The sequence below is a fragment of the Pseudomonas vancouverensis genome (assembly GCF_004348895.1).
Classification (GTDB): Bacteria; Pseudomonadota; Gammaproteobacteria; order Pseudomonadales; family Pseudomonadaceae; genus Aquipseudomonas; species Aquipseudomonas vancouverensis.
This window is the reverse complement of record NZ_RRZK01000007.1, coordinates 342,151-397,943: the sequence shown is the minus strand read 5'-3', so window position 1 is coordinate 397,943 and position 55,793 is coordinate 342,151. Positions and strand designations below refer to the sequence as shown.

Here is a 55,793-nt window from a genome sequence, read left to right as displayed (position 1 = left end):
GAAGAGTGCGAGGATTTCCAGTTCGGCAACCAGCTCAGGGGTAAGCGACATAAGGACTCCAGACTTTCTAGGAATTGGACGACAGCGCCCCTAAGGTGAGCCCACTTGCGCGGCATGTCCAGTGTTCGCGGCAGGGTTTTTTCGCCTTGGGTGGCATTCCCCGGCGAGCGATGTGGCGGCGGGGTGTAACCAGTGTAGTCAGGGTCTGGGGAAGGGCAGAGGTGAATGGAAACAAAGTGTGTGGGAGCGGGTTCACCCCCACAGACAGGATGTTCTGGCGTAAACCGGGTTATTGCTTTTCCGGTGGCAGCTCTGGCAAGGCACGCAGTGCGGCCTCGTACCATTCGGTGTTGAACGCGCGGTCTTCTTCGAGGATCGCGTCGATTTCTACCGCTAAAACGTGAGCCATCATGTTGAGGATGTCTTCACGCTCGTAGCCGACCAGGGTCAGCTTGTTGAACGTCGCCTTGGCCGCCGGCGGATTGTCGCTTTCGATCTGGTTTTCGATGGCCTGGATCAACGTGCTTTCGGCGAACTCTTCTTCGTCGTTATCGATATCGGTTGGCTCGCTCATGGCAGGCTCCTCTGGAAAAGACCGCCAGTTTACCCATATTCAGCCCCATGATGCTGCTGGCAAGAAAGCGGTAGGCGTTCTATAAACAGGCACTGCCCACCCCGCACGGCCTGGAGGTTTTGTGATGATCAAGCTTTATGGTTTTTCCGTCAGCAACTACTACAACATGGTCAAGCTGGCACTGCTGGAGAAAGGCCTGCCTTTCGAAGAGGTAGCGTTTTACGGCGGCACCTCCCCCGAAGCATTGGCGATCAGCCCGCGTGGCAAGGTCCCTGTGTTGCAGGTCGAGCAGGGCTTCATCAATGAAACCGCAGTGATTCTGGAGTACATCGAAGAGAGTCAGAAAGGCACGCCACTGTTGCCGAGCGATCCGTTCGAGCGCGCTCAGGTGCTGGCGGTGGCCAAGGAAATCGAGCTGTACATCGAGCTGCCAGGCCGTGCCTGCTACGGCGAAGCGTTCTTCGGCGCTGTCCTGCCTGATGCCATCAAGGAAAAAACCAAGGCCGAGCTGTTGCTGGGGTTTGCGGCTTTGGCGCGTCACGGCAAGTTCAGCCCCTATGTGGCTGGCGACACCTTGAGCGTGGCGGATTTGTACTTCCTGTACAGCGTGCCGTTGGCCTGCGGGGTGGCGAAAAAGCTGTTCGGTATCGACCTGCTGGCCGAAATGCCGGAGGCGAAAGCGCTGTTGGAGCGTCTGGAGGCCAATCCGAACGTTCAGCGGATTGCGGCGGACAAGGAAGCGGCGATGCCGGCGTTCATGGCGATGGTCGCGGCCAAGAAATAGGCCGGAAATGTTCTGAAGGAAGTCATCGCCAACACGCCCATTCCCACAGGGATCTTACTGATCCTGTGGGAATGGGCGGCAGTCCGGCGATGCCTTTAGCGGCTGGCGAGCAACGCCTGGCCGCGCGCCACGGCGGCTTTCACCTGCGCCGGTGCCGTACCGCCGATGTGGTCGCGGGCATTGACCGAGCCTTCCAGGGTCAATACCGCGAACACGTCCTGGTCGATCTGGTCGCTGAACTTGCGCAGCTCTTCCAGGCTCATTTCCGCCAGGTCCTTGCCGCTGTCCACGCCGTACTTCACGGCATGGCCGACGATTTCGTGGCAGTCACGGAACGGCAGGCCACGGCGTACCAGGTAATCGGCCAGGTCGGTGGCGGTGGAGAAGCCGCGCAGGGCCGCCTCACGCATGATCGCGTGCTTGGGCTTGATGGCTGGCACCATGTCGGCGAAGGCCCGCAACGAGTCGCGCAGGGTGTCGGCGGCGTCGAACAGCGGTTCCTTGTCTTCCTGGTTGTCCTTGTTGTAGGCCAGCGGCTGGCCTTTCATCAGGGTCAGCAGGCCCATCAGTGCGCCAAAGACACGGCCGGTCTTGCCGCGCACCAGTTCAGGAACGTCCGGGTTCTTCTTTTGCGGCATGATCGAGCTGCCGGTGCAGAAACGGTCCGGCAGGTCGATGAACTGGAACTGGGCACTGGTCCACAGCACCAGTTCTTCGGAGAAGCGCGACAGGTGCATCATCGCGATGCTCGCGGCCGAGCAGAATTCGATGGCGAAGTCGCGATCGGACACGTTGTCCAGCGAGTTGCCACCGACAGCGTCGAAATTCAACAGTTGGGCCGTGTATTCGCGGTCGATCGGGTAGGTGGTGCCAGCCAACGCGGCACTGCCCAGGGGCATGCGGTTGGTGCGCTTGCGGCAGTCGACCAGGCGCTCGTAGTCACGGCTGAGCATCTCGAACCAGGCCAGCATGTGATGCCCGAAGGTCACCGGCTGTGCGGTCTGCAGATGGGTGAAGCCCGGCATGATGCTGGCGGCTTCGCGCTCGGCCTGCTCCAGCAGGCCCTTCTGCAGGCGGGTGATTTCGCTGAGGATCAGGTCGATCTCGTCACGCAGCCACAGGCGGATATCGGTGGCCACCTGATCGTTACGGCTGCGGCCGGTGTGCAGTTTTTTACCGGTCACGCCGATGCGGTCGGTCAGGCGCGCCTCGATGTTCATGTGCACGTCTTCGAGGTCGATGCGCCAGTCGAACTGACCGGCCTCGATTTCACCCTGGATGGTCTTGAGGCCGTCGATGATGCTGTCGCGCTCGGCATCGGTCAGCACGCCGACCTTGGCCAGCATGGTGGCGTGGGCGATCGAGCCCATGATGTCGTGGCGATACAGGCGCTGGTCGAAAGTGACGGAGGCGGTGAAGCGGGCGACGAAGGCGTCGACGGGTTCACTGAAGCGGCCGCCCCAGGACTGATTGGTCTTGTCAGTGCTCATGAATTCGCTCGTATCGGCTTGAAGTAAGAAGGCGTGGAACGCTGGCGCGGATAATAACAGGGTTGCCAATCCTGTCGCTGGCACTGGTCGACAGGTTTTTTTGCAGGACCTGCGCCGGTGTCCGGGCATTTTTGCCAAACGATATTTTTCAATTGAGCAATATCGGCCCTGCAACCGTCTACAGTTGGACTGTAGGAGCAACGCACTTGCTGGTGTAAAAGCAGACTATAAGAAGAGGGGGTGTTCATATTGCGTATCCGCAAACCCTGTAGCGATCAGTCGATAACGCGGGCGTGGGTCGCGATTCGCCCGGGGGATGAAAATTTAGCCGTTCGTCTCGCGGCACTTTTTGACTCTCGGGCTAGTCTTAGCGTGGATCGCGGTGACGGACGTCACTTCACCTGTCTACGCTATCCTTGTGCGAGACTCACGCAGGAATCCAGCGCAATATGAATGTCCTGATCGTTGATGACGAACCCTTGGCCCGCGAGCGCCTGAGCCGAATGGTTGGCGAACTCGAGGGATACAACGTCCTGGAGCCAAGCGCCACGAATGGCGAAGAGGCGTTGGCACTGATCGACAGCCACAAGCCGGATATCGTCTTGCTCGATATCCGTATGCCAGGCCTCGATGGCCTGCAAGTGGCTGCCCGGTTGTGCGAACGCGAAACCCCGCCTGCCGTGGTGTTTTGCATGGGGCCCGATGAATTTGCCGTGGAAGCCTTACAGGCCAGCGCCGTAGGCTATGTGGTGAAACCTGTGCGAACTGAACAATTGCATGACGCGTTGAAAAGAGCCGAGCGCCCCAATCGTGCCCAGCTCTCGGCCCTGACCCGCCCGGCCGCTGAAAGCGGCAACGGACCTCGCAGTCATATCAGCGCCCGGACCCGCAAAGGGATCGAGCTGATTCCGCTGGATCAGGTGGTCTATTTCATTGCCGATCACAAGTACGTGACCTTGCGCCACGAAACCGGTGAGGTGCTGCTGGACGAGCCGCTCAAGGCCCTCGAAGACGAATTCGGTGACCGTTTTGTACGTATCCACCGCAACGCCCTGGTTGCCCGGGACCGTATCGAACGGCTGCAGCGCACACCTCTGGGACATTTCCAGCTGTTCCTCAAAGGCCTGAACGGCGATGCATTGATCGTCAGCCGACGTCATGTCGCCGGCGTGCGGAAAATGATGCAACAGCTTTAATTCGCGGCTCGCAAGCGAATTTCACACCCGATTACCGGACATCCGGGGCCAGGGAGGCCGAGTAGTATCTGATACAAGTCAAAGTGCATTTGGCTGAGCTGTTATTATCTGCCGTATCTATTCAGTACGGATTGATCCATGTCCTCTCGCGAAATCCGCATCGCCACCCGCAAAAGTGCGCTCGCCCTGTGGCAGGCCGAATACGTCAAAGCCCGTCTTGAGGCGGCCCATCCGGGTCTGCTCGTCACCCTGGTGCCCATGGTCAGTCGTGGCGACAAGTTGCTCGATTCGCCGTTGTCGAAAATCGGCGGCAAAGGCCTGTTCGTCAAGGAACTGGAAACTGCGCTGCTGGAGAACGAAGCCGACATCGCCGTGCATTCCATGAAAGACGTGCCGATGGACTTCCCGGAGGGCCTTGGCCTGTTCTGCATTTGCGAGCGGGAAGATCCGCGAGATGCGTTCGTCTCCAATACCTTCGCCAGCCTGGATGATTTGCCGCCAGGCAGCATCGTCGGTACTTCCAGCCTGCGCCGTCAGGCGCAATTGCTGACCCGGCGTCCGGACCTGGAAATCCGTTTCCTGCGCGGTAACGTCAATACTCGCCTGGCCAAGCTTGATGCCGGCGAATACGACGCCATTATCCTGGCCGCCGCTGGCCTGATTCGCCTGGGCTTTGAAGAGCGCATCACCTCGGCGATCAGTGTCGATGACAGCCTGCCTGCCGGTGGACAAGGTGCGGTGGGTATCGAGTGTCGCAGTGCCGACAGCGAAATCCATGCCCTGCTGGCGCCGCTGCACCATCACGACACCGCCACTCGCGTGATCGCTGAGCGAGCCCTCAATAAACATCTGAATGGCGGCTGCCAGGTGCCGATCGCCTGCTACGCCGTGCTCGAGGGTGAGCAGGTCTGGCTGCGCGGCCTGGTGGGTGATCCGAGCGGCGGCTTGCTGCTCAGCGCACAGGCCCGCGCTCCACGCGGCGATGCCGAGGCGTTGGGCGTGCGGGTTGCCGAAGACCTGCTGAGCCAGGGCGCCGATGACATTCTCAAGGCGGTCTACGGCGAGGCAGGTCACGAGTGACTGCCTGGCGTCTGCTGCTGACGCGTCCTGCGGATGAGTCGGCGGCGTTGGGCGGGCTGTTGGCCGAGCAGGGGATTTTCAGCAGCAGTCTGCCGCTGCTGGACATCGTGCCCTTGGCAGTCGGCGATACAACACATGCGTTGATTCAGTCCCTGGACCAGTTCTGTGCGGCGATTGTCGTGAGCAAGCCAGCGGCGCGGATCGCTGTCGAATTGTTGCGCCGGCATTGGCCACAACCACCGGGTATCAAGTGGTTCACGGTCGGCGCCGCCACTGCGCAGATCCTCGCCGATCACGGGCTGGACGTCAGCTTCCCGCCAGAGGGCGATGACAGTGAAGCCTTGCTCATGCTTGCCCAATTGCGCGAGGCTATTGCCCGTCCCGATCCGCGGGTTGTGATCCTACGCGGGGAGGGTGGTCGTGAGCTGCTGGCTGAGCGTTTGCGTGAGCTTGGTGCTAGTGTCGAGTATCTGCAATTGTATCGCCGAGAGTTACCGCATTACGCGCCGGGCGCACTGACGCAGCGGATTGCGGCGGAACGCCTGAACGGGCTGGTGGTCAGCAGTGGACAGGGTTTTGCGCACTTGCATCAATTGGCTGGCGATGCCTGGCCGCGATTGGCGCAGATGCCGTTGTTTGTTCCAAGCCCCAGGGTCGCCGAGCTGGCGCAAGCCGCCGGGGCCAAAACAGTTGTGGATTGCCGTGGCGCCAGTGCCGCGGCCTTGCTGACGGCGTTACGGGAGCATCCCGTGCCCGTTCTCTAATGCAAAGGATGGATACGTGAGCGAAACAGCCTTGCCAAAAGACGACGTGCGACCGGTGCTTGATGCACTGGTAGATGAAACTTTGCCACCTGCTCAGGAGCAACGCCGAGGCAATGGCCTGGCAATCGTCGCATTGCTGTTGGGTGCCGCCGGCATCGCGGTGGGCGGCTGGGGCATCTGGCAGGTGCGTCACTTGCAGGCCAACACCCAGCAGCAGTTGAGTCAGGTGCAGGCATTGAGCGACCAGGCACAAAGCCTGAAGCTCAATGAAGAACGCCTGACCGCGCGCCTTGCTCAGTTGCCTGCGGCCGACGAGCTCGACGCGCGTAATCAACTGGTCATCCAGCTGCAAGGCGATCAGCAACGCTTGAATCAGCGTCTGGAAACCGTGCTCGGTGCCAGTCGCAAGGATTGGCGCCTGGCTGAAGCCGAGCACTTGTTGCGCCTGGCCAGTCTGCGCCTCTCTGCGTTGCAGGACATCAGCAGCGCACAGGCGCTGGTGCAGGGTGCCGACGAAATTTTGCGCGAACAGAACGATCCGGGTGCCTTCGCCGCTCGCGAGCAAGTGGCGAAAACCCTGGTGGCGTTGCGCAGCACCGAACAACCGGACCGCACCGGCCTGTTCCTGCGTCTGGGTGCCTTGCGTGAACAGGTCATCGGCCTCACTGAACTGGCGCCCGAATACAAGGATCGCGGCGATTCGTTACTGGGTCTGACCGCAGATGGCGACGGCGCCAGCCGCTGGGCGCAATGGTGGGATCAGATCTCGCGCTACATCCGTATCGATTTCAATGCCGACAAAAACGTTCGTCCATTGCTGGCCGGCCAGAGTCTGACTCAGGTGCGCCTGGCACTGAGCCTGGCCCTTGAGCAGGCACAATGGGCGGCGCTCAATGGTCAAGCGGCGGTGTACACCCAGGCACTGGACGAGGCGCGGGATGTGTTGAAAGGCAATTTCAACGCGGATAACGCCCAAAGCAAAGTGATGCTCGAGCAGGTCGCCGAGCTGAGCAAGCAGCCTGTCACCGTGGTCACACCGGACCTGACCGGCACCTTGAGTGCGGTGCAGGGATACCTGGAGCGGCGTAACGTCAACGCCGAGGACTCGATCAAGCCACTGGCCAAGCCTGCGAACACCGCGCAGGAGGCAACGCCATGAAACGCCTCTATGTCATCGTGTTCCTGGTGATTGCCGCCGCCGCCGCGTTGGGGCTGGCGATTGCCGAGCATTCCGGCTACGTGCTGGTTGCCTACAAGACCTTCCGCTACGAGTCCAGTCTGTGGGCGACGCTGGCGCTGGTCGCGGTGCTCTGGCTGGTGGTCTGGGGTATCAAGGCTCTTGTGGAACTGGTGATGACCTCCAGCGGCGTGGTCAATCCGTGGTCACGGCGCAACCGTAGTCGTCGGGTACAAGTGGCGATTGAACATGGTCAGCTGGACCTGGCGGAAGGGCGCTGGGCCAGCGCGCAACGTCATCTGCATCGCGCCGCCGAAGCCGAGCGCCAACCGTTGCTGTACTACCTCGGAGCGGCTCGGGCTGCAAACGAGCAGGGTCACTACGAAGAGTGCGACAGTCTGCTGGAGCGCGCACTGGAGCGTCAGCCCCAAGCCGAATTGGCGATCGCCCTGAGCCACGCACAATTGCAGACCGACCGCGGCGACACCGATGGCGCCCTGGCGACGCTTGAAGCCATGCACGAACGTCACCCGCACAACGCGCAGACGCTGCGCCAACTTCAGCGCTTGCACCAGCAGCGTGGGGACTGGTCGGCGGTGATCCGCCTGCTGCCGGAGTTGCGCAAGGACAAAGTGTTGCCCGCAGCCGAACTTGCCGAACTGGAGCGCCGTGCCTGGGGTGCGAACCTGTCCTTCGCCGCGCAGCGGGAAGAGGACGGTACGGTCGGCTTGCAGTCGCTCGAGCGCGCCTGGCAGCAATTGAGCGCGGCGCAGCGTCAGGAACCGCAGCTGGTGCTCGCCTATGCCGAGCAACTGCGACAACTGGGTGCTCAGGTCGAAGCCGAAGAGGTCCTGCGCACGGCGCTCAAGCGCAACTACGACAGTCATCTCGCGCGCCTTTACGGGCTGGTTCGTGGCAAGGATCCAGCGCGTCAGTTGCAGACCGCTGAAGGCTGGCTCAAGGAGCATCCGGCCGACCCTGGCCTGTTGTTGACCCTGGGTCGACTGAGCCTGCAAAACAGCTTGTGGGGCAAGGCCAGGGATTACCTGGAAGACAGTCTTCGCGTCCAACGCCACCCGGAAGCCTGCGCCGAACTGGCACGCCTGCTGGCGCAAATGGGTGATACCGAACGCAGCAACCAACTGTTCCAAGAAGGCTTGGGCTTGCTGGATGAGCGTCTGTTGGCGGCACCGCTGCCGGTGCCGGTTCGTGCCTGATTCATTGGGCTGCTCCGGTGGCCCAATGTAAGTCTGTGGTCAATGGCGAGGGGGGGCTTGCTCCCTTGCCGGTGTGTGACAAATCACTGCATACAGGTCGCTGAAATCTGTCGCAGACAAACTCCTACAGGAGGCTGCTTTTTATCCTCTCCCAAGCGTCGGTATTTCCCTACACCTGCGCTGAAGTCTCCCTGCCGTTTCGCCTTGAATGGCCGACTCGCTTTCCTCTACCGTAATGACCTGTCACTACTTTTACGGAAATGCCATGTCATTGGCTCACTCACGCTCCTTGTTTTTCATGGCCTTCGTTGCGGGTGCCCTGGCGTTGGGCGTTTCCTGGTACCTCGAATTCGCGGTCGGCCTGCGACCTTGCGGCTTGTGTCTACTGCAACGCCTTTGCCTGGCACTGTTTAGCGCTGTTTGCCTGATTGCCGCTGTCCATGGCCCCGGTCGTGGGGGCAGCATCCTCTATTGGCTGACGGCAGTCTGTTGCAGTCTGACGGGCACCGTCGCGGCATGGCGGCAGGTCTTGTTGCAAACTGATCCGGTGCCGCGCTTGACGTCCTGCTCGACCAGCATGGGTGACCTGATTGCAACCGAACCCTGGTCCTCAGTGATACAACAATTGTTCAACGGCGCGGTTGGGTGTGCGCAAATCACTTGGACTTTGTTTGGCCTGAGCCTCACGGAATGGAGTCTGTTGCTGTTTGTCGCGATGGTCATGCTGGCGCTGCATCAGTTGCTGCGACTTGTCTGGCGCGGCCATCGGCGACCGCTCAGCGGCGAGTCGTCGCACCGGGTGCTATTGGGCGATTAAACACTTGTATGAACTTTATCGCCTGCGTACCTTGAAGCCAGTGCCCTGCGGGCATAATCTGGCCCGCACGTGTCATTGGAATTTTGTTGCTCGATGACGCTCTGCCTGACCGCCCACTGACGTTACAAGAGGCGAGCAGGCATAGAGCAGCTGACCCACAAGGGAAGAGAGATCACCATGCTCGAAAGTTGTCAGAATGCTCAGGAACGCTGGGGTGGAGTGCACCTGCTGATCGATCGCTGGTTGCAGGAACGACACGAACTGATCGGGGCCTATGACGCTCTCGGCGCCAAGCCAGAGGCTTTGGGCGAGAACCGCAAGCCGTTGCAGGAGTTCTGCGGCGTGCTGGTTGATTACGTGTCTGCCGGGCATTTCGAAATTTATGAACAGCTGACGGGGGAGGCCAAGGCCTTCAACGACAAGCGTGGTCTGGAACTGGCCGAGACCCTCTACCCGCGTATCGATGTCATTACCGAAAAGCTGCTGGCGTTCAACGACCTGTGCGATGAAGGCAAATGCGTCGCGGAAAAATTCAAGGAGCTGGGCGGCCTGTTGCATGAACGCTTCGAACTGGAAGATTGCCTGATCGAAGTGCTGCACACAGCTCACAAGGAAGTCGATTCGGTTCAAGCCTGAATCGCTTTGCGCAAGACAGAAAACGGCGTGCCAGTGGCACGCCGTTTTTCATTTCTGATTTCAGCCGGTAGCGCCGCGCAGTTCAATTTCAAACACCAACGGGGTGAACGGCGCGATCACGTCGCCGGCGCCGTCGGCGCCGTATGCCTGAGCCGAGGGAATCACCAGGCGCCATTTCGCACCCACGGGCATGTTTTGCAGGGCGCTGCGCCATCCGGCAATCACGCTATCGAGCCTGAACCATTGTGGCTGGGTGCTCTGGTCGAACACGGTGCCGTCGGGCAGTCGGCCGATGTACAGGACCTGCACTTTTCCGTTCGGACCTGCCTTTGCACCTGTGCCTGGCGTCAGCTCGGTAACCAGTACGCCATCGGCCAGTTCTCGAACGCCGGGTTTGGCTTTTTCTTCGGCAAGAAAGCGCTGCTCCTTTTCCATCACCGCTTCGCTGTGAGGCTGGGCCGACTGCATGGCAATCCGTGCTTCATGCTCGGTCAGGATCTGTTCGATTTGCTCGTCCTTCAATGCCAGTGGCTTGGCCTGATAGGCCTGTTGCAAACCTTCGATCAGTGCCTGGAGTTGCAGGTCGGGCGCCTCCAGGCGCAAGCGTTCACCTAGGCTCGCGCCTAGGCTGTAGGCGAGATCGTGAGCTTCATTTTCCGGTGTTGTTTCGGCCGCGTGGACCGTAGAAAAAAACACGCACAGCGATAAAAAAAGGTAGCGCGACATGGGCACTCTCCGACCTGAAGTGCGCGCGATTATGCCAGTGTGAATGCGCACAACGGTGAACTGCTTTTGCATCGCTGCAGAAGTTTTTCAGTCCTTTGCAACACAACGCTTTGGATAGTGTCAACATGCCCTAGCGGCGGTTGCAGCAGAGGTCTAGTATGAGCCGCACTCACTTCAGCCAGGAGGTAAACCATGTCGGCCACCAAGAAGCCTGTAAATACTCCGTTGCACCTGCTTCAACAACTCTCGGGCAGCTTGCTCGAGCATCTGGAAACCGCTTGTTCCGAAGCCCTGGCTGATGCTGAGAAATTGCTCGCCAAGCTGGAAAAGCAACGCGGCAAAGCGCAAGAAAAACTGCACAAGTCCCGCACCAAATTGCAGGATGCAGCGTCTGCCGGAAAAGCCAAGGCACAGGCCAAGGCGAAGGAATCCGTGGGCGAACTCGAAGGGCTGCTTGACGCACTGAAAGATCGTCAGACGCAAACCCGCACCTACATTCTGCAACTCAAACGTGATGCCCAGGAAAGCCTGAAACTGGCCCAGGGTGTCGGCCGTGTTCAAGAGGCTGTCGGCAAGGCGTTGTCCCTGCGCGCGGCCAAGCCGGCAGCGGCACCTGCCCGTAAAGCGGCTGCCAAACCCGCTGCTGCAAAAGCACCGGCCAAGCCTGCTGCTGCCAAGCCAGCCGCTAAAACTGCCGCCGCTAAACCGGCTGCAAAACCTGCCGCGAGAAAACCAGCTGCCAGCGCTGCCAAACCGGCTGCTAAAACCGCTGCGGCCAAACCGGCTGCCGCCAAGCCAGCAGTTGTAAGAACTGCTGCCGCGAAACCTGCCACAGCTGCTGCCAAACCAGCGGCAAGAACCGCTGCTAAACCGGCTGCAAAACCTGCTGCAAAACCTGCTGCAAAACCAGCAGCCAAAACCGCAGCCGCGAAACCGGCTGCCAAGCCAGCCGCCAGAACTGCAGCGGCAAAACCGGCTGCCAAGCCAGCCGCTAAACCTGTAGCTGCCAAACCAGCAGCCAAACCAGCAGCCAAACCGGTAGCAGCCAAACCGGTAGCAGCCAAACCGGTAGCAGCCAAACCTGCTGCAAAAGCTGCGGCGAAACCAGCGGCAAAACCTGCTGCTGCCAAGCCTGCTGCTGCGGCTAAACCGGCCACTGCCAGTGCCGCCAAACCAGCCGCTGCCAAGCCTGCTGCAAAACCGGCAGCCAAGCCGGCAGTGAAAAAACCGGTTGCTGCCAAACCGGCTGCCGCTGCAGTTGCCAAACCTGCTGCAACCCCGGTTGCCAAGCCAGCAGCTCCAGCCGCTCCAGCCGCACCGGCAGCGCCGGCGCCAGCCGCGACCAACTCGACAGCCACGCCAGCACCAACGCCGGCCGCCGCGTCGAACACTGCTACCACCCCAACCAGCGCTTCCTAAGTGCCGGTTACCGCGACGCGCAGCTGATGCAGCGCGTCGCGGTCGAGGTGGGCGGCGCCAGCCGTCACACCTTCCAGCCAGGCCGATAGCTCGGTCACGCCTTCCTGCGGCCAACTCTGCGTGGCCTGCTCCAGCCGCAACAGCAAGATCCGCTCGGCCTCCAGCTCCAGTGTCTTCACTTTTTCGCGCAGGGTATGCAGCTCGGTGTCTGCCATCGAGGCGGCTTTCCACTGCCTGCGCAAGGTTCGCAACGGTTGAACGACATCGGTATCCCAGGCATTGGCCACGGCCTGAAGCTGCTGCAAGCGGGGTTCAGTGCAGATGACGCCGCGTCGACCCAGCCAGGCGCCGCACAGCAATAGACACACACTGGCCCCCGTCGACTGCAATCGCAGGCACAGCGGTTCAACACCCGGCAAGGCGTAAGTGCTGAGGGAAAAGCTCCACAGGTCAGAGGACATAGTGCTACTCGCGCCAGTTGCGAGCGAAGCTGGTAGACTCCGCCGCCATTATGATTCGACTTCAGAACCTGACTTTACAGCGTGGCCCGCAACGTCTGCTAGAAGACGCCGAGCTGACCCTGCACGCCGGCCAGAAAGCCGGCCTCATCGGTGCCAACGGCGCCGGCAAATCGAGCCTGTTCGCCTTGCTTCGGGGCGAACTGCACCCGGACTCGGGTGACTGTTTCCTGCCGGCCGACTGGCGTATCGCCCACATGCGCCAGGAGGTCGACACGCTCGAGCGCCTGGCGGTCGACTACGTGCTCGATGGCGACCTGCGCCTGCGCCAGGTGCAACGCGACCTGGCGGCGGCCGAAGCGGCCCATGACGGTGCCGCACAGGCTCGTCTGCACTCGGAACTGGACAGCGCCGACGGTTACACCGCCGATGCGCGCGCGCGCAAACTGCTGGCGGGCCTGGGCTTCACCAACGAGCAGATGGATCGTCAGGTCGGCGACTTCTCCGGTGGCTGGCGGATGCGCCTGAACCTGGCGCAGGCCCTGATGTGTCCTTCCGACTTGCTGCTGCTCGACGAACCGACCAACCACCTGGATCTCGACGCGATCATCTGGCTGGAAGAGTGGCTCAAAGGGTATCCCGGCACGCTGATGCTGATTTCCCACGACCGCGACTTCCTCGATGCCGTGGTCGATCACGTCGCTCACGTCGATCAGCGCAAGATCACCTTGTACCGTGGTGGTTACAGCGCCTTCGAACGTGCTCGCGCCGAACGTCTGGCCCAGCAACAACAGGCCTACGAGAAGCAGCAGGCACAACGTGCGCACATGGAAAGCTACATCGCCCGCTTCAAGGCCCAGGCGACCAAGGCCCGTCAGGCCCAGAGCCGGATCAAGGCTCTGGAACGGATGGAAGAACTGACCGCCGCTCACGTCGATTCGCCATTCGACTTCGTCTTCCGTGAGTCGCAGAAGATTTCCAGCCCGCTGATCGACCTGTCCGATGCTCGTCTGGGTTACGGCGACAAAGCCGTGCTGGAGAAGGTCAAGTTGCAACTGACCCCGGGTGCGCGGATCGGCCTGCTCGGTCCTAACGGTGCGGGCAAGTCGACCCTGATCAAGAACCTGGCGGGTGAGCTTTCGCCACTGGCCGGTCGCCTGACCCGCGGCGAGAACACCGTGGTCGGCTATTTCGCCCAGCATCAGCTCGACTCGCTGGACGCCAAGGCGAGCCCGTTGTTGCATTTGCAACGCCTGGCCCCGACCGAGCGCGAGCAAACCTTGCGCGACTTCCTCGGCGGCTTCGACTTCCGGGGTGCACGGATCGACGAGCCGGTGCTGAACTTCTCCGGTGGCGAGAAGGCACGTCTGGCCCTGGCGCTGATCGCCTGGGATCGCCCGAATCTGTTGCTGCTCGACGAGCCGACCAACCACCTGGACCTGGAAATGCGCCTGGCACTGACCATGGCCCTGCAAGAGTTCAGCGGTGCGGTATTGGTGGTCTCCCACGACCGTCATTTGCTCAAGAGCACCACCGACAACTTCTACCTGGTTGCCGACGGCAAGGTCGAAGAGTTCGATGGCGACCTCGAGGACTACACCCGCTGGCTGGTGGACTATCGCCAGCGTAATGCCCCGGTCAGCAACACACCGGTGAATCCGGACAAGACCGACAAGAAGGCCCAGCGCCAGGCAGCCGCAGCGTTGCGTCAACAACTGGCGCCGCACAAGCGCGAGGCCGACAAGCTCGAAGCCGAGCTTGGCAAGCTGCACGAGAAACTGGCGAAGATCGATGCCAGCCTCGGCGACAGTGATATCTACGAGCCGGCACGCAAGAATGAATTGCGCGATCTGCTGGCCGAGCAGGCCAAGTTGAAGGTGCGTGAGGCTGAACTGGAAGAAGCCTGGATGGAAGCGCTGGAGTTGCTGGAAAGCATGCAGGCGGAGCTGGAGGCGCTGTCCTGATGGGCGCCTTCAAGCTGCCGTTGCCGGCAGAATGGGTCGAGCCGATCCTCCTCGGCGTGCAGATCCTGCTGATCCTGCTGGCGGCCTATTTCACCCAGCGCTTCGTCGCCAAGGGCCTGACGCGCCTCGGTGAACGTTACCCGTTCCCGCCGCAGTTGATGATGCCGCTGCGGGGCGGATTGCGCTGGCTGATCATGGGCAGCGCACTGATTTTCGTGCTTGAGCGCCTGGGTGTTTCGGCCACCGTGCTGTGGACGGCGTTGTCCGGGTTCGTCGCTGTTGCGGCGGTGGCGTTTTTCGCCATGTGGAGCGTGCTGTCGAACCTGCTGTGCGCGATTCTGATTTTCACCGTGGGCCCGTTTCGTCTTGGCGATGTGGTCGAACTGGTCGACACCACCGACAAGCCGGGCGTGAAGGGGCGGGTGGTGGCAATCAATTTGCTCTACACCACGCTGATCGAGGCTGAAGAACTCGGCACCGGCAGTGCAATGGTGCAGGTGCCCAACAGTCTGTTCTTCCAGCGCTCGGTGCGGCGTTGGCGTGGGACTGATGTGTTTCCTTCCAGCGGGTTTGAAAAGTAAGCGCCTGATTGCCGCTCGACACATCCTGCAAAAAATCGATAGTCATCCGCCCAAAGCCGCATTAGCTTAGACGTCTGTCACGAGTCTGAGTCGAGGTGTGCAATGGAGCTTCAAACATGGCTGGCGTTTTTTGCCGCCTGTTGGGTGATCAGTCTTTCTCCTGGTGCCGGCGCCATTGCGTCGATGTCCAGCGGTCTGCAATACGGTTTCTGGCGCGGCTACTGGAACGCCCTGGGCCTGCAACTGGGCCTGGCCCTGCAGATTGCCATCGTTGGTGCGGGGGTCGGCGCGATCCTCACGGCGTCGGCGACTGCGTTCCATGCGATCAAGTGGTTTGGCGTGGCCTACCTTGTGTACCTGGCCATCAAGCAATGGCGTGCGCAGCCCAGCGACATGAGTGACGACGCCGCGGTGCGGCAGATCGGCAAACCCATGGCCCTGGTGTTCCGCGGCTTTCTGGTGAACATCAGCAACCCCAAGGCCTTGGTGTTCATGCTGGCTGTCCTGCCGCAATTCATCGACCCCCATGCGCCGTTGCTGATCCAGTACGTGGTGATCGGCGTCACCATGATCTGCGTTGATCTGGTGGTCATGGCCGGTTACACCGGGCTGGCTTCCAAGGTGTTGCGCCTGCTGCGTACCCCGCAACAGCAAAAACGCATGAATCGCACCTTCGCAGGATTGTTCATCGGTGCTGCGGCCTTCATGGCTACGTTGCGCAGAGCCGCCACGTAATCCAGCCGGCACCCACACAAGGCGACCCTGGCGGTCGCCTTTTTCATTGGTAAATCAGTGATCTGGCTTGCGTACCGTGATGCAGGAAATCCCGACAAAGCTTGAGTGAAAGCCGTCAGGCGTTAACAATATGTAACTTCGCATTTCCAATTGAGATTCATTCATGATTGCCCCGTCCCGATTCCTGGCCTGGCTGTTGTTGCCGCTAGTGGCGTCCTGCAGCCTTCAACTGCTGGCCGACCCCGCTGATGGCGCGCCTCAAGCGCTGCATCTGCTCGATTACATCAGCGCGGACTACCCGGACACGGTACAAGCGGGCAGCATCGTCAACCAGGACGAGTACCGGGCGCAGCAGGAGTCGATCAAGACGCTGGAAGGTTTGATCGCGGCCATGCCGGCCAAACCGGAAAAGGCTGCCCTTGAGCAAAATCTGACCACGCTGCGCACTGCCATCGGCGCACGTCAGGAAGGCGCGGACGTCGCTCGCCAGGCCCGCCAGTTGGGCGCAAAACTGGCGGTGGCCTATGAGGTCAGCCAGGCACCGATTATCACCCCGGATCCGAGCCGTGGCGCGCCGCTGTACGCCCAGCATTGTTCGGTCTGCCACGGCGACGCCGGTGCGGGTGACGGTCCTGCGGGTCTGGGGCTGACGCCTGCACCTTCCAATCTGCGTGACACCGCGCGCATGGACCATCTGAGCCTTTACGCAATCTACAGCGCCTTGAGTCAGGGTTTTGAAGGTACGGACATGCCATCCTTCGCCGATCAACTGGATGAGCGTCAGCGTTGGGACCTGGCCACCTACATCGCCAGTTTCAGTGTTGAGGTGGCCACGGCCAGCAGCGACAAAACCTACAACATTGCCGATCTGGCGCGTCAGACGCCGGCCGAAGTACAGGCCGCCGATGGCCCGCAGGCGGCTGAGGCATTCCGCGCCCAGCGCGCCCAGCCGCCGCAGGTCAAGCGTGGCCCGGCGCAATTGCTCGATTACACCGCTACCACCCTGGACAAGAGCCTCGCGGCGTACCGCGCCGGTCAGCATGATCAGGCCTACGACCTGTCGGTCGCGGCGTACCTGGAAGGTTTCGAGCTGGTGGAAAGCTCGCTGGACAACATCGACGCCAACGTCCGCAAGGACACCGAAAAGTCCTTGATGGCGTACCGTCAATCGATCCAGGACAGCCTGCCGGTGAGCGAAGTCGAGCAGCGCCTTGACACCGCCAAGACCAAGCTGAAGGCGTCGGCGCAGCTGTTGGGCAACGATGGCTTGAGCTGGTCCCTGAGCTACATTTCCGGACTGTTGATCCTGTTGCGCGAAGGTCTGGAAGCGATCCTGGTACTGGCGGCGATCCTCGCGTTCCTGCGCAACACCGGCCAGCAGTCGGCGGTGCGTAGCGTCAACATCGGCTGGGGCCTGGCGTTTCTTGCCGGGCTGGGGACCTGGGCGCTGGCGGCCTACGTCATTGATGTCAGCGGTTCCCAGCGTGAGTTGCTGGAAGGTGCGACCGCATTGTTCGCCGCGGTCATGGTGCTCTGGCTCGGCGTCTGGATGCACGATCGCCGCCACGCGGCCGCCTGGCAGGATTACATCAAGAGCAGCCTGGTGGGTGGTGGCGGGCGCTTCGGCTTCGCCACGCTGGCGTTCTTCTCGGTGTATCGCGAGCTGTTCGAAGTGATTCTGTTCTACGAAACCTTGTGGTTGCAGGCCGGGCCTGCGGGGCATAACGCGGTGCTGGCCGGTGGCGCGACGGCGGTGGTGCTGCTGGTCGGTCTGGCCTGGGTGATCTTGCGCGGCTCGGCGAAACTGCCGCTGGCGCTGTTCTTCAGCATCAACGCGGGTCTGTTGTGCGCGCTGTCGGTGGTGTTTGCCGGCCATGGTGTGAAGGCGCTGCAGGAAGCCGGGATCTTCGGCACGCGGCCGGTGCCATTCTTTGATTTCGAATGGCTGGGGATTCACGCGGATGCATATTCGCTGAGTGCTCAAGCCGTGGCCATCGTTGCGATCATCGTGCTGTATGGGCGCAGTCGGGTGGCTGAGAAGCGTCGGGTTACGGCTTAACCGCATTCGCTGCGCTCAAATTCGCGGGCAAGCCCGCTTCCACAGGATTGCGTATAACCTGAGGGAGTGTGGCTTGCCCGCGATGTTTTTCAGAAGAGGAAAAGAGATGCGTGTCTGGATCGATGCCGACGCCTGCCCCCGGGCCGCCAGGGATCTGGTGGTGAAGTTTGCCCTCAAGCGCCAGTTCGAAGTGGTGATGGTGGCGGGGCAGCCGCAGACCAAACCGGCGCTGGCGCTGGTCAAGCTGATCGTGGTGCCCAGTGGCCCTGATGCGGCTGACGATTACCTGGTGGAACATGCCGTTCCCGGTGAGCTGGTGATCTGTAGCGACGTACCCTTGGCGGATCGCTTGGTGAAGAAAGGCGTGGCGGCGCTGGACCCGCGCGGCAAGGAGTTTGATGCGCAGAACATGGGTGACAGGCTGGCGGTGCGCAACCTATTCACCGATCTGCGCGAACAGGGCCAGATGAGCGGCGGTCCAGCGCCCTTTGGTGACCGAGAGAAGCAGGCGTTTGCCAATGCGCTGGACCGGATTTTGACTCGGCTATCCCGCAAGACCTGATTGAACCCTGACTTTGTGGCGAGGGAGCTTGCTCCCGTCGGGTTGCGCAGCAACCCCAAAGCCATTCACTGCGATATTCCAGGTAGATCGCAGTGACCGGTTTTACGACTGCTGCGCAGCCGAGCGGGACGGTGCGGCGATCCGACAAGCTCCCTCGCCACAGGTAATCAGTTACCGGAGCGTATTACGCCTCGTTTTCGTGGGTCAACTCAAGCACCCGATCAACCAGCTTATTGATGCCCGATGCCACTTCGCTAATGCTCTGCGCGAGCATGTAAGCCGGCGTACTGACCAGCTTGCGCGCCTTGTCTTCGACGATATCGCACACCGCGCAGTCGGTATGGGTGGCGCCCATCTTGTTCATGGCCTTGGCGGTGTCGGCATCGTTGCCGATGGTGCAGGTTACGCCGGGCCCATAGATCTTTGCCGCCAGCGCCGGCGAGATGCACATCAGCCCCACCGGTTTGCCGGCCTCGGCAAAGGCTTCGGTCAGCGCCAGCACGTCCGGCTGAACGCTGCAGCCAGCGCCTTCAGTGGCAAAGTTCGAAAGGTTCTTGGCCGAGCCGAAACCGCCGGGCACGATCAGCGCGTCGAATTCATCGACGTTGGCTTCGCGGATATCCTTGATATTGCCCCGGGCAATGCGCGCCGATTCCACCAGCACGTTACGCGACTCGGGCATTTCTTCGCCGGTCAGGTGGTTGATCACGTGCAGCTGTGCGATGTCCGGTGCAAAACACTGTACCTGGGCACCACGCTGGTCGAGGCGCAGCAGGGTGATGACGCTCTCGTGGAGTTCGGCGCCGTCGTACACGCCACAACCGGAAAGGATCACTGCAACTTTTTTGCTCATGGGCTTTTCTCCAGATTCATGGCGTTAAATGTCCACTAATTTGTCACTCGTTGCCATAGGGCTGACGGGCGACTACACCTAGGATGAGTCGCAAATTTCCAATCAGGGCGCGTCATGGACTTCATTTTGTATGCGGTGCCGTTTTTCTTCGTGTTGATCGCCGTCGAACTGGTCGCCGATCGCTGGCGCGGTGTGAGCAATTATCGGGTTGCGGACGCTATCAACAGCATCAGCACGGGCATCCTGTCGACCACCACTGGCCTGTTGACCAAAGGCGTGGGGCTGCTGACCTACGCGTTCGCTCTCAAGCATCTGGCTCTGTTCGAATTGTCTGCAGACAGCGTCTGGGTCTGGGTGCTGGCCTTTGTGCTTTACGATCTTTGCTACTACTGGCTGCACCGCATGGGGCATGAGCGCAACATCCTCTGGGCGGCCCACTCGGTGCATCACCAGAGTGAGGACTACAACCTCTCCACGGCGCTGCGCCAGACCAGCACCGGGTTTCTGCTGAGCTGGATCTTCTACCTGCCGATGGCGGTGATTGGCGTGCCGTTGCTGGTGTTTGTCAGTGTGGCGGCGCTTAACCTGCTGTACCAGTTCTGGGTGCATACCCGGCACATTCCCAAGCTGGGCTGGTTCGAATGGTTCTTCGTGACGCCGTCCAATCATCGGGCCCACCATGCGCAAAACGCTCTCTACATGGATCGCAACTATGGCGGCGTGTTCATTCTTTGGGACCGGCTGTTCGGCTCGTTCCAGGAAGAGGACGACAACGAACCGGTGATTTTCGGCGTGACCACGCCACTGGCGAGCTGGAATCCGCTGTGGGCGAACGTGCAGTTCTATGCGCAGCTGTGGGCCGATGCACGGCGTGCCGAAAGTATGTGGGACAAGTGCCGGATCTGGTTCATGCGCACCGGTTGGCGCCCGGCGGACGTGGCGGCGAAGTACCCGATGAGCAAGCCGGACTTGACCCAGTTCCGCAAATTCGAGGTGCCGCTGGACGGTCGTCAGCAGCTGTATGTGCTGGCACAGTTTTGCGTGTACATCGCGCTGGGCAGCTATCTGATGAACCTGGAGCCGCAGCTGCCGACGGCCGCGCTGATTCTGGGTTGGGGCGCGGTGGCGCTGGGACTGTTTGTGTTGGGCGTGGCTCTGGAGAATCGCCCGTGGGCGCTCAAGGTGGAATTGCTGCGCCTGGCTTCGAATGTGCCGCTGGTGTGGCTGGCGCCGCTGGTCGGGCTGTGGCCGGCCAGCGCGGTGGGCTGGGTCGGCCTGCTCAGTTACACATTGTTGAGCGGAATCGGTCTCTACTGCTGCAGAAACCGTTTCACTCGGCTGGCTTCGTAGGTTCTTCGAGATTGCTGTGCTTGGCCTTCAGGGCTTGCTCGTCGGCGTAGACCTGCTTGGCCAGACGGGCGTTCTTGAAGCGCCGGCGCAGCCACAGCAACAGTCCCACCACGAGCAGGGCACCCAGCACCCAGAGTTCGTACTTCTTCACGCTGCCGAGCATGCCTTCGAGCACCGCGCCAAAGTGGTAGGCGGCCGCCGCGAGGGCTGTGGCCCAGATCGCCGCGCCAATCCCGTTGAGCAGCAGGTAGCGTCCAGGCGGATAACCCGACAGGCCGATGGCCACCGGCATCACGGTGCGCAGGCCGTAGACGAAACGGAAGCTCAGCACCCAGATGTCCGGGTGCTTGCGGATGTGTTCCAGCGCCCGGTCGCCCATCATTTGCCAGCGCGGCTTGCGCGCCAACAACTTGCGCCCGTGCTTGCGTCCCAGGAAGTACCACAGCTGATCGCCGGCATAGCTGCCGAAGAACGCCACGACCACCACCAGGTTGATGTCCATGTATCCACGGAACGCGAGGAAGCCCGCGAGTACCAGAATGGTTTCGCCTTCGAAGAACGTGCCGAGAAAAAGGGCAAAGTAGCCGAAGTCATGCAGAAATTGTTGGAGCATTGTCTGGGTGCTGGCGAAATGAACGCGCAGCCTAACCCTTCAGACACATTCAGGAAAGTGTCCAAATGTGTCTCGACGTGAACATTTCCTACAACGACAATGGAATGCGGCTACGTGTCGCGCTGTGCACATAACTGTCACACGTTCGTCATAATGGCCGCTTATAACTGTCACGCTCGCCCGTACGCGCGGGCTCAGGAGTCTGCCGTGAGCTTTACCCCCGCCAATCGCTTGTTCCCCGCCACCCGCCTGCGCCGCAACCGTCGTGACGAGTTCTCGCGTCGTCTGGTCCGTGAAAACGTGCTGACAGTCAACGACCTGATCTTGCCGGTGTTCGTGCTGGACGGTGAAAACCGTCGCGAAGCGGTGGCGTCGATGCCGGGTGTGGAGCGCCTGACCATCGACTTGCTGCTGGAAGAAGCGGCCAAGTGGGTCGAGCTGGGGATTCCGGCACTGGCACTGTTTCCGGTTACGCCGCTGGAGCTCAAATCCCTGGATGCTGCCGAAGCGTGGAACCCTGAGGGCATCGCCCAGCGCGCCACCCGCGCGCTGCGTGCGCAATTCCCGGAACTGGGGGTGATCACCGACGTCGCCCTGGACCCGTTCACCACCCATGGCCAGGACGGCATTCTCGACGAAGACGGCTATGTGCAGAACGACATCACTGTCGATGCACTGGTCAGGCAGGCCCTGTCCCACGCCGAGGCTGGCGCTCAGGTGGTCGCGCCCTCGGACATGATGGACGGTCGCATCCAGGCCATTCGCGAGGCCCTCGAAGTGGCCGGTCACGTCAATGTGCGGATCATGGCCTACTCGGCGAAGTACGCCAGCGCCTATTACGGCCCGTTCCGCGATGCGGTCGGTTCGGCGTCGAACCTGGGCAAGGCCAACAAGGCCTCCTATCAGATGGACCCGGCCAACGGCAACGAAGCGCTGCACGAAGTGGCTGCGGACTTGTCAGAAGGTGCGGACATGGTCATGGTCAAGCCGGGCATGCCGTACCTGGATATCCTCTGCCGGGTCAAAGAAGAATTCAAAGTGCCGACATTTGTTTATCAAGTCAGCGGCGAATACGCCATGCACATGGCGGCGATTCAGAATGGCTGGTTGAGCGAAGGGGTGATCCTCGAGTCGCTGACCGCTTTCAAACGCGCAGGCGCTGATGGCATCCTGACGTATTTCGCCGTTCGTGCCGCTCAATTGTTACGAGAGCAACAATAGCCCTCCCAGGAACATCCGATGAATACCGAAGTGCTCACTGAAGTTGCCGTAAAAGACGCTCAGCCTGTGGTGGAGCAAATCGATGAGACCCCACCGGAGCTGGAGCCTGCTCCGCCCGCGACGGTCGCCGACACCGCCGCGGTAGCCCCGGCGATGGCCATTCCCGGTCTGGATGACAGCAGCCTGTACATCCACCGCGAACTGTCGCAACTGCAATTCAACATCCGTGTGCTGGAGCAGGCGCTGGATGAGTCCTACCCGTTGCTGGAGCGGCTGAAGTTCCTGCTGATCTTCTCCAGCAACCTGGACGAGTTCTTCGAGATTCGCGTCGCCGGGCTGAAGAAACAGATCACCTTCGCCCGTGAGCAAGCCGGTGCCGACGGTCTGCAACCGCACCAGGCCTTGGCTCGCATCAGCGAATTGGTACACGGCCACGTCGATCGCCAGTACGCGATTCTCAACGACATTCTGTTGCCGGAACTGGAAAAACATCAGGTCCGCTTCATCCGTCGCCGTCACTGGACCACCAAGCTGAAAACCTGGGTGCGCCGCTATTTCCGTGACGAAATCGCACCGATCATCACGCCGATCGGCCTCGACCCGACGCACCCGTTCCCGCTGTTGGTGAACAAGAGCCTGAACTTCATTGTCGAGCTCGAGGGTATCGACGCCTTTGGTCGCGACTCCGGTCTGGCGATCATCCCGGCACCGCGCCTGTTGCCGCGCATCATCAAGGTGCCGGAAGAGGTCGGCGGCGCCGGCGACAACTACGTGTTCCTGTCGTCGATGATCCACGCCCACGCCGATGACCTGTTCCAGGGCATGAAGGTCAAGGGCTGCTACCAGTTCCGCCTGACCCGAAACGCCGACCTGGCGCTCGACTCCGAAGACGTGGAAGACCTCGCGCGCGCGCTGCGCGGCGAGCTGTTCTCCCGTCGTTACGGTGATGCCGTGCGTCTGGAAGTCGCCGATACCTGCCCGAAACACCTGTCCGACTACCTGCTCAAGCAATTCAACCTGAGCGAGACCGAGCTGTATCAGGTCAACGGACCGGTGAACCTGACGCGTCTGTTCAGCATCACCGGCCTGGACAGCCAGCGTGAGCTGCAATACATGCCGTTCACACCGCAGATTCCGAAGCTGCTGCAGAACAGCGAAAACATCTTCAGCGTGATCAGCAAGCAGGACATTCTGCTGCTGCACCCGTTCGAATCCTTTACACCCGTGGTCGACCTGCTGCGCCAGGCCGCCAAGGACCCGAACGTCTTGGCCGTGCGCCAGACGCTGTACCGTTCCGGCGCCAACTCGGAAATCGTCGACGCGCTGGTAGATGCCGCGCGTAACGGTAAGGAAGTGACGGCGGTGATCGAATTGCGTGCGCGGTTCGATGAAGAGTCCAACCTGCAATTGGCCAGCCGCCTGCAAGCAGCCGGTGCCGTGGTGATCTACGGTGTGGTCGGCTTCAAGACCCACGCCAAGATGATGCTGATCCTGCGCCGCGAGGCGGGCGAGATCGTCCGTTACGCGCACTTGGGCACAGGTAACTACCACGCCGGCAACGCCCGTCTGTACACCGACTACAGCCTGCTGACCTCTGACGATGCCCTGTGTGAAGACGTCGGCAAACTGTTCAGCCAGCTGATCGGCATGGGTAAGACCCTGCGCATGAAGAAGTTGCTGCATGCGCCGTTCACCCTGAAGAAGGGCATGCTCGACATGATTGCCCGGGAAACCCAGTTCGCCCTCGACGGCAAGCCGGCGCACATCATCGCCAAGTTCAACTCGCTGACCGATCCGAAGATCATCCGCGCGTTGTACAAAGCCAGCCAGTCTGGCGTGCGCATCGACCTGGTGGTGCGTGGCATGTGCTGCCTGCGTCCGGGCATCGCCGGGGTTTCCCACAACATCCACGTGCGCTCGATCATCGGCCGCTTCCTCGAGCACACCCGGGTGTTCTACTTCCTCAATGGCGGCGACGAGCAGATGTTCCTGTCCAGTGCCGACTGGATGGAGCGCAACCTCGACAAGCGCGTCGAGACTTGCTTCCCGGTAGAGGGCAAGAAGCTGATCATGCGGGTCAAGAAAGAGCTGGAACTGTACCTGACCGACAACACGCACAGCTGGAGCCTGCAGTCCGACGGTCGTTACATCCGTAACACGCCGACCGGCAACCAGAACCCGCGCAGTGCCCAGGCGACGTTGCTGGAGCGGTTGGGTAGCCCGATCCTGACTGTGCGGTAACTCGCACCGGGCATAAAAAATGGCGATCCCTGCGGATCGCCATTTTTTTGTCTGATCGATAAACAATTGTGGCGAGGGAGCTTGCTCCCGTTGGACTGCGCAGCAGGCCTTCTTTCTTGGAGCCGCTACGCAACCCAGCGGGAGCAAGCGCCCTCGCCACAGGATTTAGCGAACGCTCAGCACGATATCGACCCGGGTCAGCCATTGTGCTTCGATCTCGAAGTCGGCCTGGGTCAGCTGGTTTTCGTCCAGCCAGTTCTCCGGGAACACCACTTCCAGGCTGTTGCCATTGGCGTTCAGTTCCACCTGAGGCATTTGCTGCGTGCCGCGAATGTGGTGGAACAGGATCGCAAAGCGCAGCAGCACGCACAGGCGGATCAGCTTGGTGCCGTCTTCGCCGAACTCGGCAAACTTGTCCTTGGGAATGTTGCGACGATGGCCGCGTACCAGCAGCGCGAGCATCAATTGGTCTTCGCGGGAGAAACCGGCGAGGTCCGAGTGTTCGATCAGGTAGGCGCCGTGCTTGTGATACTGGTAGTGGGCGATGTCCAGGCCCACTTCGTGGACCTTGGCCGCCCAGCCGAGCAGTTCGCGCCAGACGCCTTCCTCCAGATCCCAATCCTTGGCCACCTGATCAAACGCATGCAGTGCCTTGCGCTCGACCCGTGCAGCCTGCTCCAGATCGACGTGGTAGCGCTCCATCAGCGAGGTGAGGGTGCGTTCGCGCACGTCTTCGTGGTGGTGACGACCCAGCAGGTCGTAGAGCACGCCTTCACGCAGGGCGCCTTCGCAGTGATCCATGCGCTGCAGTTCGAGGGCGTCGAAAATCGCTTCAAGAATCGCCAGGCCCGCCGGGAAGATTGCGCGGCGGTCCGGTTTGATGCCCTCAAAGTCGATTTTTTCGATATCGCCCAGCTTGATCAGTTTGCGTTTCAGCCAGGCCAGGCCTTCGGCATTGACCTCGCCGGAGCCTTGGCCACCGGCTTTCAGTGCCAGGCCAATGGCGCGAATGGTGCCCGAGGAGCCGATGGCTTCATCCCAGGTCAGGCGGTGCAGGGCATGTTCGATGCTCATGATCTCCAGTCGCGCCGCCGTATAAGCCTGGGCATAGCGGGCCGGGGTGATCTTGCCGTCCTTGAAGTAGCGCTGAGTGAAACTGACACAGCCCATTTGCAGGCTTTCGCGCAGCAGCGGTTCAAAACGCTGGCCGATGATGAATTCTGTACTGCCGCCACCGATGTCGGCGACCAGGCGTTTGCCCGGGGTGTCGGCGAGGGTGTGGGACACGCCCAGGTAAATAAGACGCGCTTCTTCACGGCCGGAGATGACTTCCACCGTGTGGCCGAGGATTTCTTCGGCGCGGTGGATGAACTCGGCGCGGTTGCGCGCTTCGCGCAAGGCGTTGGTGCCAACGATTCGAACGGCGCCGGTGGGCATACCGTTGATCAGTTGGGCAAAGCGCTTGAGGCAGTCGAGCCCGCGCTGCATGGACTCTTCGCTGAGATGACGCTCTTCATCGATGCCAGCGGCCAGCTGCACCTTCTCTCCAAGGCGTTCGAGGATGCGGATTTCGCCGTTCTGGGCCTTGGCCACGACCATGTGAAAGCTGTTGGAGCCCAGGTCGATTGCGGCGATCAGGGACAGATTCTTGGCTTGGGAATGCGGCATGGTCAGGGGTTCTCGGTCGATTACCTCGACATCGTGCCACGATCAAAGGCTGGCGCCAACGCGCAGAGCTGAAAGGGTTGATCCAGCACAAACTTTGCTGGCCGCGAGGAGGGCCAAACTGCGCGATTTGTGCGGTTGCTCCCCTTGGGGCATGACTTGAGCTATACCCAAACTCATGAAACACCATAGCGAGAGTCAATCAACTGCGGCTTCCTGAACAGGGGAAGGGCGGATATGATGGGCCACGTTTTTTTGCTTACAACCTGGAGAATTCCATGAGCAGCGATCTGATCAAACACGTTAGCGACGCCAGCTTCGAAGCCGACGTACTCAAGGCCGAAGGCGCTGTACTGGTCGACTACTGGGCTGAATGGTGCGGCCCTTGCAAAATGATCGCTCCGGTTCTGGACGAAATTGCAGAAACCTACAAAGGCAAGCTGACCGTTGCCAAGCTGAACATCGACGAAAATCAGGAAACCCCGGCCAAGCACGGCGTGCGTGGTATCCCGACCCTGATGCTGTTCAAGAACGGCAACGTTGAAGCGACCAAGGTCGGCGCACTGTCGAAGTCGCAACTGGCGGCTTTCCTCGACGCCAACATCTAAGCGTCGTTGTAATGCATCATCCAAAAAGCCCCGCAAATAGCGGGGCTTTTTGCGTATTCAGGGCTAGACGCTCCTAAACGCAGGTGTTACATTCGGCCCCGCACTGGTTTCTCCATTGCCCCCTGCTAGCCGTCGCCGACGCACTCCTTTTCGAATAAGTACGCGATCCTGTCGCCTTCTCCGCGGCGCGGCCTCATTAAGCCAAAAGCTTAATTTCCCCCCTCCATAAATGATTACGTCATTCCTATATGAATCTGACTGAACTCAAGCAAAAGCCGATTACCGAACTGCTCGAATTGGCCGAACAGATGGGCATAGAAAATATGGCCCGTTCGCGCAAGCAGGACGTGATTTTCTCCCTGCTCAAGAAGCACGCGAAAAGCGGTGAGGAAATCTCCGGTGATGGCGTGCTGGAGATTCTCCAGGACGGCTTCGGCTTCCTGCGCTCCGCTGACGCTTCCTACCTCGCCGGCCCAGACGATATTTACGTCTCGCCGAGCCAGATCCGCCGTTTCAACTTGCGCACCGGTGACACCATCGTTGGCAAGATCCGCCCTCCTAAGGAAGGCGAGCGTTATTTCGCGCTGCTCAAGGTCGACACCATCAACTTCGACCGTCCGGAAAACGCGAAAAACAAGATTCTCTTCGAGAACCTGACCCCGCTGTTCCCGACCGTGCGCATGAAGATGGAAGCCGGCAACGGTTCCACCGAAGACTTGACTGGTCGTGTTATCGACCTGTGCGCCCCGATCGGCAAAGGCCAGCGCGGTCTGATCGTTGCACCGCCGAAAGCCGGTAAAACGATCATGCTGCAGAACATCGCCGCCAACATTGCGCGTAACAACCCTGAAGTTCATCTGATCGTGTTGCTGATCGACGAACGTCCGGAAGAAGTGACCGAGATGCAGCGCACCGTGCGCGGCGAAGTGGTTGCCTCGACATTCGACGAGCCGCCAACCCGTCACGTGCAGGTTGCCGAAATGGTGATCGAAAAGGCCAAGCGCCTGGTTGAGCACAAGAAAGACGTGGTGATCCTGCTCGACTCCATCACCCGTCTGGCTCGTGCCTACAACACCGTGATCCCGAGCTCCGGCAAGGTACTGACCGGTGGTGTCGATGCCCACGCCCTGGAGAAACCGAAGCGTTTCTTCGGCGCCGCGCGGAACATCGAAGAAGGCGGCTCGCTGACCATCATCGCCACCGCGCTGGTTGAAACCGGCTCGAAGATGGACGAAGTGATCTACGAAGAATTCAAAGGCACCGGCAACATGGAACTGCCTCTGGATCGTCGCATCGCTGAAAAGCGCGTCTTCCCTGCGATCAACATCAACCGTTCCGGCACCCGCCGTGAAGAGTTGCTGACTGCCGACGACGAGCTGCAGCGCATGTGGATCCTGCGTAAATTGCTGCACCCGATGGACGAAGTCGCTGCCATCGAGTTCCTGGTCGACAAGTTGAAAACGACCAAGACCAACGATGAGTTCTTCCTGTCGATGAAACGCAAGTAAATCGGCGAAGACTAAAAAGCCGGGGAAACCCGGCTTTTTGCTATCTGTTTTTTGATCAACCGCCAGTTCGTGGTTCTGAATAGAGGGCTTCGGCGCTAAACTGCCAGCCCCCGAACGCCACGGCCAAAACGAGGCTCACGCATGCAGTATCGCGACTTGCGCGACTTTATCAGCGGCCTGGAACAGCGCGGCGAGCTCAAGCGCATCCAGGTTCCGGTGTCACCAGTGCTGGAAATGACCGAGGTTTGCGACCGCACCTTGCGCGCCAAAGGTCCGGCCCTGCTTTTCGAAAAGCCCACCGGCTACGACATTCCGGTGCTCGGCAACCTGTTCGGCACCCCTGAACGGGTTGCGCTGGGCATGGGCGCCGAAGCGGTCAGTGAACTGCGCGAGATCGGCAAGCTGCTGGCGTTCCTCAAGGAACCCGAGCCACCGAAAGGCTTGAAAGACGCCTGGTCCAAACTGCCGATCTTCCGCAAGATCATCTCCATGGCGCCGAAAGTGGTGAAGGACGCGGTGTGCCAGGAAGTGGTCATCGAAGGTGATGACGTCGACCTCGCACAATTGCCAGTGCAGACCTGCTGGCCTGGTGACGTGGCTCCCCTGATCACCTGGGGCCTGACCGTCACCAAAGGCCCGAACAAGGACCGCCAGAACCTTGGTATCTATCGCCAGCAGGTGATTGGCCGCAACAAGGTCATCATGCGCTGGTTGAGCCATCGCGGTGGCGCGCTCGATTACCGCGAGTGGTGCGAGAAGCATCCAGGCCAGCCATTCCCGGTGTCCGTGGCGCTGGGCGCTGACCCTGCAACCATTCTCGGTGCAGTGACGCCGGTGCCGGACAGCCTCTCCGAGTACGCCTTCGCCGGCCTGCTGCGTGGCAACCGCACCGAGCTGGTGAAGTGCCGTGGCAACGATCTGCAAGTACCGGCCACCGCCGAGATCATCCTCGAAGGCGTGATTCATCCCGGCGAGATGGCGGATGAAGGCCCGTACGGCGACCACACCGGTTACTACAACGAAGTCGACAGCTTTCCGGTGTTCACCGTCGAGCGCATTACCCACCGGGTCAAGCCGATCTACCACAGCACGTACACCGGCCGTCCACCGGATGAGCCGGCAATCCTCGGCGTCGCCCTGAACGAAGTGTTCGTGCCGATCCTGCAGAAGCAGTTTCCGGAGATCACCGATTTCTACCTGCCGCCCGAAGGCTGCTCGTATCGCATGGCCGTCGTGACCATGAAGAAGTCGTACCCTGGGCATGCCAAGCGGGTAATGCTCGGTGTCTGGTCGTTTTTGCGACAGTTCATGTACACCAAGTTCGTTATCGTCACCGACGACGACATCAATGCCCGCGACTGGAACGACGTGATCTGGGCCATCACCACGCGCATGGACCCCAAGCGCGACACGGTGATGATCGAAAATACGCCGATCGACTACCTGGACTTCGCCTCGCCGGTGTCCGGCCTTGGCTCGAAAATGGGTCTCGATGCCACGCACAAATGGCCCGGCGAAACCACCCGCGAGTGGGGTCGGGTCATCGTCAAGGACGATGCCGTCACCCAACGGATCGATGCCATCTGGAATCAATTAGGAATAGATTGATGCGTGTAACCTTGCAGCCCTCCGGAGCGGTGCTAGAGATACTGCCCGGTGAGCGGATTCTCGATGGAGCGCGGCGCCTGGGCTATGAGTGCCCGCAAAGCTGCCGTAACGGCAACTGCCACGTGTGCGCGGCGCTGCTGGTGGAAGGCCGGGTCGAGCAGGCCGGCAATGTGCGTGACCATGGCGAGTTCTACACTTGCATAGCAGAGCCGCTGGAAGACTGCATCGTGCTGTGGGATGGCGTGCTCGCGCTGGGAGAACTGCCGGTGCGCAGCGTGTCGTGTCAGGTCACGGAGTGCCGGGACGTCGGTGGCGACACCTGGCGTGTGCGCCTGCGGGCGCCGGCCGGCAAGCCGCCGCGCTATCACGCTGGACAGTACCTGATGATCGAGCGCGAGAATGGCGAAAAGTCGGCGTTCTCGCTGGCTTCGGCGCCCCACGGTGGGCGTGATCTGGAAATTCATGTGCTGGCCCGTGAGGCCAGTGCACTGAGCCTGATCGACCAGCTCAAGCGCAACGGCATCGTGCGCGTCGAACTGCCCTTTGGCGACACCCATCTTGCGGAACTGCCGGACGGTCCCCTGGTGCTGATCGCGGCCGGTACCGGCATGGGCCAGATCCACAGCCTGATCGAACATTGCCGAGCCTCGGGCTTCAAGCACCCGGTGCACCTGTACTGGGGCGTGCGCCGTCCCGAGGACTTTTATCAGATCGAGCACTGGGACCAATGGCTGAAGCTGCCCAATCTGTTCCTGCATAAGGTTGTCAGCGATCAATGCGGCTGGGAAGGGCGTTGCGGGATGCTGCATGAGGCGGTGTGCGAAGACTTTGCCGATCTCAAGCAACTGCATGTCTATGCCAGCGGTTCTCCGGCGATGGTCTATGGCACCCTGGACGCTTTAGTCGAAGCAGGCATGGACGCTCATCAGATGCGCGCCGATGTATTCGCCTACGCACCCCGCTAGAAACGCAGACCGGTCGTGACCATGGCGGCGTTGAACCCCAGCAGCACCAGTTCAGCCGCCACGGGGCCGTAGTGGGCACCGAGTGAAGGGATGATCACCGGTGCCACGCCGAAGCGGTTCAACGGGATCTTGTCCTGATAGTCGCCCTTGTAACCTTCCAGCAGGCCGCCCGTGAGTTTGATGTACACGGGATAATCGGCGCTCTCATAACGTTTGCCGGCGTAGGCATAATATGAACGCTGGCTGAACGAGTTGCGAAAAGTTGCTGCACCAAATAACCAGCCTGATGCCTGATCCCGTTCAAGTCCGATGAGGTCCTGATGATTATTGTGATCGGGATCGGGTGAATAGTGTTTGGTATAAAGACTGGTTTGCAGATACCAGGAGCCGGTGTCTTTCGTGGCGTCCTGTGCCATTGCAATCGGTGCTGAAAGCAACAGCAACAGTCCGTAAATTCTTGGGTTTTTCATCGAGCAGCCCCTGTAAAGGCAGTTTGGCTTGCGTTTGTGGGTGGCCGTTGTACGCGTTGTCCGAAGCGCTGAACAGGCGGAAATGCCTTAAAGCGTGTAGGAAATTTCCGATGGGCGGGGTTTGATTAAAGTCCAATACCAAGTCTATGCATATTTCATTATGGTATTTCAGATAAACCGGGTCTGCTATTAGGGTATATAACGGTTGGCTCTGGTCTGCAGTTTTCATGTTTTTACAGCGTGCCAACCATCTTTAAGCACTTTTCGTTTTATCTTTACTGCTATATGTTCTATTACATTAAGTAAGTTTACATTTTGTAGTAATTGCAGGGCCGAACCCCGATTGCCATGAGCGTCATAGAAACTGCTTTCTTGAATCTTGCTTACCCTCCGCGGCTCGATCTGGGGCCCAAACTCACTCACGAACAATTGCTCACCTCGATGCAGTCGACCATGGCGCGCCACAAGGGCGGCCCCGTGTGGCTGTTTGCTTATGGGTCGTTGATCTGGCGGCCTGAATGCTCGGCTGTGGAAAGGGTTCGCGGGCGCGTGCATGGCTATCACCGCGGGTTGTACCTGTGGTCCCACGAACACCGTGGCACGCCGGAAATGCCTGGCCTGGTGTTTGGTCTCGATCGTGGAGGTTCCTGCAGCGGCTTTGCCTACCGCCTGCCCGAGGAGCAACTGGAAGCCTCGCTCTATGCACTATGGCAGCGCGAGATGCCCGTGCCGTCCTATCGCCCCCATTGGCTCAACTGCCGGCTTGAAGACGGCAGTCAGGTTCAAGCCTTGGGTTTTGTGCTGGAGCGGCATCTGCCGACCTATGCCGGCAACCTGCCGGATCATGTGTTGAGCCACGTCTTTGAAAATGCCTGCGGGCGTTACGGTACGACACGTGATTACGTCGAGCAGACGGCCCATGCCCTGCGCTGCCACGCCATGCCGGACCGCAATCTGGAGGCGAAGCTCAAACGCTGTAAATCAAAGACTGACCAGGCGAGCATCGCCAGGCCCTGATTCGTGGACTGTCTCCGCCCGTACTTGGCGGCCGCGAGATAAAAAATGCAACCGGATGTAGGAAACATTACCTGTATTCGTCTGAGTACATCGCTCGTTCGATATAGCGCAGGTGATTGGGAAATGTCCTGCACTTGTACCGGAAGCCACAACCTTCAATCCGCAGCCCTTGATCTCTAACCTTTGCATGACTGCCACATCTGGCATTTCAATAACGAAGGGAAGGGTTTATGCGGTGGCTTTTGTCGGTGCTTTTGCTGGTTGTGTCTGGAGATATTCGGGCCGAGGAGTTTTTCCTGATACCGGAAAACAACCCCAAACCGGTCTATCCGGTAGCGCTGCAGCGCACGGGTATCGTCGGGGATGTGAAGGTCAGGTTCGTGGTCAAGGCCGACGGCTCGGTCAGTAAGGTCAGCATTGTGCAAAGTGATCATCCGGATCTGGCCGAGGCGACCCGGGTCGCAATCACCCAATGGCGCTTCAGGCCCTGGGTGGTTGAAGATGGCAGGCCTGCCGAGCAGGAAGTGGTTGCACCGATGATGTTTCGTTACGACTCGGATCTGCCCTTGCATACCAACCAATTGCTGAACGAATTGAAGTGTCAGGACCTCATCGAATCAATTGCCCATGCCCCGGAGCAGGTCTGGCTTGATTCCGCAGCCTTCCATTACACCCGTGCCTATCTGACCAACGCTTTTTCCCGCGCGATGTTATCGGACGAGCAACGCCTGGATCTGATCGCGAAATTGAACAGGAAGGTGATAGGGATTGTCAGCCAATGCCGAAACAATCCTCAATCGAGATTCGCCGGGTTATTGCCGGATGAAATCCGCAAGTTGCTTTGATTACGACCAGGAAAGGCCCGGGCTCCAGTGGCAGCCCAGGCCTGCTGGAAAACTCAGCGAACCTGCACAACCACCTTGCCCACAGCTTTGCGCTGGCCAAGATCATTGATCGCCTGGGCGGCATTGCTCAGTGGGTACACCTGCGACACCAGCGGCTTCAACTTGCCTTCGGCAAACCAGCCGAACAACTGCTGGAAGTTCGCTGCGTTGTCCTGTGGCTGACGTTGGGCGAAGGAGCCCCAGAACACGCCGAGCACCGCGGCGCCCTTGAGCAAGGCGAGGTTAACCGGCAGTTCGGGGATGCGGCCACTGGCGAAACCGACCACCAGCAGGCGGCCGTTCCAGGCGATGGCGCGGATGGCCTGGTCGAACAGGTCACCACCGACCGGATCATAGATCACATCAGCGCCCTGACCGTCGGTCAGGCGTTTGATTTCGTCCTTGAGGCTGGATTCGCTGTAGTTGATCAACTCATCAGCCCCGGCAGCTCTGGCCACCGCGAGTTTTTCCGCGCTGCTGGCCGCTGCGATGACCCGGGCACCCATGGCCTTGCCGATTTCCACGGCAGCCAAACCGACGCCACCGGAGGCGCCGAGCACCAGCAGGGTTTCCCCCGGTTGCAGGTTGCCGCGCTGTTTAAGGGCATGCATCGAGGTGCCGTAGGTCATGCTGAATGCGGCGGCGGTATTGAAGTCCATCGATGGCGGGATCGGCAATACGTTGTAGCCCGGGACCGCCACCTGTTCGGCAAAGCTGCCCCAGCCGGTCAGGGCCATGACCCGGTCGCCGACTTTCAGGTGACTGACCTTTTCACCGACTTCGCGGACCACGCCGGCCGCTTCACCGCCCGGGGAAAACGGGAAGGGCGGTTTGAACTGGTACTTGCCCTCGATGATCAGCGTGTCGGGAAAATTCACCCCGGCCGCGTGCACGTCCAGCAGGATTTCATTCTTCTTCGCGACAGGACTGGCGACGTCTTCCAGCACCAGCGATTCGGCGGGGCCGAAGGCTTTGCACAGCACGGCTTTCATCAGGGCTATTCCTTTGGGAGTGATGGCCGATAAGTGTAGGTGTGTGAGTCGATGGGTCAACGAGCATGCCCGACCCTGATAGTCAGCCATAAGCTTGTGCTTGGGCGGCGGGTCGTTATGCTAGGCCGCAAACCGGATAAGGAGCGAATTGTGAAAGCGTGGATCATGTTGTTGCTGGCCCTGTCCCTGCCTGTGGCAGCGCAGGCCGAGGAAGCCAAGGAGGGTGAAACCGCGCCCAAGGTCACTTACGTCACCCTGAGCCCGCCGTTCGTGGGCAACTACGGCCTGGACGGCACTCCGAAGTTGAAGGTCTACAAGGCCGATGTGGCGTTGCGCGTGACCGGTGACGATGCCATGAAGGCGGTGAAGGCCAATGAGCCGCTGATTCGCAATCAGCTGGTGGCGCTGTTTGCCCAGCAGACCACCGAGACGATGAATAACGTCGAGGCCAAGGAAAAGCTGCGTCAGGAAGCCTTGAAGCAGACCCAGCAAGTGATGAATGACGAAACCGGCAAGCCGGTGGTTGAGGATCTGTTGTTCAACAACCTCATCATCCAGTAATTTTTTGCTGCTCCTGCGAAGGCATCGCAAGCAAGCTTGTTACCACAGGGTTTTGCGCCGAACACCGGGTTGTGTTTCAGCATAAAGCCATTGTGGGAGCGAGCCTGCTGGCGATGCATTCTGGCAGACGCCGGGAAACCTACGGCTTGAGGGCAATCACCGCCGCCCACTGCTCAGCGGTAACGGGCATCACCGACAGCCGCGAGCCCTTCTGCACCAACGGCAGCTCGGCCAGCGCTGTCTGCTGTTTCAAATAATCGAGTTTCAACACCCGGGCAAACGTCTCGACATGCGCCACATCAATGGCGCTCCAGGCGTTTTTTTCCGGCGTGGCTTTCGGGTCGAAGTAGTGGCTCTCCGGTTCCAGCGCCGTCGGGTCCGGGTAGGCGCCTTCGACAATCCTGCCGATCCCGGCAATGCCTGGCTCCGGGCAGCTCGAATGATAGAAAAAGAACTCATCGCCCACGGCCATGGCCCGCAGGAAATTGCGTGCCTGATAGTTGCGAACCCCATCCCAGCGGGCTTTGCCGAGTTTCCGCAGATCTGTGATCGACAGTTCGTCGGGCTCGGATTTCATCAGCCAGTAGGCCATGTCTGTTGCTCCTCGGGAGGTGGGTCTGGCAGCTCGTCGGCGATTTTATGACAAACCGACAGTCGGTTGACGCCAGCATTTGCGTGCCGGTTCACGTTGTCGCAAAATGCCGGCCTTTAAAGCTTGACGCTGCTGCACGGCCTACAAACGGAAACCGCTGCTGTCATCGTGTTGATATGCCTTTGGGGGGCAATCGATGAAACGCAAACCGGATTTACTATGGATTTTGGTCATTTTGTTTGGCCTGGGCGTCGTGACCACTGGCTATGCCCAAAGCCTGTGGGCCAACAAGACCGATGCGCCGGTCGAACTGGCTCAACTGCAGCAACAGTCGACAGCCTTCAAGCGCTGAGCCTGCCTTTTCGGCGCCGCTGCTTACAGTGGCGCCCGATCCGCGAAATACCACGCCTTGTCCGTCACCGTGCCTTGCAGCGGTACATCCCAGCTCGCCTGAGCCAATCGGTTGACCTTCTGACATTCATGGGCCAGCCCCAATAACGTCGGCTTGCGCCAGTTCTTGCGTCGTGCGAGGTAGGCCAGGCTGCGGTCGTAAAAACCGCCACCCATCCCCAGGCGTCCGCCGACATCGTCAAACCCCACCAATGGCAATAACACCAGGTCCAGTGCCCAGATCTTGCGCTGACGAGCGATGTTGGCCCGTGGTTCGAGGATGCGAAAACGGTTGGGTTTGAGCTTTTCCCCAGGGCGAATGCGCTGGAAGACCATTTTGGTTCGTGGCCAGGCGCTTAGTACCGGCAGGTAGGTGGTCTTGCCCCGACGTTGCGCGGCGCGCAGCAGCAGGCGCGGATCGATTTCGCCGTCTGTGGGCAGATAAAGGGAAATGTGCCGGGCCCGACGGAACAATGGATGTTGCGCCAGTTGCCGGTAGAGTCCACGAGCAGCCTGTCGTTGCTCACTGGCCGTCAGCGCGCGACGGGCCTTGCGCAGCATGCGTCGAAGTTGCGGGCGGGGAAGCAGCGCAGGTTCGTTCATGAAATCGGGCTTCTACAGTGCGGATAGGCAAAGCGTATCGTCTGCAGGAAAGCGAATCCATAAAAAAGCCGATGCCGGTCTAAAAACCGCCATCGGCTGGAATCAGGCTCCCCGGATGAACCGCTGCTGACTTAGCCCTTGAACCCGAAAGTTCAAGGTGGAAGATGCAGTAGGCTTTAAGGCTTTCCGTCTAGCGGACATGCACACCAGCCCAACGTGCAACCTCCAGGGTAGTGCGAATCGGCTCAGGGACGTGGTCAACTGGCAAGCACCCCAGGGAGTGATGCGAGTATACCTCAAGCGGTCGCGCGAATCAGCCTTTGGTGACATCCGGATCGGTCGCCAGCACCAGATCGACCCGATCGAGCAGGTCGCGAACCTGTTCACGGGTCGAACCGCTGACCTGTACATCGGGGCGCTCTTCCTTGTGCAGCAGGTCATGGGTGATGTTCAACGCGGCCATCACCGCGATGCGGTCGGCACCGATGACTTTGCCGCTGCTGCGGATTTCACGCATCTTGCCGTCCAGGTAACGGGCGGCACTCACCAGGTTGCTGCGCTCTTCCTGGGGACAAATGATCGAATACTCTTTGTCGAGGATCTGCACGGTGACGCTATTGCTTGAACTCATGAGTCTTGCTCCAGGGCCTTGAGGCGCGAAATCATCGATTCGACCTTACGCCGGGCGATTTCGTTTTTTTCAATGAGGTGCGCGCGTTCCTCGCGCCAGGTCTTTTCCTGAGCTAGTAAGAGTCCGTTTTGGCTCTTTAGTTGCTCGACTCGGGTAATCAGCAGTTCGAGTCTGGCCATCAGCGCTTGCAGGTCGGTGTCTTCCATTGTCTTCACTGTCTGATGGGGGCGGACTGCAGGAGCGCGCTTGCTCGCGATGGTCGCCAGCGATAACGCTGGGTCCCTGACACCCTGCGGTGTTTGCGGGTTCATCGCGAGCGTGCTCGCTCCTACAGGGGTAGTCGATGTAGGATACAAGGCCTTCATTCTAGACATAGCGCCGTCTGGCGCCTAGCTGCCCATGACCATTCAGAATTCCCCGTACCAAGGTTTCGCCACCCTGCTGACTTCCAGCGGCCACAACGTCTCGCCTGCCGAACTGCACGGCCTGCTGCTCGGCCGTAGCTGTGCCGGCGCCGGTTTCGACGCTGAAGGCTGGCTGATCGATGCCGCCGAGCTGCTCGAAAACGAACCGCAGGACAACGTTCGCGCGGCCCTCATCGGCCTGCAGGAGATGGTCAAGGGCGAGTTGACCGGCGATGACGTGACCGTCGTTCTGCTGCTGCCAAGCGACGATGCTCCGCTCACCGAGCGTGCTGCCGCGCTGGGCCAGTGGTGCCAGGGTTTCCTCAGCGGTTTCGGCCTGAACTGCCGCGACAGCAGCTCCCTGAGCAGCGAAGCCACCGAAGTGTTGCAGGATCTGGCGGCGATTTCCCAGGTGCAGGACGCCCTCGAGGAGTCCGAAGACGGCGAGACCGACTACATGGAAGTCATGGAGTACCTGCGCGTCGCACCGCTGCTGCTGTTCTCCGAGACCAAGAAAGACGCAGCGGGCGCTGCCAAACCGTCGCTGCACTAATCGTTTGCCAGGGAACGCCATCTGCCCATGATTCATATCCCGAAAGCGGAATACAGCCGGCGTCGCAAGGCCCTGATGGCGCAGATGGAACCCAACAGCATTGCCATCCTGCCCGCCGCCGCGGTGGCCATTCGCAACCGCGACGTCGAACACGTTTACCGCCAGGACAGCGACTTCCAGTACCTCAGTGGCTTCCCCGAGCCTCAGGCCGTTCTGGTGCTGATGCCGGGGCGGATTCACGGCGAATACATCCTGTTCTGCCGTGAACGCAATGCCGAGCGGGAACTCTGGGACGGTCTGCGCGCCGGCCAGGAAGGCGCAATTCGCGACTTTGGCGCCGACGATGCATTTCCCATCACCGACATCGACGACATCCTGCCGGGCCTGATCGAAGGGCGCGACCGGGTGTACTCGGCCATGGGCAGCAACCCGGAATTCGACCGTCACCTGATGGAATGGATCAACGTGATCCGTTCCAAGGCCAATCTCGGCGCGCAGCCGCCGAACGAATTCGTTGCCCTGGATCATCTGCTGCATGACATGCGCCTGTATAAATCGGCGGCAGAAGTGAAAGTGATGCGCGAAGCTGCGCGAATTTCCGCCCAGGCGCACGTGCGGGCGATGCAGGCCTGTCGCGCCGGGTTGCACGAGTTCAGCCTGGAAGCCGAACTCGATTACGAGTTCCGCAAGGGCGGGGCGAAGATGCCGGCCTACGGTTCGATCGTCGCGGCGGGGCGCAACAGCTGCATCCTGCATTACCAACAGAACGACGCGCTGCTCAAGGACGGCGATCTGGTGCTGATCGATGCGGGCTGCGAAATCGACTGTTACGCCAGCGACATCACCCGCACCTTTCCGGTCAGTGGCAAGTATTCGGCCGAGCAGAAAGCGATTTACGAGCTGGTGCTGGCTTCCCAGCAAGCCGCGTTCGCCGAGATCGCACCGGACAAGCACTGGAACCAGGCCCATGAGGCGACGGTACGAGTGATCACAGCGGGGCTGGTCGAGCTTGGCTTGCTCCAGGGCGAGGTGGACGAACTGATTGCCGGCGAAGCCTACAAAGCGTTTTACATGCACCGCGCAGGCCACTGGCTGGGCATGGATGTGCATGACGTCGGCGAGTACAAGGTCGGCGGCGAGTGGCGCGTGCTGGAGGTCGGCATGGCGCTGACCGTGGAACCAGGCATCTACATCGCCCCTGACAACCAGAACGTGGCGAAGAAATGGCGCGGCATCGGCGTGCGCATCGAGGACGACGTAGTGGTCACCAAGAACGGTTGTGAAGTACTGACAGGCGGCGTACCGAAAACCGTCGCCGACATCGAAGCCTTGATGGCTGCCGCGCGGACGCAGGCGGCATGAGTCGCGTCAATCTGGCCATCATCGGTGGCGGGCTGGTCGGAGCAAGCCTGGCGCTGGCGCTGCAGGCCGGTGCCAAGGCTCGCGGCTGGAAGATCGTACTGATCGAGCCATTCGCTCCCGGCGACACCTATCAGCCGAGCTACGACGCCCGTTCTTCGGCGCTATCGTTTGGCTCGCGGCAGATTTATCAGCGGCTGGGCATCTGGCAAGAAGTGTCCCGCCGCGCCGAGCCGATCAAGCAGATTCATGTGTCCGACCGTGGACGCTTCTCCACGGCACGTTTGTCGGCGATGGAAGAGGGCGTTCCAGCGCTGGGTTATGTCGTTGAAAACGCCTGGCTCGGCCAATGCCTGTGGCAAGGCCTGGACAAGGACGTGATCAGTTGGCGCTGCCCGGCGGAAGTCACGCGCATGGAGCCGTTGGCCGATGGCTATCGCCTGACCCTCAACGATGAAACCACGCTGGAGTGCGACCTTGCGGTGCTGGCCGACGGCGGTCGTTCCGGCCTGCGTGAGCAACTGGGCATCGGCATCCGCAAGCGGCCCTACAACCAGAGTGCGCTGATCGCCAACATCACCCCGAGCGAAGCCCACAACGGCATGGCTTTCGAGCGCTTTACCGACGAAGGCCCGATGGCCCTGCTGCCATTGCCGGAAAATCGCTGTGCATTGGTCTGGACCCGTCTGGGCATGGACGCACAGCGTCTGGCCGCGCTGGACGAACGCAGCTTCCTCAGCGAATTGCAGGGTGTGTTCGGCTATCGCCTGGGCACGCTGAAGCAGGTCGGCGCCCGGCACCTGTATCCGCTGACACTGGTCGAGGCTGAAGAGCAGGTGCGTCCGCATCTGGCCGTGCTCGGCAATGCGGCGCACAGCCTGCACCCGATTGCCGGTCAGGGTTTCAACCTCTCTCTGCGCGATGCCCAGGCTCTGGCCGACGCGCTGCTCGCCAGCGACAAACCGCTGGGCGACTTCGCCACGCTGCAAGCCTATCGCGAACGCCAGCGCCTTGATCAGGACCTCACGGTGGGTTTCTCCGATCAAGTCACCCGCCTGTTCGGCAGTACTCAGCCATTGGTGTCTCTGGGGCGCAATATCGGCTTGCTCGGTCTCGACCTGCTGCCGCCGGCCAAACGCTGGTTCGCCCGCCAGGCGATGGGGTTGGGGACGCGGCCGGATGCGTAACTGGTTGATCCGCCGTTACGGCAAGGCCCGTTTGATGCGGTTTATCATGACGTTCTACCCGCCGTACTTCGGCGCCGGTGTCCGCGTCCAGCACATCAGCGATGATTTTCGCGATGTGCGGGTGTCCATGGGGCTGGGCTGGTACAACCGCAACTACGTCGGCACCCAGTTCGGTGGCAGCCTGTACTCGATGGTCGATCCGTTCTTCATGTTGATGCTGATGGAAAACCTCGGGCGCCAGTACATCGTCTGGGACAAAGCCGCCGACATCGATTTCATATCGCCGGGCAAAGGTCCGGTGTTTGCCCGCTTCACCATCGATGACACCTTGATCGATGACATCCGCCGACAAACCGCCAGTGGCGAAAAGTACCTGCCGCAGCTGCAAGTCGATATTCACGACGGTGCTGGCACCCTCGTGGCGCGGGTCGGGAAAACCCTTTACGTGCGGCTCAAGCCGCAAGAGAGACAGGCTTAAAGCATGGAAATGCGCGCAGATCTGCTGATTGTCGGAGCCGGAATGGTCGGCAGCGCCCTGGCGCTGGCGTTGCAGGACAGTGGGCTGGAAGTCCTGTTACTCGATGGCAGCCCCCTGAGCGTCAAGCCCTTCGACCACCAGGCAGCCTTCGAGCCACGGGTGAGTGCCTTGTCGGCGGCCAGCCAGCGAATCCTCGAGCGCCTGGGCGTCTGGGACGGCATCGCCAAGCGCCGCAGCAGCCCGTACACCGACATGCAGGTGTGGGACGGCAGCGGCACCGGTGAAATTCATTTCTCGGCGGCCAGCGTGCACGCCGAAGCGCTCGGGCATATCGTCGAGAATCGCGTGGTGCAGGACGCCTTGCTCGATCGCCTGCACGACTGCGATCTCGGCATGCTGGCCAATGCACGTCTGGAGCAAATGCGCCGCTCCGGTGACGACTGGTTGCTGACCCTGGCCGATGGCCGCACCCTGCGGGCGCCACTGGTGATTGCCGCCGATGGTGCCAATTCGGCGGTGCGCCGCCTGACCGGTGTGGCAACCCGCGAGTGGGACTATCTGCACCACGCCATTGTCACCAGCGTGCGTTGCGCCAAACCGCATCAGATGACGGCCTGGCAGCGTTTCACCGATAACGGTCCCCTGGCCTTTCTGCCATTGGAACGCGACGGTCAGCACGATTGGTGCTCGATCGTGTGGTCAACCACGCCGAGCGAAGCCGAGCGCGTGATGGCCATGAATGACGAGGCTTTCTGCAAGGCGCTGGAGCGGGCTTTCGAAGGTCGGCTTGGCGAAGTATTGAACGCTGATCCACGACTGTGCGTTCCGCTGCGTCAACGCCATGCCAAACGTTATGTAGCCGAAGGGCTGGCATTGATCGGCGACGCGGCCCACACCATTCACCCGCTGGCGGGGCAGGGGGTGAACCTCGGTTTCCTCGATGCCGCCGTGCTGGCCGAAGTGCTGTTGCAAGCGGATGCGCGAGGTGAACGTCTGGCGGATGTGAAAGTGCTCAGCCGTTACGAGCGTCGACGCATGCCCCACAACCTCGCCCTGATGGCGGCGATGGAAGGGTTCGAGCGCTTGTTCCAGGCCGATCCGCTGCCGGTGCGCTGGTTGCGCAACACCGGGTTGAAGATGGTCGAGAAGATGCCGGAGGCCAAGGCGTTGTTTGTGCGCGAGGCATTGGGGCTGACCGGGGATTTGCCGGCGTTGGCCAAGCCCTGAGATTTGCGCTGTGGCGACGATGGTAGTAGATCAAGCACTACAGGTAACAGGTGGTGCAACATCTCGTAACTCCTCCGCCGCCCACTTCGATTGAGAACACAAATGTGAGTCCTTATCATTTGGCCTCATTTTTTCAATCGAGAGACCGCTCCCCATGTTGGCACCGAAGCGTCTACTGACAGCACTGGCCCTGACCCTGATCGGCAGCACCACCGCCCAGGCCGCCGACGAGGTGGTGGTCTACTCCTCGCGAATCGACGAGCTGATCAAGCCGGTCTTCGATGCTTACACGGCGAAAACCGGTGTGAAGGTGAAGTTCATCACCGACAAGGAAGCGCCGCTGATGCAACGGGTCAAGGCCGAGGGCGAGAACACGCCGGCCGACCTGCTGCTCACCGTCGATGCCGGCAACCTCTGGCAAGCCGAGCAGATGGGCATCCTCCAGCCGTTCACCTCGAAAACCATCGACGCCAACATCCCGCTGCAGTACCGCGCCGCGTCCCACGCCTGGACCGGGTTAAGCTTGCGCGCTCGGACCATCGCCTATTCGACCGATCGCGTTAAGCCAGGCGAACTGACCACTTATGAGGCGCTGGCCGACAAGCAGTGGGAAGGTCGCCTGTGCCTGCGCACGGCCAAGAAGGTCTACAACCAGTCGCTGACGGCTACCATGATCGAAGTCCACGGTGCCGAGAAAACCGAGCAGATCCTCAAGGGCTGGGTCAGCAACCTGTCCACCGACGTGTTCTCCGATGACGTGGCGGTGCTGGAAGCCATCAACGCCGGACAGTGCGATGTCGGCATCGTCAACACCTACTATTACGGCCGCCTGCACAAGCAGAAGCCGGACCTGCCGGTGAAGCTGTTCTGGTCCAATCAGGTGGACCGTGGCGTGCACGTCAATCTGTCGGGCATCGGCCTGATCAAGCACGCACCGCACCCGGAAGCCGCCAAGGCGCTGGTTGAGTGGATGACGACGCCTGAAGCACAGAAGATTTTCGCCGACGTGAACCAGGAATTCCCGGCCAACCCGAGCGTTCAGCCTTCTGCTGAAGTGGCGGCCTGGGGTAAGTTCGTGGCCGATACCCTGCCTGTCGAAATCGCCGGCAAGCGCCAGGCCGAAGCGATTCGCCTGATGGATAAGGCTGGCTGGAACTGAGTCCGTGGTGAGGGGATTTATCCCCGATGGCGCGCGCAGCGCGCCCCTGCCTGACAGGACATGATCTGAAAATCCAGGCAGCTGCTTCGCAGCTGGACGGGAGCAAGCTCCCTCGCCACAAAGATGGAGTGAACGCAGATGTGTGTTCACTCCACATTTTTTAGAGAAATTTCTTGGCCCACCCCGCCCAACGCCGCTGGTACCCCATCGTTTTCGCCATCGCTGCGCTGGTCCTGCTCCCCCTGAGCGTCCTGTTGCTGTCCTGGCAAACCATCGATCAGCAGATCTGGTCCCACCTCTGGGACACACAGATGTCACGCCTGCTGGGCAACACCTTGACCCTGGTACTTGGCGTCGGTGTCGGGGTGACGCTCCTCGGTGTCAGCCTGGCCTGGCTCACCAGCCTCTGCGAATTCCCTGGCCGGCGTTGGCTGGACTGGGCGCTGATGCTGCCGTTTGCAATTCCCGCCTACGTGCTGGCGTTTGTCTTTGTCGGTCTGCTCGATTTCGCAGGCCCCGTGCAAACCTTGCTGCGCGAGTGGTTCGGCATGGGGCTGCGGTTGCCGCGCGTACGCTCCACAGGCGGGGTGATCGTGGTGCTGGTGCTGGTTTTCTATCCTTATGTGTACCTGCTGGCCCGCACCGCATTCCTCGCTCAGGGCAAAGGCCTGATGGAAGCCGCGCGCGTACTGGGGCAATCGCCCTGGCAGGCGTTCTGGCGAGTTGCGTTGCCAATGGCGAGACCGGCTATCGGTGCCGGCGTGGCCCTGGCCCTGATGGAAACCCTGGCGGACTTCGGTGCAGTATCGGTGTTTAACTTCGATACCTTCACCACGGCCATCTACAAGACCTGGTACGGGTTTTTCAGCCTGTCCACCGCTGCACAATTGGCCAGCCTGTTGCTGCTGGTGGTGATGCTCGTGCTGTATGGCGAGCGCCGGGCTCGCGGGGCCAATCGGGCGAGTAACGAGCGGCCCCGGGTCAAGGCGCTGTATCACCTGCACGGCATCAAGGCGTTGGCGGCCACGACCTGGTGCGCACTGGTGTTCGCTTGCGCCTTCGTCATTCCCATGCTGCAACTGGTCGTCTGGTTCTGGCAGCGCGGGCGCTTCGATCTTGACGAGCGTTACACCGCGTTGATCGTTCATACCCTGTACCTGGGTGGCATGGCGGCGTTGATCACCGTCAGTGCGGCCCTGCTGCTGGCATTTGCCCGGCGGCTGGCACCGACGCCGATGATCCGCAGCGGGGTCAGCCTGGCCAACCTCGGCTACGCCTTGCCGGGCTCGGTGTTGGCGGTATCGATCATGCTGGCGTTCAGTTACCTCGACCGCGAGCTGGTGATCCCGCTTTCAAACTGGTTCGGTGGTGCGGGCAAGCCACTGCTCTTGGGCAGCCTGTCGGCCCTGTTGCTGGCCTATCTGGTGCGCTTCATTGCCGTGGCGTACGGACCACTGGAAAGCAGCCTGGCGCGTATACGGCCCTCTTTGCCCGAAGCGGCACGAAGCCTTGGCGTCAGTGGGCCGCGACTGTTTTTCAAAGTGTATCTGCCGTTGTTGCTCCCGGGCACCTTGAGTGCCGCGTTGCTGGTGTTTGTCGACGTACTCAAGGAAATGCCCGCGACCTTGCTGATGCGCCCGTTCGGCTGGGACACGCTGGCCGTACGCATCTTTGAAATGACCAGCGAGGGTGAGTGGGCGAGGGCGTCTCTGCCGGCGTTGACCCTGGTTCTGGTCGGGCTGTTGCCGGTCATCGGATTGATCCGGCGTTCGGCGCATCGAAACAGCTAGGTGTCAGTCCTACACCTTGCGGCTACAATGCGCGGCATTCGGTGCGGTCTGTCTGACAGACCAGGTAACTGAAATCGGCTGAGAGCCCCTTTTTTCAAGGCTTTTAATCGCTCAGTGCCTGTCCGCGCCTTCGCCACGCCCGGAAGGAGAAACCCATGGGACAGCGTACGCCTCTGTATGACCTTCATCTCGCCCTTGGCGCGAAGATGGTCGATTTTGGCGGTTGGGACATGCCCCTGCATTACGGATCGCAAGTCGAGGAGCACCATCAGGTGCGCCGTGATTGCGGTGTTTTTGATGTGTCCCACATGACCGTGATCGATGTCAGCGGTGCCCAGGCCAAGGCCTGGCTCCAGCATTTGCTGGCCAACGACGTCGAACGCCTGCACAGCCCCGGCCGTGCGTTGTACAGCACCATGCTCAACGAGCAGGGCGGCATCGTCGACGACATGATCGTCTACCGTCTCGATGACGGTTACCGACTGGTGGTCAACGCTTCCACGCGCGACCAGGACATGGCCTGGATGCAGGCTCATCTCGCCGGCTTCGATGTTCAGCTCAACGAACGTTCCGAATTGGCAATGCTGGCCATTCAAGGCCCGCACGCTCGCCAGAAGATTGCCGAACTGGTCAACCAGTCCCGCGGCAACCTGATTCAGCTGCTCAAACCTTTCGAAGGCCAGCCCGACGGCGACTGGTTCATCGCGCGTACCGGTTACACCGGTGAAGACGGGCTGGAAATCATTCTGCCGGCTGATCAGGCACCAGGCTTTTTCAACGACCTGGTCGGCGCCGGGATTTCTCCGATTGGCCTGGGTGCCCGGGATACCTTGCGGGTCGAGGCCGGTATGAACCTCTATGGCCAGGATATCCAGCAGGACATTTCACCGCTGGCGTCGAACATGGCCTGGACCATCGCCTGGGAACCGGCCAGCCGCCAGTTCATCGGTCGCTCTGCGCTGGAAGCCGAGCAGGCTGCCGGGGTTAAGCACAAACTGGTCGGTCTGGTCCTTGAGGAGCGCGGCGTTTTGCGTGCTCATCAGGTGGTCCGTATCGCCGATGTTGGCGAAGGGGAGATCACCAGTGGTAGTTTCTCTCCTACGCTTAGCAAGTCGATTGCCCTGGCGCGCGTGCCGATGGCAACTGCCGACCGCGCCGAAGTGGAAATCCGTGGCAAGTGGTACCCGGTCCGGGTGGTCAAACCGACCTTCGTACGTCACGGCAAAACCTTGATCTAACATTTTTCCGGCGGGCAACGACCGCCGACCATTTTTCTGAGGACACAGAACATGAGCGATATCCCTGCCGACCTGCGTTTTGCCGAAAGTCACGAATGGGCACGTCTGGAAGCCGATGGCACCGTCACCGTGGGCATCAGCGATCACGCGCAGGAAGCGCTGGGCGATGTGGTGTTTGTCGAGTTGACTGAAGTCGGCAACGTGTTTGCCGCTCAGGATCAGGCCGGTGTCGTTGAATCGGTTAAAGCCGCTTCCGACATCTATGCACCGATCAGCGGTGAAGTGATTGCCGTCAACGACGCACTGAGCGGCGAGCCTGAGCTGCTCAACTCCGATCCGTACGGCGCGTGGATCTTCAAGCTGAAGCCAAGCAACCCGGCAGAGTTGGAAAAGCTGCTGGATGCCGCCGGCTACAAGGCTGCAATCGGCGAGTAATGCCCGCCCTCGCAGGAGCCCGCTTGCTGCCGGCTCCTGCGAGGTCTGTTTATGGCTTCAAAACAGCCTTAACCGCCGCCACCGACCGCTCCACATCCGCCTTGCTCATCGCCGTGAACATCGGCAGCGAAACAATCAGTCGACCAACCCGCTCGGCGACCGGGAACATGCCCTCCTTGAAACCGCGTTCGCGGTACAGGCTCAACAGGTGAATCGGCGGGTAGTGATAGCCGATCCCGACACCCAATGCCTGCATCTGCTCCATGAACGTCGCTCGCGCCGGCTTGCCATCAGTGCGCTCGGGCAACACCAGCTGGAACAAATGCCAGTTGCTCTGGGTGAAATCCGCCGGAGGCAGTTGCGCGCCGTACTGCGCCTCGAAATCCTCGCCGAAGCAGGCGAAGTAGTGTCTGGCCAGCTCACGACGATGGGCGGTGATGGCCTCGATGTGGGCGAATTGCCCCAGGCCAATGGCGGCGGCCACGTCGGTCATGTTGAATTTGCCACCCAACACATCGACGTCCAGACCATCGAAACCGGTTCGGGTAACACCCTGCAGGCGGTACTTCTCCGCCAGTCGCACCTCTTCGGCGTTGTTCAACACCAGGCAACCGCCCTCGGACGAAGTGACGTTCTTGTTGGCCTGGAAGCTGAAGGAGACGAAGTCGCCAGTGGCGCCAATGCGCTGGCCGTTCCAGCTTGAACCCAGCGCTTGCGCGGCGTCTTCGATGATCCGCAGGCCGTGCTTTTGCGCCAGGGCGTACAGGCGGGTCATGTCCACCGGCAGCCCGGCGAGGTACACCGGGATGATGGCTTTGGTGCGCGGGGTGATGGCCGCTTCCAGTTGATCCAGATCGATGTTGCGGGTCACCGGGTCGATGTCGGCGAACACCGGTGTGGCGCCGACTTCAAGAATGACGTTGGCGGTGGCCACCCAGGAAATCGGTGTGGTGATCACTTCGTCGCCTGCCCCGATACCGGCGATACGCAGGGCGATTTCCATGGTGCAGGTGCCGGAGTTGAAGGTGCGCACCGGGCGACCGCCGAAATACTCCGACAATTGCGCTTCAAAGGCCTGGACCTTGGGACCGCTGGTGATCCAGCCGGAGCGCAGTACGTCACCGACAGCGGCGATCGTTTGTTCATCGATAGTGGGTTTGGAAAATGGCAGGAAAGGCAGTTGGCTCATGGATTCAGTCACCCGATCAGCGGACGTTAGGCAAGTGGCGTGCATGATGATCCGGTTTGCCGGGCGGCGCTACATCTTGCGCTCGGGGATCGGCTGCTATGCTGTTTTGACCGTGTTGCATCGACGTTGAGCGCCAGTCAAAAGAGAGCCCGTCATGTCCCAGCTGCCGTCCCTGAGCCAGTTACGCGACCCCAATGCCTTTCTCCGTCGTCACCTCGGACCCGATGCCGCCGAGCAACAGGCGATGCTCGACAGCCTCGGGCTGGGCAGCCGGGTGGAACTGATCGAGCAAACGGTGCCGCCAGGCATTCGCCTGAACCGTGCCCTGGACCTGCCGCCGGCCCTGGATGAAGAAGCTGCGCTGGCCAAACTGCGTGGCTACGCCGAGCAGAATCAGGTCTGGACCAGCCTGATTGGCATGGGCTATCACGGCACCCTCACACCCGCGGTCATTCTGCGTAACGTGCTGGAGAATCCCGGTTGGTACACGGCCTATACGCCCTACCAACCGGAAATTGCTCAGGGACGGCTGGAAGCACTGCTGAACTTTCAGCAACTGACCATCGACCTCACCGGGCTCGAACTGGCCAACGCCTCGTTGCTCGACGAGGCGACCGCCGCAGCGGAAGCCATGGCCCTGGCCAAACGGGTCGCCAAGTCCAAGAGCAACCTGTTTTTCGTCGACGAACACTGTCACCCGCAAACCATTTCCGTGGTGCGCACCCGCGCCGAAGGTTTCGGCTTCGAATTGATCGTCGATGCTGTGGATAACTTGAAGCAGCACCAGGTGTTCGGCGCCTTGCTGCAGTATCCCGATACGCACGGCGAGATCCACGACCTGCGCCCGCTGATTGACCATCTGCACGCACAGCAGGCGTTAGCCTGCGTCGCGACCGATTTGCTGAGCCTGCTGTTGCTGACTCCGCCGGGCGAACTGGGCGCCGACGTGGTGTTCGGCTCGTCCCAGCGGTTCGGCGTACCCATGGGTTACGGTGGACCCCACGCAGCCTTCTTCGCCAGCCGCGATGAATACAAGCGGGCAATCCCAGGACGCATCATCGGCGTGTCGAAAGATGCGCGCGGCAATACGGCCCTGCGCATGGCTCTGCAAACCCGCGAGCAGCACATCCGCCGGGAGAAGGCCAACTCCAACATCTGCACCGCTCAAGTGCTGCTGGCCAATATCGCCAGTTTCTATGCGGTGTATCACGGCCCGGAAGGGCTCAAGCGCATCGCCCAACGCGTTCATCGATTGACCGGCATTCTCGCCGAAGGCCTGGAGCGCAACGGCATCAAGCGCATCAACCAGCACTTCTTCGACACCTTGACCCTGGACGTCGGCGGCACTCAGACCGCAATCATCGAAAGCGCCAAGGCAGCGCAAATCAACCTGCGGATCCTAGGGCGCGGGCATCTGGGCTTGAGCCTGGATGAGACCTGCGATGAAACCACGGTGGCGAAACTGTTCGACGTGTTCCTGGGCGCCGATCATGGTCTGGACGTCGCGACGCTTGACGCGCAAACCTTGCCGGACGGCATCCCCGCCGGATTGATGCGCACTTCGCCTTGCCTGCGCCATCCGGTATTCAGCAGCCATCACAGCGAAACCGAAATGCTGCGCTACCTCAAGCAGCTGGAAAACAAGGACCTGGCGCTCAATCAATCGATGATCCCGCTGGGTTCCTGCACCATGAAACTCAACGCCACCAGCGAAATGATCCCGATCACCTGGCCGCAGTTCGCCAACCTGCACCCGTTCGCGCCGAAAGAGCAGGCCGTCGGTTACCGCTTGATGATCGAGGAGCTGGAGCGCTGGTTGTGCGCGATCACCGGTTTCGATGCGATCTGCATGCAGCCCAACTCCGGCGCCCAGGGCGAATACGCCGGGCTGTTGGCCATTCGCAAATACCATGAGAGTCGGCATGAGGGCGGCCGGGATATCTGCCTGATTCCCTCGTCGGCCCACGGCACCAACCCGGCGTCGGCACAAATGGCCGGCATGCGCGTGGTGATCGTCGAGTGTGACGAGGCGGGCAACGTCGATCTGGAAGACCTGAAGGAAAAAGCCGCCCACGCCGGGGATAAACTTGCCTGCCTGATGGCGACTTATCCCTCGACCCACGGTGTGTATGAAGAGGGCATCAGCGAGATCTGTGAAGTTATCCACAGCCACGGCGGCCAGGTGTACATGGACGGCGCCAACCTCAATGCCCAGGTCGGGCTGGCGAGGCCGGCGGACATCGGCGCCGACGTGTCGCACATGAACCTGCACAAGACCTTCTGCATTCCCCATGGCGGTGGCGGGCCGGGCATGGGGCCGATTGGTGTGCGGGCGCACCTGGCGCCATTCGTGGCCAATCACCCGGTGGTGCCGATTGACGGGCCGAACCCACAGAATGATGCCGTCAGCGCGGCGCCCTGGGGCAGCGCGAGCATTCTGCCGATCAGCTGGATGTACATCGCCATGATGGGCCCGCAACTGGCGGATGCCAGTGAGGTGGCGATCCTGTCCGCCAATTACCTGGCCCGGCATCTGTCCGGTGCGTTTGCCGTGCTCTACACCGGGCGCAACGATCGGGTTGCCCATGAGTGCATTCTCGACCTGCGGCCGCTCAAGGCGGTGACGGGTATCACCGAAGAGGATGTCGCCAAGCGTTTGATGGATTACGGCTTCCATGCGCCGACCATGTCATTCCCGGTGCCCGGTACCTTGATGGTGGAACCGACCGAGAGCGAATCGAAAGCGGAGCTGGACCGCTTTATCGGGGCCATGCTGAGTATTCGCGCAGAGATCAACGAAGTGCAGAACGGCAACTGGCCGGCGGAGGACAATCCGCTGAAGGGCGCGCCGCATACCTTGGCCGACATCACCGGGGTCTGGGAGCGACCCTACAGTATCGAGCAAGCCGTCACCCCGGACGCGCACACCAAGGCGCACAAGTACTGGCCGGTGGTGAATCGGGTGGATAATGTCTACGGCGACCGCAACCTGTTCTGCGCCTGTGTGCCGGTGGACGATTACCGCTGAAACACCCATAAAAAATGCCGCTCAGGTGAGCGGCATTTTTGTTTGCGCAACGATTACTCGGAAGCCACGGCATTCTTCGCCAGGATCGCGTTCGCCAGTTCCATATCGGTGGCTTGAAGCCCTGGATTATCGGCGCGGACTTTCTGCATCGCCGCCTCCAGATACGGGCCACGAATGCCGCCGTCGCTGGCGACAAAGCTGCCTGCATCGTCCTGGGCGGCGACGATCAGTTTGTGATCCTTGAACGTCAGGTAGGTCGAACCGGTGGTGGCGCCGGACGACAGGACGTTACGCCAGAAGCTGTCAGCCATCGCCGACCCTACAGGCAGGGAAAGCAAGGCGAGGGTGGCGACAGCAAGTTTGAAACGCATGATAGATGACTCCGCTGGGTTAACTGGAACCTTGGATTGCCGTTCACCCGTTCCGGTTCCATTGCTCATCATTCGCTTCGTGGGGTCACTCTCAGCACCTCTTCAACGGTGGTCAGGCCGGCTGCGATTTTCTGTGCACCTGACTGGCGCAAGCTGTACATGCCTTCCTGGCTGGCCTGTCGTCGCACAGCCAGAAGATCAGTGTCCGGCTTGATCAGTGCCTTGATCTCTTCGCTCAGTGGCATGATTTCATAGACCCCGGCGCGGCCATGAAAGCCGGTCTCGCGACATTCCGGGCAGCCGACCGCACGCTGTGAATGCTCGGGAGGCGGCGCTTGCCAGGGTTGGGTCAAGGTTTGCCAGTCTTCCTGCGCCAACGGCTGGGACGCCTTGCAGTGCGGACAAAGCGTTCGCACCAGGCGCTGAGCCATGACCCCCAGCACCGTCGCCTTGATCAGGTAGTGCGGCACGCCGAGTTCCAGCAGGCGGCTGATGGCGCCTGGCGCGTCGTTGGTGTGCAGCGTCGACAATACCAGGTGGCCAGTGAGCGCGGCCTGAATGGCGACTTCGGCGGTTTCAAGGTCGCGTATCTCGCCGACCATGATGATGTCCGGGTCCTGGCGCATCAGCGCGCGCACACCGGCGGCAAACGTCAGGTCGATGTTGTGCTGGACCTGCATCTGGTTGAACGCCGGCTCGACCATTTCAATCGGGTCTTCGATGGTGCAGAGATTGACCTGTGGCGTCGCCAGTTTCTTCAGGGTGGTATAGAGCGTGGTGGTCTTGCCTGATCCGGTTGGCCCGGTGACCAGGATGATGCCGTGGGCCTGTTCGGTCATGGCTTGCCAGCGCTGCAGGTCGTCCGCGGAGAAGCCCAGCTGGTCGAATTCCTTGAGCAGCACCTGCGGGTCGAAGATACGCATGACCATTTTTTCGCCGAAGGCGGTCGGCAGTGTCGACAGGCGCAGTTCGACTTCGCCGCCATTCGGGATGCTGGTTTTCACCCGGCCGTCCTGGGGTTTGCGTTTTTCCGCGACGTTCATGCGGCCCAGGCTTTTCAGGCGGCTGACGATGGCCGTGGTCACCTGCGGCGGGAATTGATAGACGTTGTGCAGCACGCCATCGATGCGAAACCGCACGGCACCTTGCTCGCGCCGGGGTTCGATGTGGATATCGCTGGCGCGTTGCTGGAAGGCGTACTGGAACAGCCAGTCGACGATGTTGACGATGTGGGCGTCGTTGGCATCCGGCTCCTGATCGCTGGCGCCGAGCTTGAGCAGCTGTTCGAAGTTACCCGGGGTGTTCGCCGGCGAGTCCGCACTGTTGGCGCCGGTCACCGATTTGGCCAGGCGAAAGAACTCCACACTCAAACGCTGGATATCGAGCGGATTGGCCACCACACGTCTGATCGGCAGCTTGAGCACATGGGCCAGATCGGCCTCCCAGCCACTGACGTAGGGTTGTGCACTGGCCACTGTGACGGCCGTGCGATCGACGGCCACGGCGAGGATTTTGTGACGCTGGGCAAAGGCGTAGGACATCAGTGGCGTGACGGCCGCGACATTGATCTTCAGTGGGTCGATTCGCAGGTAAGGCTGTCCAGCGTGGCGGGACAGCCACAGGGTCAGGCTCTCCAGGTCGAGTGGCTTGCCAGGACGGCTGAGGTCATCCAGGCGTTGGTTGGCAATGAATTCCAGTGGATGCATCTGACCATCCACCACGTGGCGACGCCTGGCATTGAGGGTGTGTTCGGCCGAATCCTGGCTGATCAGGTTCTGCGCGACCAGCTCGCGCAGCACCTCATTGAGATCCAGCCAGCGGTCCTGGATGGCGGGTTGGGCGGGCATGCGGTTTCCTTTTGAACGACAGTTCGCGAAGGATAGCCGTGGCCCGCCAGACCGCTGGGCCACTACCCGACAAAGCCGTGTCGGGGTTTTTCAGCCCGCCGCCTTGACGTCTTCAGCCCAGGCGCAATCAACCTCTTGCAATTCAACCGAGCAGACGCTGATCAGGTTACGAAGTTTTTCTGCAATCACTTGCGCGCGGTGCCAGCTCAACCCGTCCACGACAATGTCGATGGTCAGCAGGTCCGTCAGGCGTTGCACATTGACCTGTTGCGGCGTGAGGCATTGCAGGGCGAACAGGTTAAGTGCACGGCACAGCAGATCGGGCTCGGCCTCAGCCTGTAACTGGTAGCGAACGCGGCAATGCGCGTTGCCAACACTCCAGACATCGGCACGGGTGGGCGAGGTGTTTACGGCTTCAAGATGCGGCATGCTCGGACTCCAGAATCACTGGAGAAATATTTACATCCTGAGCGGGGTATTTCTTCTCTAAGATGATTGGAAATCGATGATTCAAGAATCATTCAATTCTTAACCATAGAGTTTCAGGGTTTATTTATGCATAGCGAGCTGGACGCCTATGACCGCAAGATCCTCGCGTTGCTGCAAGAGGACGCTTCCCTCTCCAGCGCACAGATCGCCGAGCAGGTGGGGCTCTCGCAGTCGCCGTGCTGGCGAAGGATTCAGCGGATGAAGGAGGAGGGCATCATTCGTGGCCAGGTGACCTTGCTCGACCGCAAGAAAATCGGCTTGAACACGCAGATCTTCGCCGAGGTGAAACTCAACGCCCACGGCCGCTCGAACTTCACCGAGTTCACCGAAGCGATTCGCGGTTTTCCGGAAGTGCTGGAATGTTATGTGCTGATGGGGGCGGTGGATTTTTTGCTGCGGATCGTCACGGCGGACATCGAGGCGTATGAGCGTTTCTTCTTCGAAAAACTGTCGATGGTGCCGGGGATTCAGGAGGTCAATTCGATTGTGGCGTTGTCGGAGATCAAGTCGACCACCAGTTTGCCGGTTTAGCTATGCAGTGAATGGGTTGGCCCCATCGCCAGCAAGCCGATTCCTACAAAAACAGGTGTAGAAGCCGACATGCTGGCGATGACGGATTTACAGACGCAGCAGCATTTTCCAGGCACGGTTCTGATACACCGCAATCGCCTGCTGCTTGCGCGCATCCAGGGCTTCATCGGTGATCGATTCGTTGGCCAGTTGCGCCAGCTTGTTCAGCTCACCGTACAGGCGATCCATTTCCGGGATCTCCAGAACGTTGCGCGCATGGTGCAGCCAGACCTGGATGCGTTCGATGCGCGGCAGTTGCTCGGCGAGGTCTTCGGGTTGCTGCTGGTAACGCTGCAGTTGCAGTGAGTTGGCTTCTTCGCCCAGCAGGCGCGGCAGCCAGCTGCCCAGTTGTGCAGCGCCCTGGCGATTGCCACGGGTATTACGCTCGGCGGCCCAGGTGCGGGCCAGCAACCAGCGCGAGGCGTTCAGGGAGAACTGGCCCCAGCGTGGGTCTTCGAGTTCTTCGAGGAACTGCTCCGGCGCGGCTTTGCGCACATCTTCATCGTCGAGGCCGGCCTGTACCAGCGGACGCCAGTCTTCCAGCAAGGCATCGAGCGCCACACGCAGGTCGTGGGTCGACTGGCGCGGTGCCGCCTGGCCGAGGCTGCTGAGCAGGGCGCGCATTTCCGCCAGGTTCTCGACCCAGTCCTGCAACAGGCGCCAGTGGCCATTGAAGCGATACTGCTCGGCCAGACGCTGGCTGCTGCCCAACAGGTGCCAGCTCAAGGCGGCAAAGGCATCATCCAGCGGCGTTTCGGCGCTGATCTGTGGCGCGGGCAGGCTCAGGGAATAGCTGTTGGCATCGTACAGACGATAACCGCGCTCGGCCTTGCTGATGTCGCACGGCATCAGTGCCAGTTTTTCTGCCAGTTCCGCCGCCAGCTCCAGCAATGCAGCCGGCTCGCCTTCGCGCAGTTCCAGTTCCAGCTCGCAGATTTCTTCTTTCTGCTTGCCGACCACGACATGGCCGAGGTCCAGCGCAGCTTCGATGACCACTTTGGTCTTGCCACGGCCCCAGGCGATTTCGGCGCGCTCGCGGACGAAGTCGGTGGTGAAGATCGGCTTCAGGGTTTTCTTGTCCAGATCAGCCAGCGCTTGCGGCCAGCATTCGCCGTCGAGTTTCTTCAGGTCCAGCTTGGCTTTGGGCAAGTTCCAGTCGTACTCGTTGCGAACGGACAGACCGGCAATGCTCTGGCCGCGGGTCTTGAGTGTCTGAATGACTTCTTCGCCGTCCTTGCGCAGGCGCAGGGCCACCTTGGCCTGGGCCAGGTCGCGCTCGGGCGTGTCGAAGTACTGGTTCATCAACTCACGGCGTTCCCAGCCATTTTTGTTGCGTTTTTTCAGTAACGGGTGCTCGCGCAGGGCGGCGAGGGTTTCGCGGCTGACGCGGAGTTTGATTTCGGTTTCTTTCTGCATGGCCGGAAAATCCAGGATCGGGAGCGCAGCCGGGGGAATATG

Annotated in this window: 55 protein-coding genes and 1 other RNA gene (1 of these 56 running past the window's edge); 36 read left to right on the top strand and 20 right to left on the bottom strand. The window is 60.7% G+C overall.

The window, feature by feature from the left end:
* Both EIY72_RS06250 and EIY72_RS06245 read right to left on the bottom strand, forming a co-directional pair.
* Positions 1-51: the 5' end (the start) of a TIGR02647 family protein gene (locus EIY72_RS06250; RefSeq protein ID WP_093228722.1), read on the bottom strand. Its footprint begins 195 nt before the window's first position; the window shows 51 of its 246 coding nt (coding positions 1-51); the start codon lies at positions 49-51; the stop codon falls past the left edge of the window.
* A gap of 238 nt (positions 52-289) precedes the next feature.
* A complete protein-coding gene (locus EIY72_RS06245; protein ID WP_093228724.1) occupies positions 290-574 on the bottom strand; it encodes a hypothetical protein in 285 nt (94 codons plus the stop codon).
* A 124-nt stretch (positions 575-698) separates the two neighbouring features.
* On the opposite strand from EIY72_RS06245, the gene EIY72_RS06240 reads away from it, so the two are divergent.
* Positions 699-1,358, top strand: a complete 660-nt coding sequence (locus tag EIY72_RS06240; RefSeq protein WP_093228726.1) for a glutathione S-transferase family protein — start codon at positions 699-701, stop codon at positions 1,356-1,358.
* 95 nt (positions 1,359-1,453) lie between these two features.
* Here EIY72_RS06240 and argH read toward each other — a convergent pair whose 3' ends face one another.
* Positions 1,454-2,848, bottom strand: a complete 1,395-nt coding sequence (gene argH, locus EIY72_RS06235) for an argininosuccinate lyase (protein WP_093228729.1) — start codon at positions 2,846-2,848, stop codon at positions 1,454-1,456.
* A 449-nt stretch (positions 2,849-3,297) separates the two neighbouring features.
* Here argH and EIY72_RS06230 point away from each other — a divergent pair, with 449 nt between their 5' ends.
* The 7 genes from EIY72_RS06230 to rsd all read left to right on the top strand — a co-directional run bounded on the left by EIY72_RS06230 (position 3,298) and on the right by rsd (position 9,735).
* Entirely contained in the window at positions 3,298-4,044 is a 747-nt protein-coding gene (locus EIY72_RS06230; RefSeq protein WP_093228732.1) for a LytR/AlgR family response regulator transcription factor, read from the top strand.
* A gap of 138 nt (positions 4,045-4,182) precedes the next feature.
* The gene (gene hemC, locus EIY72_RS06225; RefSeq protein WP_093228734.1) at positions 4,183-5,124 is read left to right on the top strand and encodes a hydroxymethylbilane synthase; all 942 of its coding nucleotides are present in this window, start codon (positions 4,183-4,185) and stop codon (positions 5,122-5,124) included.
* Positions 5,121-5,888 carry a uroporphyrinogen-III synthase gene (locus tag EIY72_RS06220; RefSeq protein WP_093228737.1) on the top strand — a complete coding sequence of 256 codons (768 nt, stop codon included), beginning with the start codon at positions 5,121-5,123 and terminating at the stop codon, positions 5,886-5,888. Before hemC ends, EIY72_RS06220 begins: the two co-directional genes overlap by 4 nt.
* Before the next feature lie 16 nt (positions 5,889-5,904).
* Positions 5,905-7,047 (top strand): uroporphyrinogen-III C-methyltransferase, encoded by a 1,143-nt coding sequence (locus EIY72_RS06215; RefSeq protein ID WP_093228740.1) that lies wholly within the window; start codon positions 5,905-5,907, stop codon positions 7,045-7,047.
* On the top strand, positions 7,044-8,282 hold the full coding sequence (locus EIY72_RS06210) for a heme biosynthesis protein HemY (protein WP_093228742.1): 1,239 nt from the start codon (positions 7,044-7,046) through the stop codon (positions 8,280-8,282). Before EIY72_RS06215 ends, EIY72_RS06210 begins: the two co-directional genes overlap by 4 nt.
* 265 nt (positions 8,283-8,547) lie before the next feature.
* Complete coding sequence (locus EIY72_RS06205) at positions 8,548-9,099, top strand: disulfide bond formation protein B (RefSeq protein WP_093228744.1); 552 nt, start codon at positions 8,548-8,550, stop codon at positions 9,097-9,099.
* A 177-nt stretch (positions 9,100-9,276) separates the two neighbouring features.
* Positions 9,277-9,735, top strand: a complete 459-nt coding sequence (gene rsd, locus EIY72_RS06200; protein WP_093228746.1) for a sigma D regulator — start codon at positions 9,277-9,279, stop codon at positions 9,733-9,735.
* Between the two features lie 60 nt (positions 9,736-9,795).
* Here the strand turns inward: rsd and EIY72_RS06195 are convergent, their stop codons facing one another.
* Positions 9,796-10,461 carry an FKBP-type peptidyl-prolyl cis-trans isomerase gene (locus tag EIY72_RS06195; RefSeq protein WP_093228748.1) on the bottom strand — a complete coding sequence of 222 codons (666 nt, stop codon included), beginning with the start codon at positions 10,459-10,461 and terminating at the stop codon, positions 9,796-9,798.
* A gap of 192 nt (positions 10,462-10,653) precedes the next feature.
* Between EIY72_RS06195 and EIY72_RS06190 the strand changes: the two genes are divergently transcribed.
* Complete coding sequence (locus tag EIY72_RS06190) at positions 10,654-11,880, top strand: AlgP family protein (RefSeq protein ID WP_093228750.1); 1,227 nt, start codon at positions 10,654-10,656, stop codon at positions 11,878-11,880.
* Here EIY72_RS06190 and EIY72_RS06185 read toward each other — a convergent pair.
* Positions 11,877-12,341: a TIGR02444 family protein gene (locus tag EIY72_RS06185; RefSeq protein WP_093228752.1), complete on the bottom strand. Its 465-nt coding sequence runs from the start codon at positions 12,339-12,341 to the stop codon at positions 11,877-11,879. The two genes, EIY72_RS06190 and EIY72_RS06185, sit on opposite strands and share 4 nt — an antisense overlap.
* 50 nt (positions 12,342-12,391) lie before the next feature.
* On the opposite strand from EIY72_RS06185, the gene abc-f reads away from it, so the two are divergent.
* The 5 genes from abc-f (at position 12,392) to EIY72_RS06160 (ending at position 18,239) form a co-directional block, all read left to right on the top strand.
* Complete coding sequence (abc-f, locus tag EIY72_RS06180) at positions 12,392-14,302, top strand: ribosomal protection-like ABC-F family protein (protein WP_093228755.1); 1,911 nt, start codon at positions 12,392-12,394, stop codon at positions 14,300-14,302.
* Positions 14,302-14,883 (top strand): mechanosensitive ion channel family protein, encoded by a 582-nt coding sequence (locus EIY72_RS06175; RefSeq protein WP_093228758.1) that lies wholly within the window; start codon positions 14,302-14,304, stop codon positions 14,881-14,883. Before abc-f ends, EIY72_RS06175 begins: the two co-directional genes overlap by 1 nt.
* Positions 14,884-14,985: 102 nt before the next feature.
* Positions 14,986-15,618: a homoserine/homoserine lactone efflux protein gene (gene rhtB, locus EIY72_RS06170; RefSeq protein WP_093228760.1), complete on the top strand. Its 633-nt coding sequence runs from the start codon at positions 14,986-14,988 to the stop codon at positions 15,616-15,618.
* A gap of 163 nt (positions 15,619-15,781) precedes the next feature.
* Positions 15,782-17,677: an FTR1 family protein gene (locus EIY72_RS06165; protein ID WP_093228762.1), complete on the top strand. Its 1,896-nt coding sequence runs from the start codon at positions 15,782-15,784 to the stop codon at positions 17,675-17,677.
* Between the two features lie 106 nt (positions 17,678-17,783).
* Entirely contained in the window at positions 17,784-18,239 is a 456-nt protein-coding gene (locus tag EIY72_RS06160; protein WP_093228765.1) for a YaiI/YqxD family protein, read from the top strand.
* 184 nt (positions 18,240-18,423) lie between these two features.
* On the opposite strand, the gene elbB is transcribed toward EIY72_RS06160, so the two are convergent.
* Positions 18,424-19,092 (bottom strand): isoprenoid biosynthesis glyoxalase ElbB, encoded by a 669-nt coding sequence (gene elbB, locus EIY72_RS06155; protein WP_093228767.1) that lies wholly within the window; start codon positions 19,090-19,092, stop codon positions 18,424-18,426.
* Between the two features lie 114 nt (positions 19,093-19,206).
* Here elbB and EIY72_RS06150 point away from each other — a divergent pair, with 114 nt between their 5' ends.
* Entirely contained in the window at positions 19,207-20,442 is a 1,236-nt protein-coding gene (locus EIY72_RS06150) for a sterol desaturase family protein (protein WP_093228768.1), read from the top strand.
* Here EIY72_RS06150 and EIY72_RS06145 read toward each other — a convergent pair.
* On the bottom strand, positions 20,423-21,055 hold the full coding sequence (locus tag EIY72_RS06145; RefSeq protein WP_093228771.1) for a DedA family protein: 633 nt from the start codon (positions 21,053-21,055) through the stop codon (positions 20,423-20,425). The genes EIY72_RS06150 and EIY72_RS06145 overlap by 20 nt on opposite strands.
* A 207-nt stretch (positions 21,056-21,262) precedes the next feature.
* On the opposite strand from EIY72_RS06145, the gene hemB reads away from it, so the two are divergent.
* Complete coding sequence (hemB, locus tag EIY72_RS06140; RefSeq protein ID WP_093228774.1) at positions 21,263-22,276, top strand: porphobilinogen synthase; 1,014 nt, start codon at positions 21,263-21,265, stop codon at positions 22,274-22,276.
* A gap of 18 nt (positions 22,277-22,294) precedes the next feature.
* Positions 22,295-24,517, top strand: coding sequence for a polyphosphate kinase 1 (ppk1, locus tag EIY72_RS06135; protein ID WP_093228778.1), 2,223 nt, complete (start codon positions 22,295-22,297; stop codon positions 24,515-24,517).
* 165 nt (positions 24,518-24,682) lie between these two features.
* Here the strand turns inward: ppk1 and ppx are convergent, their stop codons facing one another.
* Entirely contained in the window at positions 24,683-26,185 is a 1,503-nt protein-coding gene (gene ppx / locus EIY72_RS06130; RefSeq protein WP_093228781.1) for an exopolyphosphatase, read from the bottom strand.
* 275 nt (positions 26,186-26,460) lie between these two features.
* Here ppx and trxA point away from each other — a divergent pair, with 275 nt between their 5' ends.
* The 4 genes from trxA to EIY72_RS06110 all read left to right on the top strand — a co-directional run bounded on the left by trxA (position 26,461) and on the right by EIY72_RS06110 (position 30,871).
* Complete coding sequence (gene trxA / locus EIY72_RS06125) at positions 26,461-26,790, top strand: thioredoxin TrxA (RefSeq protein ID WP_003206727.1); 330 nt, start codon at positions 26,461-26,463, stop codon at positions 26,788-26,790.
* Between the two features lie 248 nt (positions 26,791-27,038).
* On the top strand, positions 27,039-28,298 hold the full coding sequence (gene rho, locus EIY72_RS06120) for a transcription termination factor Rho (protein ID WP_003206716.1): 1,260 nt from the start codon (positions 27,039-27,041) through the stop codon (positions 28,296-28,298).
* Positions 28,299-28,439: 141 nt separating this feature from the next.
* Positions 28,440-29,906: a 4-hydroxy-3-polyprenylbenzoate decarboxylase gene (ubiD, locus tag EIY72_RS06115; RefSeq protein ID WP_093228784.1), complete on the top strand. Its 1,467-nt coding sequence runs from the start codon at positions 28,440-28,442 to the stop codon at positions 29,904-29,906.
* Positions 29,906-30,871, top strand: a complete 966-nt coding sequence (locus tag EIY72_RS06110) for a CDP-6-deoxy-delta-3,4-glucoseen reductase (RefSeq protein ID WP_093228787.1) — start codon at positions 29,906-29,908, stop codon at positions 30,869-30,871. Before ubiD ends, EIY72_RS06110 begins: the two co-directional genes overlap by 1 nt.
* Here EIY72_RS06110 and EIY72_RS06105 read toward each other — a convergent pair.
* A complete protein-coding gene (locus EIY72_RS06105; protein ID WP_093228790.1) occupies positions 30,868-31,341 on the bottom strand; it encodes a sn-glycerol-3-phosphate transporter in 474 nt (157 codons plus the stop codon). The two genes, EIY72_RS06110 and EIY72_RS06105, sit on opposite strands and share 4 nt — an antisense overlap.
* 348 nt (positions 31,342-31,689) lie before the next feature.
* Between EIY72_RS06105 and EIY72_RS06100 the strand changes: the two genes are divergently transcribed.
* The gene (locus EIY72_RS06100; protein WP_093228792.1) at positions 31,690-32,358 is read left to right on the top strand and encodes a gamma-glutamylcyclotransferase; all 669 of its coding nucleotides are present in this window, start codon (positions 31,690-31,692) and stop codon (positions 32,356-32,358) included.
* 230 nt (positions 32,359-32,588) lie between these two features.
* Positions 32,589-33,203 (top strand): energy transducer TonB, encoded by a 615-nt coding sequence (locus EIY72_RS06095; protein ID WP_093228795.1) that lies wholly within the window; start codon positions 32,589-32,591, stop codon positions 33,201-33,203.
* Between the two features lie 53 nt (positions 33,204-33,256).
* Here EIY72_RS06095 and EIY72_RS06090 read toward each other — a convergent pair whose 3' ends face one another.
* On the bottom strand, positions 33,257-34,234 hold the full coding sequence (locus EIY72_RS06090; RefSeq protein ID WP_093228798.1) for an NADPH:quinone oxidoreductase family protein: 978 nt from the start codon (positions 34,232-34,234) through the stop codon (positions 33,257-33,259).
* A 150-nt stretch (positions 34,235-34,384) separates the two neighbouring features.
* On the opposite strand from EIY72_RS06090, the gene EIY72_RS06085 reads away from it, so the two are divergent.
* Positions 34,385-34,795, top strand: coding sequence for a flagellar basal body-associated protein FliL (locus EIY72_RS06085; RefSeq protein ID WP_093228801.1), 411 nt, complete (start codon positions 34,385-34,387; stop codon positions 34,793-34,795).
* 139 nt (positions 34,796-34,934) lie between these two features.
* On the opposite strand, the gene EIY72_RS06080 is transcribed toward EIY72_RS06085, so the two are convergent.
* Complete coding sequence (locus EIY72_RS06080; RefSeq protein WP_093228804.1) at positions 34,935-35,387, bottom strand: EVE domain-containing protein; 453 nt, start codon at positions 35,385-35,387, stop codon at positions 34,935-34,937.
* Between the two features lie 196 nt (positions 35,388-35,583).
* Between EIY72_RS06080 and EIY72_RS29860 the strand changes: the two genes are divergently transcribed.
* Positions 35,584-35,739, top strand: coding sequence for a hypothetical protein (locus EIY72_RS29860; RefSeq protein ID WP_007982896.1), 156 nt, complete (start codon positions 35,584-35,586; stop codon positions 35,737-35,739).
* Positions 35,740-35,762: 23 nt separating this feature from the next.
* Here EIY72_RS29860 and EIY72_RS06075 read toward each other — a convergent pair whose 3' ends face one another.
* The 4 genes from EIY72_RS06075 to EIY72_RS06060 all read right to left on the bottom strand — a co-directional run bounded on the left by EIY72_RS06075 (position 35,763) and on the right by EIY72_RS06060 (position 37,217).
* Positions 35,763-36,380 carry a 5-formyltetrahydrofolate cyclo-ligase gene (locus tag EIY72_RS06075; protein WP_093228807.1) on the bottom strand — a complete coding sequence of 206 codons (618 nt, stop codon included), beginning with the start codon at positions 36,378-36,380 and terminating at the stop codon, positions 35,763-35,765.
* Positions 36,381-36,484: 104 nt separating this feature from the next.
* A non-coding RNA gene (ssrS, locus tag EIY72_RS06070) (6S RNA) lies at positions 36,485-36,663 on the bottom strand.
* Between the two features lie 30 nt (positions 36,664-36,693).
* Positions 36,694-37,011, bottom strand: coding sequence for a cell division protein ZapA (locus EIY72_RS06065; protein ID WP_008024266.1), 318 nt, complete (start codon positions 37,009-37,011; stop codon positions 36,694-36,696).
* A complete protein-coding gene (locus EIY72_RS06060; RefSeq protein WP_007982902.1) occupies positions 37,008-37,217 on the bottom strand; it encodes a TIGR02449 family protein in 210 nt (69 codons plus the stop codon). Before EIY72_RS06060 ends, EIY72_RS06065 begins: the two co-directional genes overlap by 4 nt.
* A 193-nt stretch (positions 37,218-37,410) precedes the next feature.
* Here EIY72_RS06060 and EIY72_RS06055 point away from each other — a divergent pair, with 193 nt between their 5' ends.
* The 9 genes from EIY72_RS06055 (at position 37,411) to gcvH (ending at position 46,841) form a co-directional block, all read left to right on the top strand.
* A complete protein-coding gene (locus EIY72_RS06055; protein ID WP_093228810.1) occupies positions 37,411-37,968 on the top strand; it encodes a YecA/YgfB family protein in 558 nt (185 codons plus the stop codon).
* 27 nt (positions 37,969-37,995) lie between these two features.
* A complete protein-coding gene (pepP, locus tag EIY72_RS06050; RefSeq protein WP_093228813.1) occupies positions 37,996-39,330 on the top strand; it encodes a Xaa-Pro aminopeptidase in 1,335 nt (444 codons plus the stop codon).
* Positions 39,327-40,514, top strand: coding sequence for a 2-octaprenyl-6-methoxyphenyl hydroxylase (gene ubiH / locus EIY72_RS06045; protein ID WP_093228816.1), 1,188 nt, complete (start codon positions 39,327-39,329; stop codon positions 40,512-40,514). The genes pepP and ubiH overlap by 4 nt, the downstream gene beginning before the upstream one ends.
* A complete protein-coding gene (locus tag EIY72_RS06040) occupies positions 40,507-40,992 on the top strand; it encodes a DUF4442 domain-containing protein (protein ID WP_093228819.1) in 486 nt (161 codons plus the stop codon). Before ubiH ends, EIY72_RS06040 begins: the two co-directional genes overlap by 8 nt.
* A gap of 9 nt (positions 40,993-41,001) precedes the next feature.
* A complete protein-coding gene (locus EIY72_RS06035) occupies positions 41,002-42,219 on the top strand; it encodes a 2-octaprenyl-3-methyl-6-methoxy-1,4-benzoquinol hydroxylase (RefSeq protein WP_165939585.1) in 1,218 nt (405 codons plus the stop codon).
* A 154-nt stretch (positions 42,220-42,373) separates the two neighbouring features.
* A complete protein-coding gene (locus EIY72_RS06030) occupies positions 42,374-43,378 on the top strand; it encodes an extracellular solute-binding protein (protein WP_093228825.1) in 1,005 nt (334 codons plus the stop codon).
* A 173-nt stretch (positions 43,379-43,551) separates the two neighbouring features.
* On the top strand, positions 43,552-45,168 hold the full coding sequence (locus tag EIY72_RS06025) for an ABC transporter permease (protein WP_093228828.1): 1,617 nt from the start codon (positions 43,552-43,554) through the stop codon (positions 45,166-45,168).
* Positions 45,169-45,323: 155 nt separating this feature from the next.
* Positions 45,324-46,406: a glycine cleavage system aminomethyltransferase GcvT gene (gcvT, locus tag EIY72_RS06020; protein ID WP_093228831.1), complete on the top strand. Its 1,083-nt coding sequence runs from the start codon at positions 45,324-45,326 to the stop codon at positions 46,404-46,406.
* 51 nt (positions 46,407-46,457) lie between these two features.
* The gene (gene gcvH, locus EIY72_RS06015) at positions 46,458-46,841 is read left to right on the top strand and encodes a glycine cleavage system protein GcvH (protein ID WP_093228835.1); all 384 of its coding nucleotides are present in this window, start codon (positions 46,458-46,460) and stop codon (positions 46,839-46,841) included.
* 49 nt (positions 46,842-46,890) lie between these two features.
* Here gcvH and EIY72_RS06010 read toward each other — a convergent pair whose 3' ends face one another.
* On the bottom strand, positions 46,891-48,030 hold the full coding sequence (locus tag EIY72_RS06010) for a DegT/DnrJ/EryC1/StrS family aminotransferase (protein ID WP_093228838.1): 1,140 nt from the start codon (positions 48,028-48,030) through the stop codon (positions 46,891-46,893).
* 154 nt (positions 48,031-48,184) lie between these two features.
* Between EIY72_RS06010 and gcvP the strand changes: the two genes are divergently transcribed.
* Positions 48,185-51,058, top strand: coding sequence for an aminomethyl-transferring glycine dehydrogenase (gene gcvP, locus EIY72_RS06005; protein WP_093228841.1), 2,874 nt, complete (start codon positions 48,185-48,187; stop codon positions 51,056-51,058).
* 53 nt (positions 51,059-51,111) lie between these two features.
* Here gcvP and EIY72_RS06000 read toward each other — a convergent pair whose 3' ends face one another.
* The 3 genes from EIY72_RS06000 to EIY72_RS05990 form a co-directional block, all read right to left on the bottom strand.
* Positions 51,112-51,432 (bottom strand): DUF2388 domain-containing protein, encoded by a 321-nt coding sequence (locus EIY72_RS06000; protein ID WP_197678882.1) that lies wholly within the window; start codon positions 51,430-51,432, stop codon positions 51,112-51,114.
* Positions 51,433-51,497: 65 nt separating this feature from the next.
* On the bottom strand, positions 51,498-53,276 hold the full coding sequence (gene tfpB / locus EIY72_RS05995) for a type IV pilus assembly ATPase TfpB (protein ID WP_093228847.1): 1,779 nt from the start codon (positions 53,274-53,276) through the stop codon (positions 51,498-51,500).
* A 90-nt stretch (positions 53,277-53,366) separates the two neighbouring features.
* Positions 53,367-53,705, bottom strand: a complete 339-nt coding sequence (locus EIY72_RS05990) for a hypothetical protein (protein WP_093228850.1) — start codon at positions 53,703-53,705, stop codon at positions 53,367-53,369.
* Between the two features lie 126 nt (positions 53,706-53,831).
* On the opposite strand from EIY72_RS05990, the gene EIY72_RS05985 reads away from it, so the two are divergent.
* Complete coding sequence (locus EIY72_RS05985; protein ID WP_093228853.1) at positions 53,832-54,296, top strand: Lrp/AsnC family transcriptional regulator; 465 nt, start codon at positions 53,832-53,834, stop codon at positions 54,294-54,296.
* 87 nt (positions 54,297-54,383) lie between these two features.
* Here EIY72_RS05985 and EIY72_RS05980 read toward each other — a convergent pair whose 3' ends face one another.
* A complete protein-coding gene (locus EIY72_RS05980; RefSeq protein ID WP_093228856.1) occupies positions 54,384-55,751 on the bottom strand; it encodes a CYTH domain-containing protein in 1,368 nt (455 codons plus the stop codon).
* Between the last annotated feature and the right edge of the window lie 42 nt (positions 55,752-55,793).

Coding starts and splice junctions, on each gene's coding strand:
- EIY72_RS06245 (WP_093228724.1), bottom strand. CDS start 574: ATGAGCGAGCCAACCGATATCGATAACGACGAAGAAGAGTTCGCCGAA.
- EIY72_RS06240 (WP_093228726.1), top strand. CDS start 699: ATGATCAAGCTTTATGGTTTTTCCGTCAGCAACTACTACAACATGGTC.
- argH (WP_093228729.1), bottom strand. CDS start 2,848: ATGAGCACTGACAAGACCAATCAGTCCTGGGGCGGCCGCTTCAGTGAA.
- EIY72_RS06230 (WP_093228732.1), top strand. CDS start 3,298: ATGAATGTCCTGATCGTTGATGACGAACCCTTGGCCCGCGAGCGCCTG.
- hemC (WP_093228734.1), top strand. CDS start 4,183: ATGTCCTCTCGCGAAATCCGCATCGCCACCCGCAAAAGTGCGCTCGCC.
- EIY72_RS06210 (WP_093228742.1), top strand. CDS start 7,044: ATGAAACGCCTCTATGTCATCGTGTTCCTGGTGATTGCCGCCGCCGCC.
- EIY72_RS06205 (WP_093228744.1), top strand. CDS start 8,548: ATGTCATTGGCTCACTCACGCTCCTTGTTTTTCATGGCCTTCGTTGCG.
- rsd (WP_093228746.1), top strand. CDS start 9,277: ATGCTCGAAAGTTGTCAGAATGCTCAGGAACGCTGGGGTGGAGTGCAC.
- EIY72_RS06195 (WP_093228748.1), bottom strand. CDS start 10,461: ATGTCGCGCTACCTTTTTTTATCGCTGTGCGTGTTTTTTTCTACGGTC.
- EIY72_RS06190 (WP_093228750.1), top strand. CDS start 10,654: ATGTCGGCCACCAAGAAGCCTGTAAATACTCCGTTGCACCTGCTTCAA.
- EIY72_RS06185 (WP_093228752.1), bottom strand. CDS start 12,341: ATGTCCTCTGACCTGTGGAGCTTTTCCCTCAGCACTTACGCCTTGCCG.
- abc-f (WP_093228755.1), top strand. CDS start 12,392: ATGATTCGACTTCAGAACCTGACTTTACAGCGTGGCCCGCAACGTCTG.
- EIY72_RS06175 (WP_093228758.1), top strand. CDS start 14,302: ATGGGCGCCTTCAAGCTGCCGTTGCCGGCAGAATGGGTCGAGCCGATC.
- rhtB (WP_093228760.1), top strand. CDS start 14,986: ATGGAGCTTCAAACATGGCTGGCGTTTTTTGCCGCCTGTTGGGTGATC.
- EIY72_RS06165 (WP_093228762.1), top strand. CDS start 15,782: ATGATTGCCCCGTCCCGATTCCTGGCCTGGCTGTTGTTGCCGCTAGTG.
- EIY72_RS06160 (WP_093228765.1), top strand. CDS start 17,784: ATGCGTGTCTGGATCGATGCCGACGCCTGCCCCCGGGCCGCCAGGGAT.
- elbB (WP_093228767.1), bottom strand. CDS start 19,092: ATGAGCAAAAAAGTTGCAGTGATCCTTTCCGGTTGTGGCGTGTACGAC.
- EIY72_RS06150 (WP_093228768.1), top strand. CDS start 19,207: ATGGACTTCATTTTGTATGCGGTGCCGTTTTTCTTCGTGTTGATCGCC.
- EIY72_RS06145 (WP_093228771.1), bottom strand. CDS start 21,055: ATGCTCCAACAATTTCTGCATGACTTCGGCTACTTTGCCCTTTTTCTC.
- ppk1 (WP_093228778.1), top strand. CDS start 22,295: ATGAATACCGAAGTGCTCACTGAAGTTGCCGTAAAAGACGCTCAGCCT.
- ppx (WP_093228781.1), bottom strand. CDS start 26,185: ATGCCGCATTCCCAAGCCAAGAATCTGTCCCTGATCGCCGCAATCGAC.
- trxA (WP_003206727.1), top strand. CDS start 26,461: ATGAGCAGCGATCTGATCAAACACGTTAGCGACGCCAGCTTCGAAGCC.
- rho (WP_003206716.1), top strand. CDS start 27,039: ATGAATCTGACTGAACTCAAGCAAAAGCCGATTACCGAACTGCTCGAA.
- ubiD (WP_093228784.1), top strand. CDS start 28,440: ATGCAGTATCGCGACTTGCGCGACTTTATCAGCGGCCTGGAACAGCGC.
- EIY72_RS06110 (WP_093228787.1), top strand. CDS start 29,906: ATGCGTGTAACCTTGCAGCCCTCCGGAGCGGTGCTAGAGATACTGCCC.
- EIY72_RS06105 (WP_093228790.1), bottom strand. CDS start 31,341: ATGAAAAACCCAAGAATTTACGGACTGTTGCTGTTGCTTTCAGCACCG.
- EIY72_RS06100 (WP_093228792.1), top strand. CDS start 31,690: ATGAGCGTCATAGAAACTGCTTTCTTGAATCTTGCTTACCCTCCGCGG.
- EIY72_RS06095 (WP_093228795.1), top strand. CDS start 32,589: ATGCGGTGGCTTTTGTCGGTGCTTTTGCTGGTTGTGTCTGGAGATATT.
- EIY72_RS06090 (WP_093228798.1), bottom strand. CDS start 34,234: ATGAAAGCCGTGCTGTGCAAAGCCTTCGGCCCCGCCGAATCGCTGGTG.
- EIY72_RS06080 (WP_093228804.1), bottom strand. CDS start 35,387: ATGGCCTACTGGCTGATGAAATCCGAGCCCGACGAACTGTCGATCACA.
- EIY72_RS29860 (WP_007982896.1), top strand. CDS start 35,584: ATGAAACGCAAACCGGATTTACTATGGATTTTGGTCATTTTGTTTGGC.
- EIY72_RS06075 (WP_093228807.1), bottom strand. CDS start 36,380: ATGAACGAACCTGCGCTGCTTCCCCGCCCGCAACTTCGACGCATGCTG.
- EIY72_RS06065 (WP_008024266.1), bottom strand. CDS start 37,011: ATGAGTTCAAGCAATAGCGTCACCGTGCAGATCCTCGACAAAGAGTAT.
- EIY72_RS06060 (WP_007982902.1), bottom strand. CDS start 37,217: ATGGAAGACACCGACCTGCAAGCGCTGATGGCCAGACTCGAACTGCTG.
- EIY72_RS06055 (WP_093228810.1), top strand. CDS start 37,411: ATGACCATTCAGAATTCCCCGTACCAAGGTTTCGCCACCCTGCTGACT.
- pepP (WP_093228813.1), top strand. CDS start 37,996: ATGATTCATATCCCGAAAGCGGAATACAGCCGGCGTCGCAAGGCCCTG.
- ubiH (WP_093228816.1), top strand. CDS start 39,327: ATGAGTCGCGTCAATCTGGCCATCATCGGTGGCGGGCTGGTCGGAGCA.
- EIY72_RS06040 (WP_093228819.1), top strand. CDS start 40,507: ATGCGTAACTGGTTGATCCGCCGTTACGGCAAGGCCCGTTTGATGCGG.
- EIY72_RS06035 (WP_165939585.1), top strand. CDS start 41,002: ATGCGCGCAGATCTGCTGATTGTCGGAGCCGGAATGGTCGGCAGCGCC.
- EIY72_RS06030 (WP_093228825.1), top strand. CDS start 42,374: ATGTTGGCACCGAAGCGTCTACTGACAGCACTGGCCCTGACCCTGATC.
- gcvT (WP_093228831.1), top strand. CDS start 45,324: ATGGGACAGCGTACGCCTCTGTATGACCTTCATCTCGCCCTTGGCGCG.
- gcvH (WP_093228835.1), top strand. CDS start 46,458: ATGAGCGATATCCCTGCCGACCTGCGTTTTGCCGAAAGTCACGAATGG.
- EIY72_RS06010 (WP_093228838.1), bottom strand. CDS start 48,030: ATGAGCCAACTGCCTTTCCTGCCATTTTCCAAACCCACTATCGATGAA.
- gcvP (WP_093228841.1), top strand. CDS start 48,185: ATGTCCCAGCTGCCGTCCCTGAGCCAGTTACGCGACCCCAATGCCTTT.
- tfpB (WP_093228847.1), bottom strand. CDS start 53,276: ATGCCCGCCCAACCCGCCATCCAGGACCGCTGGCTGGATCTCAATGAG.
- EIY72_RS05990 (WP_093228850.1), bottom strand. CDS start 53,705: ATGCCGCATCTTGAAGCCGTAAACACCTCGCCCACCCGTGCCGATGTC.
- EIY72_RS05985 (WP_093228853.1), top strand. CDS start 53,832: ATGCATAGCGAGCTGGACGCCTATGACCGCAAGATCCTCGCGTTGCTG.
- EIY72_RS05980 (WP_093228856.1), bottom strand. CDS start 55,751: ATGCAGAAAGAAACCGAAATCAAACTCCGCGTCAGCCGCGAAACCCTC.